Here is a 57,671-nt window from a genome sequence, read left to right on the forward strand (position 1 = left end):
TTTTTCTTTTATAATAGTATCTTCTATTTTTTCATAGATAAAGATTATTTCTTGTTCTTGATCAGAAAAAACACCAGAGGTATTTCCGATGGTTTCCACCAAATCATACTTAGGAATTGTCTGGATTGGTACATCGAATGTTTCGCTGACTAAACCATTAAGGGTTTGGCTCGGCAGTAATTCATTGCCGTCAGTATCTCGATAATGGATCGTTACTGGCTGACCATCTTCAAGCACATTAAATTGATGAAGATAGGTTCCTGCTGAGATTGCATAAAAACCAAAACCGTCAGGCGTAGCATAAGAACCGACAGGATTATTTAAACGAGCGTTGTATTCAAAACTGTTAATGCTTCTAAATTCATCAGCAGTCACATTTAAAATAGTAATTCCCTGATCATCGATTTGTAATCGATCCGCGGGTAATTGTGTACCGTTAAAGTCTAAATAGGTATTGCTGGAAGTCGGTGAGGTTGTAAACGGTGGAATATAGCCATCAAAATTAGTCATTCGATTTGGCATCATCGAAAATGGTAAAAATAGGGTTTGCTTTTCGCTATCATAATCCAAAGACGAACGTCCTATCGCTGTTGGTAAATCATTTCTCCCAGTATTTTGACCAAAAGCCGCTAAGTCATTTAGAGCAGGAAAGTCCTTGATAACAGTAAAATCAGTAATTCCGCAAAATTGAACTGAAAGTGAACGTAAATTAGGTAACACTTTTAGTGGCTCGATGGTTGTGATCAGCATATTTGAATCTAGGTATATTCTTGTCAAACCTGACATTTGAGCAATCTTGGGTAAGATAGCATCATCGATACTTGTTGAGCCTAAAGAAAGATTAGTGATTCCTGGACTATTACGTAAATCAGGGAAGTTAGTGCTAGTTAAGCTTTTAGTTTGAAGCGTCACAAAAGTTAGGGCAGTCAATTTTTCTAGCGGGCTGAAATCTGTAATAGCATTATCTGTATTCATATAGATGGTTCTTAAATTTACGGCAGTTTCTAAACCAGAAAGACTACTGATTTGAGCTGAATATAAGTAAAGATCTGTTAGATTTTCCATATCCGTTGTTGTTAATTCACTGTCGGTCGGTAATCCTAAGGTCTTTAATATTTCCTGTTTTAATGCAGGATCAGGTATTACTACTAAATCGTTGCTGAATGTTGCTGGTGTCTCAGGTATTGTTTCAGTTGTCGTCTCTGCTATAGGTTCTGAGCTAGTCAGTGAAGCTGGAGGTTCTTCAACAGTTGTAGAAGTTGTTTCAGTGGATGCATCGATGCTTGACGTTTCTGTCGCAGCTGAAGATGACATCTTAGTGAAATCATTGGCCATATCTTCACTTTCTTGTGTTTGACTATTAGCAGTTGGCTCAGTATCTGCTGAAAATTCTTCAGCAAAAACAAGTGAAGGGCTTAGTAGTGTTGGTGTCAGAAGAGACAGAAGTAATAACTTGTGTATATTTTTTCTTGTGTGAATTGTTCTTGAGTTGGTTCTTTTCATATGTATTTCCTCCGGTATTCATGATAAAGTATGTGTGAATGAAAAAAAATCATCAAATCATTTTATCATAATTTTATATAAAAGTTATCGTTTTATTTTAATAAATATGTTTTTTTAATAAAAAAAGAAATAAAACGATTGTCTTTTTGAAATTGTTATTCGTTACTTTTAAATAAAGGAGCTTATTATGTCATTAAAACAAAAAATCATAGCGGAAAGTAAACGTTTAGGGATCGATAAAATCGGTTTTGCTTCTGCGGAACCTTTTTATGAGTTGGAAGCCTCATTAAATGAGCAGAGGGAAAAAGGATTTAACTCTGGATTTGAGCATCAAGTGATTGAAGAGCGGATTTATCCAGAAAAGACATTTGAGAATCCTAAAACAATTATTTCGATCGCTTTAGCGTATCCAACAAAAATTAGTGAAAAAGTACCAAGAGATGAAAAACGAGGCATGTTTGCCAGAGCTTCTTGGGGAATCGATTATCATGATGTACTGAAAGATCGTTTAGCTAAATTGATCGATTTTATTCAGTCTCAGGCAAAAAGCTTGGAAGAAGCCGAAGCTTGGCGATTCGCGCCTCAAGTGGATACAGGAGAACTTGTTGATGTAGCGGTAGCGCAAAGAGCTGGGCTAGGTTTTATTGGTCGAAATGGGTTATTGATCACGGAAGAATTTGGTTCCTTTGTTTATTTAGGTGAAATTGTGACGAATATTGACTTTGAAGTGGACGAGCCAGTACCATTTGGTTGCGGTGATTGTACTAGATGTGTGACAGCTTGCCCGACGCAGGCTCTTTTGGGGAACGGCAGTATGAATGCGAAGAAATGTTTGTCGTACCAAACGCAGACAAAAGAGATGATGCCGGAAGAATACCGAAAAAAAATGCATAATGTCATTTATGGCTGCGATATTTGTCAGCTTGTTTGTCCTTACAATAGAGGAAAAGATTTTCACTTTCATGAAGAAATGGAACCCGAAGTTGACACTGTTTATCCTAAATTAAAACCAATGCTTCACTTGTCCAATAAAGAATTCAAAGAGCAATTTGGTCATCTGTCAGGTTCTTGGCGTGGTAAAAAGCCATTGCAGCGAAATGCACTGATTGCTTTGGCTAATCTAGGCGACCGAAGTGCACTGCCTGAAATTTTCGCCTGTGCCAAAGAAGATGTGCGACCAGTGATTCGAGCAACTGCGGCTTGGGCCATCGGAAAATTGGGGAATAAAGAGGCAGAAAAGTGGTTATCTGTTTTACATGAGTTATTGGAAAAAGAGAAGGATGAGGAAGTAATCAATGAAATAGAAAAGGCAATCAAGCGTTTAGAGACCAAAATACAGTAGCTGGAGTCAGTCTGAATGTTCGATCATAACTATAGTGAACAAGAGAAGAGTCTGGGACATAACTCTATGAGTCACAATCTAGTCACTTAGAATCCGAATAAACGGCGGAAGCAGAAACAACCCCTTCGGAAATAAGCTGAAATTGCTGTAAAACACAACGAGTACCGAGTTGATGCTTTCTCGTCAAAGACTCGTCGCAGATAGACATTGTTGCACAGTACCTACTTGGTCACAAAAATTTGAAGAGCACCAGGTAGGTACCAATTATCATCAGCTCGTAAACTCACTGTGATGCTTGGCAATTTTCGTGAATTTCTTCTTATTTCTCGGGGTTAAACGTTTCTATCCCAGCCTCTTCTTTTTAGCTTCAATAACTAGTGCACGCATCAGCTTTTTCACAATTTTCCTAAATTTTTATTATATTTTTTATAGAATAAGGGTATACTTAAACTATAAATGAGCATAAGAATAAAAGAATTGAGAGAAATGAAAAGAAGTTGCCGTTGCGTTGAACAAGAGTTATTTTGATCACAATTAAGTCTGATCAAATGTTCAGCGGGTAGCAAAAGACGCTTTGCTAAACCTTTTAAGCTGTCATCTTCAACGCGCTCTTTTCTAAAAATAAAGGAGGAATTATAATGACTAAACAAGACAATGATGTAAAAAGAAGCTACCCAGAAGGTGATGTTCCTAAAGTGACAAAGATTGAAAACGCTTCAAATATATTGGTGATAGAATTTGATAATGGTGAAACACGTTATCTTAAATCTCACTATGCAAAAGATTTAGTGGATGCCTATTCTCCTACTAAAGGAAAAGGCAAGCGTTCGCTACTGATGGCTTTTGGCAGTAGTAATTGGATTGGAACTGAAATTGAAATTACTGAAGAAGGCAGTGTCATTTTAAACGGAAAAGATGTCTATTCGCCAGAAGAATTGTGGTATGATAGCAAATCGCATATTTCAGAACTTTAAAACGAATAGCGTTTGACACAAAGAGAGTACAGCTGTTTCTGGATGTATAATAGTCAAAAGTAAAATGAAACGAACAAGAGTAGTTGAATTACATTGCGATGAGTTGATTTCAATAAACAAGGGAGCCTATCAAAACGAAAGATCCGTTTTGATAGGCTCCTTAAAACCAAGTAGAATATGCGCTGTATCGTTTATACCGACGTCTAATCTTACGTTTCTTGAAACTGGCTATTATACAAAGAAGCGTACAATGAAGGTTTTGCTAGCAGTTCTAAGTGATTCCCTTTTTCCACAATATTCCCGTCTTTCATAACTAAAATCAAATCGGCATTTTCGATCGTAGACAGACGGTGAGCAATCACAAAGCTTGTTCGGTTGTTGGTAACTTCATCCATCGCTTTTTGAATATGTGCCTCTGTTCTAGTATCTACACTAGAAGTCGCTTCGTCTAAAATAACGACTGGCGGGTTGGCTAAAATAATTCTGGCAATCGTCAACAGCTGTTGCTGTCCTTGAGACAACGAACCATTTTCACTAGAGATGACCGAATCATAACCATTTGGTAAAGTCCGAATAAAGTGATCACATTGAGCAATTTTAGCTGCTTCAATGATTTCTTCTCGTGTCGCATCCATTCGCCCATAGGCAATATTTTCTGCAATCGTCCCTTCGAATAGCCAAGTATTCTGTAAAACCATTCCAAACATTTCACGTAGATTATTTCTTGAAAGATCTGTAATATCTATGCCGTCAAAAGTGATACGACCACCATTTAACTCATAAAAACGCATCAATAAGTTTACCAGCGTCGTTTTACCAGCGCCAGTTGGACCAACGATTGCCACCATTTGTTTCGGTTTAACAGTAAAATCGACTTGTCTCATCAACATTTTTTCTTCTGAATAACCAAACTGAACCTTTTCAAAAGCAATTGCCCCTCTTGGTTGAGCGATAAGCTGTAGATCTGTCTTTTCTGGAACGTCCTCTTCAGCATCTAAAATCTCGAAGATACGATCGACTGCTGCTAAGGCTGCTTGAATCGAATTAATAACATAAGAAGCCGTTGAAATCGGTTCAGAAACCTGATTGATATACTGTAAATAAGCTTGAAGCAGCCCAATCGTGATCCCGCCCTGCAAGACTAAAAACGCTCCAATGATCGCACTAACGATAAATGCTAATTGGTTGACCAAACGGATGGCTGGATAAATCGCAAAATTCATAAATTGAGCACTTAAAAATGCGTTGTAATGTTTTTGATTCGTTTCTGAAATAACCTTTTTTGCATGATCTTGTTGATTGAAGGCCTTCGTCACTAAATTCCCAGATAGAAATTCTTCTGTTTTATTATTTAAGATTCCAAGTTCCGCCTGACTTACTTCGGCAAGTTGTTTGTTTTTATTGGCAATTTTACCAGTTAAATAGGAACTTCCAGCAATCAATAAAACGACGATCAAGGTCAGTTTTACATCGATGTAAAACAACATGATTCCAGCAAAAACAATCGTTGAAATTGACGTAAAGAATTGATTGATCCCTGTTAAGAAAACCTGTGATAATTGGTTTAAACTAGTGGTTGTCCGACTTAAAATATCACCTACTTGATGTTGATCAAAAAAGGCCATCGGTAATGCTTTGAACTTTTTCGTGACTTCTTTTCTGACTCTTAATGTGATTCGTTCACTTAAAGAAGCCATCACTCGTTCTTGAATATAGGACATCAAACTACTGATGATCGAAAATACAATGAGGATCAAAACTGGTCCCATTAAAGCGTCTTGAATCATAGAAAAGCGGATGTGACCGATCCCATGAGTGCTGATCAGTGTCAGTAAGTCATCAATGGCGATCCCCATGATAAACGGCATAGCAATAACTAAGGCATTACCGATTAAACTAGATAAAATCAAGCCAAAAAATATTGGGCGTTCAGGTCGAATCAACTGAAAGAATCGTTTTAAGGTTTGTTTATTTAATTTTTCCATCATGAATGTGCTCCTTCCTTGATTATCCCTTGTGAGCGGGCAAATTCTTGGTACGTTTTATTATGCTGTAACAGGTAGCTATGTGTTCCTTGACCCACGATGTTCCCTTCATCTAAAACAATGATCGTATCTGCTTGCTGGATCGTGCTTAGTCTTTGAGCCACGATTAACAACGTTTTATCAGCCATTTCTTCTTTTAACGCGAGTCGTAATGCAGCATCTGTTTGATAATCAAGTGCTGAAAAGCTATCGTCAAAAATATAAATCTCTGCAGGCTTGATCAATGCTCTAGCAATACATAATCGTTGTTTTTGACCGCCAGAGAAGTTCGTGCCGCCTTGAGCGACGAATGAATCATACCCATCTTCTAATGTAGAAAGGTAAGAAGACAGTTGAGCGATTTTAGCAGCTCGATCCATATCGGCTTGTGTTGCATCAGGATACCCCATCAATAAATTACTCTTGATGGTTCCACTAAAAAGAAAGGCTTTTTGCGGAACGTAACTGATTTTTGTGCGTAACTCTTCTTGCGTAGTTTGGCGGATATCGACACCATTGAATAAAATAGCTCCTTCAGAGACATCACTAAGTCGTAATAATAATTTGGCAACAGTACTTTTTCCGGAGCCTGTTCCACCGACGATAGCAGTGGTTTTTCCTTTAGGAATACTGAAATGAATGTCTTCTAAAACTGGTTCATCCGCTTGATCATAACTAAAGGTCACGTGATTTAAAGCAATCAGTGTATCTTGCGAACTAGCTGTTTCAAGTAAAACTGGTTGATCGGGATCAATAATTTGATCTTGTGTATTTAAAATTTCTTCGATCCGCTTTACTGAAGCCAGTGACCTAGGTAGCATAACTAAAACCATCGCTGCGATCATTAAGTAAGCCAGTGTCAATAAAGAATACTCGACAACTGCTGATACTGTTCCAATTTGTAAAGTACCAAGAGCAACTAAATTTCCGCCAAACCATAATATAGAAGAAAAGACAACGCCCATTAATAAAAAGGCTACTGGCGTAATAAAAGCAAAAATACTATTTACTCGAATCATGCCGTTTGCGTAGTCGGAAAATGTTTTATTTGTTCGTTCTTCTTCATAATCTTGATTCGTAAATGCTCGAATCATGTTGATGCCAGTAAAATATTCCCGCAAAGTTACAATGATTTTATCCATTTTAGGTTGAATCAACAGCGAAAGCGGCGTTCCTTTTTTCATTAGAAGATATACGATCAAACCAAAGGCCGTTATAGCAATCAGCGGAACTAACGCTAAACTTGCAGAATAAGTGAAGGTCATATAAAGCGAGAAGACGGCAATGATCGGTGCTGGTAAAATCAGTTGTAGAAACAATACGATCATTTGCTGAATATTATCGACATCATTTGTCATCCTTGTCAGTAAGGAGCCTGTACCAAACGTATCTGCATCTTTGATAGAAAATGTTTGGAGCTTATCGAAAAACATCACTCTTGTTTCAAAACCGAATTTAGCGGCTACCTTAGCAGAAAGATAACTACCAGCAATTGCTGAGAGTGCACCAAAGATAGCCATGGCCAACATTTTGATTCCAATTATTTTTATCGATTGTTCATTACCGCTGGCAATACCCACATCGATCAACTGAGCAACGAGTAATGGCACGCCCAGAGTGCCGATAATTTGTAAACATAAAAAAAAGACTGTAGCAAAAATAAGTGTTCTATTCTTTTTAATGAAAAAATGCATAATTTTCATATAGATTCCTCCTCTTCATCAATCCTAAACGATTCTACACCTTCAAGTTACTTGAATGTCAACGATTTTTCTTTATAATAAAAGAAAGAAGGTGAGTGTATGGATAAAGAGAAATTATTAACCGTTGGGCAAGTGGCGGAAATCATGAAATTACCCAAATCTAAAATTCGTTATTGGGATGATATGAATTTATTGACCTCTTCAAGAAATACGGACAATGGATACCGAATGTTCGATATGGAAGATTTATTGACGATCAGTGATATTGATTTTTACCGTAGATTAGATATTCCAATAAGTAAAATGACAAATTTATATCGTAAATCACCAGAGGAATTATGGTCGATTTTAGACGAAACAGAAAATCGAGTTGCAGCAGAATTGGCTGAACTAGAAAAACGTTATCAAGGGATCAAACGTAGAAAAAAACAATTACTGCAATTGATCGAGCTAAAAGAAAAAAAATTAAGCGATGGTGTGTTGGACGTAGAACGGATTATTGCAGTTGATTTAAAAGATCCAAATGAGCTGCAAACATATATAGAAGATCCGTCCCGCCTGGTTGTGTATATCGATTCTCAAAACGAAACTGAAATTATTTATGGTTTAGCTGCAGAGGAAGGTGAGTTCACTGAAGAACCAGTGATTTGGCAACTATCATCACAACCAAAGCGTACCTGCAAACAGTTTTTATTAACAATCCGTTCGGAAGATCCTATAAAAAACAATTTTCTTTCGATCAAACAAAGCTTAGCGAAACAAGGCTTTTTAACTGGTACGATGATTGGACGATACATTATGACCGCCGAAGATCAAGAAGGATTTTATACAGATTATTATAAAGCTTGGGTCGAGGTAAGCGGTAAACCCTAAAGCAGAAAAGTCGATAAAGACAGAGCAAGGTGTTATCATTTAGCCAAATAAAAAAAGGAATGAACACCGATGAAAAAATTAGAGACGATTCAGGAAGTCATGAATTTTATAAACGAAAATCACTTAGTATTTCTATATATTTCTCAAGAAAATTGCTCTGTTTGCCATGCTCTTAGACCAAAGCTGATCGAGCTTTTGAAAAAGTATCCCAAGATTGAACTACGTGAAGTGGAAGCGGACAAAGTAAAAGAGCTGGCAGCAGAATACTTGATTTTTTCAGCACCGACCCTGTTATTTTTTGTTGCTGGAAAAGAGTATTTTCGAGAAGGCAAATTTGTTCAGTTTAAAAAACTAGAAGCAGCAATCGCGCAAATATATTCATTTGAAGATCGGGCGCAAATGCAAGTACCAAAACAGTAGAAGAGAATAGGGATTGGTAAAGCAGTTTCTTTTTTAGCTGCCCAATCCTCCTTTTTTGTTAAAAAAGGATAAAATAGCAAGGAATCTAACAGAATGGGGAAATAGAAAATGAAAAAGGTAAGTGTCTTCCTGATCGTATGCGTCACAGTGATTTTAGGCGCCGTCATTTATTCAGGTAAGGACAAAAAAACGATAGAGCCAACGCTTTATAAAAAAGCAGCCATTGAATTTTGGGTGTTAAGTGACCCACATTATCTTGATAAAAGTCTGACAGATTCAGGTTCAGCTTTTGAAAAAATCAAACAGACAGCAGCGGGCAAGGATTTAGAGTATCAAGAAGAAAGCTGGCAAGCATTCATTGCAACAGCGATCAAAAAAAAGCCGGACATGATCATTATTACTGGTGATTTAACTTTGAATGGGGAGAAGATCAGTGCAGAAAGGTTAGCAGACTTCTTAAAACAATTAACGGACAAAGGCATCAACGTTTTTGTCATTCCTGGGAATCATGATGTTAATGACGGCTGGGCAAGAAAATTCGTAGAAGACAAGCAGGAAAAAACTGAAGCAATTACGATTGCAGATTTTAAAGAAATTTTTGCAGATTTTGGCTATCAAAACGCAACGAATTATGATAAACACTCTCTAAGCTATTCAGTAGCAGTCAATTCGACCTATGATTTTCTTTTTCTTGATTCAAATATTTATCCAGAAGACACAGAACCACAAACCAGACCAGCAACTGGTGGAACCATTCGTGGCAAAACAATGACTTGGGTCAAAGAACAATTGGACGCATCGAAAAAAGCGCAGAAAAAGACACTGGTTTTCATGCATCACAATATTTATGCGCACAATCAATTACTCTCGAACGGTTTTATCATCAATAATGCGGATGAATTTAAACAAGTATTAACTGACTATCAAGTACCTGTCGTATTTTCGGGACATATCCATGCGCAAGATATCATGACCGAAACGATCAATGATGAGAAGCTGACAGAAATCGTCTCCAGCTCGTTTTCAATCACACCACAAGGATATGGCGTAGTAAAACTAGATGGGCAGAGCTTAGACTACCAAAAAGCAACCAATGATGTAGATGCCTGGGCTAAAGAAACAGGTAACACGACCCCAGAAGTTCAACAATATAAAACGTATCTTGAAACGCTTTTTATGGAAGATGGGAAAAAGCTAGGCTACGGCCAATTGATCAATGCAGGCTTGACCGATGAGCAGGAGCTAGATATCGCTGCTGAATTTATCGGGCGCATGAACGTTCGTTTCTTCTCTGGTAACGACTTTAGTACCGATTCAGAAGTAGCGAAAATTAAAGCAGAACAAGGGTATCAAATTATTGAAGAACACAGTAGCTTTTTAAAAGAATACATCGATTCGATTATTCAAGATAAGAATGAAGAGGATAATCGATACACGACTGATGAATGAATCCAAAAACTTGTCAAAAAGAGAGCCAAGACATCATTGATAAAGTACAGCAGAGTATGAACAAAAAACTGTTCAAATCTCACTATTACAAATCTCACAAAATAAAAGCAAAATTGACTCATATGAGTCCGATTCAATATCGGATTTACATTGGATAACTGATGGAATAATCTAAAGACTAAATCAATAGGACCGAATCTCATTAAAAAGAATTTTGAAAGAAATTAGACAGGTCATTGATCAAACCTCCAACTATAATTAATTTATAGAGATTCAGCGCTGATAATTTCTATAAAAAACAAGTATTAGTTTTTATTAAAATCAAAAATTGATAGGTATTGACTCATACTTCACATAGGAAAGAGGGAACAACAAAATTATGGTTGAACAAACAGTTAGGGAACTATCTAGAGATGCACAAGTGGCATACAAAAAAGTAAACATACCAAGTTCAAGTTTTGTGAAAAATGGAGGAACAGTTACGTATTGGCGAACAGGTTTTCAAGTAACTGCGGCCTTTCGATTCACACCAATCAATAACCCAGCATGGAAGTTGGCAGTCGGTTATACAGAAGGTTTTAAACCGCAAGACATCGGTTCAGTAAATGTTAGATTGGTAAACCAATCTAAGAGAGTATCTGGAGGAATGATTTATTGCAACGGCAGTGGGTTTACTATGATTATGGATTCTGATATAGGTGATACAGAGGTTAGGGGAACAGTAACATACTATACGACAGATAATTTTCCCAGTTAACCCTCCGGGCGCTACTCCTGCTGCATACTACCGCACAGCTTTAGCCAATCTGAAAGACAAGATAGATGAGACAAAGATGAATATTGCATTTACTACAGATAGCCACTATACATGGGGAACAGGAAAAGTAAATGCTTGGTATGGTTTGTCTAATCTAAACAATATTTTAAGTCTAAGTGATAAGGTTGATGTAGTAGTAGCTGGAGGAGATAATGTAGACGGAGGTAATTATTCTAAGTTAGGAAATTTGAGTAATTGTATTGATTACATGGAATATTTTTTTAATTCATACCCTGGAACTGATCGCTTTGCTCTTCGAGGAAATCATGATTCTGGTGGAATCAATCCATACAATTCTACGGGGAAAATAATGTCGAGTGACATAATTACAAAGAATGAGTTTAAAAAATTATATAAAACTGAAGAAAAACTTTTTGATGAAGTTAGAGATGGTGACAGTCTTTATGGATACAAGGACTATCCTGACAAAAAAGTAAGAGTAGTTCTTATTGATACACTAGATAATCCAGAAGAATTATTAAATTCAGACGGAAGTATTAAGTATCCAACTTGGAGAAATATCTCGTTTCAAGAAAGACAACTTAAATGGATAGCCGAAATTGCGTTAGGAGAGTGTCCAGAAGACTATCACGTTGCATTTTTCAGTCATTGTCCACTTAGATGGAACAGTTCCACTGAAAGTCGACTAAAACGAAATTTTGAATGTATGTCCTTGATTATAAAAAACTTTATAGATAAAACAAGTGCAACTATTTCTAGTAAAATGGAAGATTACACTGTAGACTTCCTAGTTGATTATACAACTAGAGAGCACTCCAACTTTGTTGGGTGGTTCTGCGGTCATGAGCACTGGGACGGTATTCGACAAACAGAAAATTTCCAAAATGTTCTTTGTCGGAATGCTTGGTGCGATTATCAAGATGATTCAGTACCAGAGACAATCAATGAAGATGCATTTAGAATCATCGAAATCGATATAGAAAAAAGAGAAGTCAACTTAAAAGGATTTGGAAGATCCAAAGATAGTTTTTACAAATATTGATTGAAAATAAGAGACCAAGACATAACTCTATGATGAGTTACGACTTGGTCTCTTTAAAAATAAATAGATAGTGTAAAGAGGCTGACTTCTTCAAAAATAAGCTGGAATTGCTGAATACCAATCAGAAACAAGTGAATCGCTTATTTTATAATACTTAGCCTAAGGTGAAAAGCAACCGAAGATGGGACAGAAGTGTTTAATCATAAGAACCAAGTAGGTACTGTGCAACACTGTTTGTCTGCGACGAGTCTTTGACGAGAAAGCATCAACTCGTTCCTCGTTGTGTTTTACAGCAATTTCAGCTTATTTCCGAAGGGATTGTTTCTGCTCTTACCATTTAATCGGATTCCAAGTGAGTGGGATATGACTCGAAGAGTTATGTCCCACTCACAACTTTGCTGCAGGCGTTAAGACTTATCTGTTACTCGGAGATTTTAAGCTCCTGGTTATTACATTAGACTAATCATCCCATGATAGCCTTTTCTTATCATACCTAGAGATTAACTATTATCGTTTTCTAAACATCTGTACTATGATAATAAGATAAACGTAAAACGAGAGAACCAGTCATAAAAAGTGAAAGGGAGCGAAAAAAATGAAATTAGTACCAAGTCAAAAAGGGTTCGAATTAGTTCATCAAAATGGAAACTGGGTCTTGAAAAAAGAAATCGGTTTTTCTCCAGTTGAAATGCTGGTAGCCTCGGTCGGTGCATGCGGCGCGTATGTGTATGAAAAAATTTTAACGAATTCTCATATTGATTTTACGATCGACTCCGTTGATATTTCATATGAACGAGCAGAAAATAAGCCAACCAAACCGTTAAGTCAGGTAACAATCCTATTTACAGTCCAAGTGCCAGAAGAAGCACAAGGTAAAGCAGAACGTGCGTTAAAATTGATCAGTAAAAATTGTCCTGTGATCCAATCGTTAGATCCAGAAATAGCAGTCGTTGAAACTGTTCATTTTTTATAAGGAATGACGGTTTTACAAATTGAGAAAGTAGGAGTCCAATGAAAAAGTTTATTATTAGTAGTTTGCTCATTGCCGGAGTGTTTTTGGCTGGCTGCGATTCAACGAATAAATCAGCAGAAAATGAAACAAAAAAAATAACTGTTCACTTTACTGAACCAGCAGAACTGCTAACCCTTGATACAACACAGGAAGAAGATTTTACAAGTTTTAATGCACAAAATCAGGTGTTGGAAGGCTTGTATCAACTAAATGATAAAGATGAAACGATTCCAGCTGTAGCCGAAGAACTTCCGGAAATCAGTGAGGATAAGTTGACCTATACAATCAAGCTTAGAAAGGATGCCAAATGGTCGAACGGAGACACAGTGACTGCAAATGATTTCTTATATGCGTGGAGACGAGCAGTAACGCCTGAAACAGCACCATCTTATGCTAGCTTGTTTGTCGCAACGATCAAAAATGCTGATGAAATCTATCAAGGAAAGCTGAAGCCAACAGAATTAGGGGTGGAAGCTCCAGATGATTATACAATTAGAATTCATTTGATTAAACCGATCCCTTACTTTACTTCATTGCTGACCTTTGAAACATTTTTCCCAATCAATCAAGCGTTTGCTGAGAAGCAAGGTAGTGATTATGGCACATCAAGTCAGACAACAATCTATAATGGCCCATTTGTTTTAGAGGGCTGGGAACAAAATTCTGATACGTGGCAATATGTCAAAAACTCGAAATACTGGGATAAAAAGAATGTTCACGTAGACGAGATCCAAACGACCGTTGTAAAATCAACCAGTACAGCAGTTAACTTGTATCAAACAGACGAGCTTGATCGTGTTGTTTTAGATGGTGAATTTTCAAAACAATATAAAAATGATCCTGATTTTCAAAATCAAAATGATACAAAAATGGGCTATCTTCGCTTTAATCAGGGAACAAATAAGCTGTTGAACAATGTTCAACTTAGAAAAGCACTCTCATTGGCAATCGATCGTGAGACTTTTGTAAAGAATGTTTTAGGTGATGGATCAATCGCGGCAACTGGATTTGTCCCACAAAATTTTGTACAAAACCCGAAAACAGGAGAAGACTTCCGTAAAGAAAGTGGAACACAGCAAACCTTTGATAAAGAAGCAGCACGCAAGGCGCTTGATAGTGCTAAAAAAGAACTGAATCAATCGGACTTTACATTAGTTTATTTGACAAAAGATACAGATACAGACAAGAAGACTGCAGAATACTTAGCAAGCCAAATTGCTGAGGTTCTTCCTGAAGTAACATTGGAAATCACTACGTTGCCAAGCAATAATGTACAAGAGCGTTATTTATCTGGCGATTATGATATTGCGTTTGGTCAATGGATGCCTGATTTTAAAGATGCGATAACATTCTTAGACATGTTTGCATCGACCTCAGGATTAAATCATGTAAATTATAAAAGCACTGATTACGATCACTTGATTCAGGCAGCGGTATCGACAGATGCTGCAGATGAAGAAAAAAGATGGTCTGACCTGATCGAGGCAGAACATGTTCTGTTAGGCGAAGATTATGTGATCGCTCCAATTTATCAACAGCAAACAGCGCTATTACAAAAGAAAAAGATTACTGGTGTAGTGAAACATAGTTTTGGTTCACCGTATAGTTTTAAATATATTCGTGTGGATAAGACGGAATAAAATAAATGAAGTGATAGAAAAAAGAAAACACTAGCGCTTAACGAGCGATGGTTAAAGTGGTGCATAAGAGTAGTAGGTATATCAGAATATGCAGCTTATTTTTAAAGGAGCTTCGTCTGATTGTTTATACTAGTTTTAAAGATCTGAGAGAGAACTGTACGGTTATCTCTCAGATCTTTATTTTTTTTGTAGATTTCTCTTGACACATGAATCGTTGTTCATGTATTATATAGATAAGATATATGAACGGTTATTCATATGAAAGGTAGCGTGTATCTTTTCAGAAAATAATCAATTGAGGAGGATTAATATTATGGAAACAACACATACGCACAACTGTTCTGGTGAACAAGGACATAACCATGATCATGGTCATAGTCACAGTCATGGAAAATCACCAGTTATTCTATTCTTTACTGGCCTGGCCCTTTTCCTTGTTGCTTTTTTTGTAAAAGAAGGAACTATTTTACAAAATATTCTTTTTGTAGGTGCACTGTTATTATCTGGTTATCACATTATTTTAGAAGGAATTGTTGAGACAGTCCACGAATCTCGTGAAAAAAGAAAGTTTATACCAAATGTTCACATTTTGATGACGTTAGCAGCGTTCGGTGCAACACTTATTGGTAATTATGAAGAAGCTGCACTATTGATTTTGATTTTTGCTGCAGCTCACTTTCTTGAAGAATACGCAGAAGGACGTAGTAAGAGAGAAATTACAAATTTACTTAAAATGAACCCGACTGAAGCACGCTTGATTCAAGCGGATGGTCGTGTAAAGACCGTAGATGTTTCTCAATTAAGTATTGGGGATAAATTACAAGTCTTGAATGGAGATCAGATTCCAACAGACGGACGTATTCTCTCAGGCACTACTTCGATCGATGAATCGTCCATCAATGGTGAAAGTATTCCTAAAGAAAAAACAGTTGGTGATGATGTTTTTGGCAGTACGATCAATGGTAGCGGGGCTTTTACAATGGAAGTCACAAAAGATAGCAGTGATACTGTATTTGCTAAAATCATTCAATTAGTAAACCAATCACAATCAAACTTATCTAAAACGGCAACAAAGATCCAACAGTTAGAACCCTATTACGTAACGACCGTATTGATTCTTGTACCGATTTTTATTGCGGTGGGTCCATTTATATTTGATTGGTCGTGGAATGAAAGTTTTTATCGCGGAATGGTCTTCTTGATTTCAGCTTCGCCATGTGCCTTAGCAGCAAGTGCAATTCCTGCTACATTATCAGGGATTTCAAACTTAGCGAAAAGAGGAGTTCTGTTCAAAGGCGGTTCCTATTTAGCGAACCTTGCGACCATCAAGTCTGTTGCTTTTGATAAAACGGGTACGTTGACTAAAGGGAAACCAGTAGTGACCGATTATTATTTTTTAACGGACACAAACGAACAAGACTATATCGATATCATCGTTGCGATGGAAAAAACAGCTAACCATCCTTTAGCAAATGCGATTTTAACTAAATTTACTTCTAAGAAAAATCTAGAACTTGAAGTGGAAAATAAAATTGGAAAAGGCTTAGTTACCGAATTTCAAGAAGAGATCTATCAAATTGGAAAACCAGAAATATTTTCAAACGTAAACAAACAAATCACTGACCACAATAAACAGTATGCCAAAGAAGGAAAAACAGTTGTCTATTTTGCAAAAGATAGTAAAGTGATCGGATTGATCGCTATGATGGATGTGCCGAATGAGCATGCTAAAACAGTAATCAGTTACTTAAAATCTCAAGGAATTCACACGACAATGATCACAGGAGATGCTGAGTTGACTGGGCAAGCTGTCGGACGTCAAATTGGTATTGATGAAGTTGTGGGAAATGTTTTACCAGAAAATAAAGCAGCAATTATTAAGGAGCAACAAAATCGTTATGGCAGCGTAGCGATGTTAGGAGATGGTGTTAATGATGCTCCGGCCTTAGTTACAGCAGATATTGGTATTGCGATGGGCGATGGAACTGATATTGCAATCGACGTTGCAGATGCTGTGTTGATGCAAAATGATTTGACAAAACTTAGTTACGCACATGCAACAGCTAAACGTTTAGACCGAGTGGTTTGGCAAAATATCATCTTTTCAATGATGATTGTTGTTTTACTGATCACGTTGAATATTCTTGGAAAAATGGATATAACAGTTGGTGTAATTGCCCATGAGGGAAGTACGTTATTAGTTATATTGAATGGGTTACGTTTATTGATACCAACTAAATCTAAATAAAGACGATCAAATACTCGCATTTAGAGTAGCTGAGGTATGACTGATAAAGTCGTATCCAGTTGCTCTTTTTTTGCGTGCTCTCATGACTGTTGAGCGTAACGAAAATAGCATATAAAAAGCTCCTTTATTAAGCCAAACTTCGTACGATAGAATTCTCCAGAAATAATAATATTTATTTTATCTCATTTTTAAATAATTTATTTTTATAAAATGAGATGTATTTTGTTTTTTTATAATATATCATTTTTGAGTAGGAGTAATGCGATTATGATAAAAGAAAAACATTTCTCGTTCTATAGAGGAACGGGAAATGTTATTGGTTAAAAACGAAAAAAACTTTTTGTGTGGTTATTTTTTTTGTTTAGAAAAATTATCTATAGAATTTTGATCTTAATTGTATCAAAAAAGATAAAACTTTGTTAACAAATTTATTATAACCCATTTATAAAAGGAAAACTTCTCAATTTTTTTCGTTATATTTAAAAAAATTGAGAAAAGATTGTTTATTTTTAGCCGTCATAATAGCCGTCAAATATTTTGTAAAGGGGAAGATTGTATTGGCAAGAAAGGGAGAAAATATTTATAAACGAAAAGATGGACGTTGGGAAGGGCGATATATAAAAGGAAGGCGCGCTGATGGCTCTATTTATTATGGGTACATCTATTCCACTAGCTACAAAGAGGTGAAAAAAAAGTTAGTAATAAAAAAAGCGGCTAATTTTTCAAATTCAACAACAACGGACCGCTTTTATGGGACCGTTAATAATTGGTTGGATTATTGGTTGGAATCCGTTGCTGCTGTACAAGTAAAAGCAAGTACCTTTGACAGCTATAAAAGTAAAATCGATTGTCATATTCGCCCAGCTATCGGCGATATATATTTATGTGAATTAACATCGACAAAAATTGAAAGCTTCATTAATAAGACAAGAGAAACGTTGTCGATAAATTCACTTCATGCAGTATTCAGAGTACTGAAAACTGCATTAAAATATGCGGAAAAGCTAAACTTTGTCCGCAGATCTCTTTATGAAAATATTCAGTTACCTAAAATAAAAAAAACGAAAATCACAACGATCACACGATCCGAGCACAAATACTTAGCCAAAGAAGCAAGTAAATCATCTGAAGGCTTGCCAGTGTTACTTTCTCTGGAAACTGGTATGAGAATTGGTGAAATTTCCGGCTTGAAATGGACAGACATCGACTTTGAAAATCGAATCATCTCAGTCCAAAGAACCTTGCAAAGAGTAAGTACCCTTCCCAGCAGTAAATTTAGAACGCATATAATAGAAGAAAAACCAAAATCAGATCACTCAGAACGAATGATTCCATTATCAACAGCTTTAGTAAAACGGCTTCGAAAAGAAAAAAGAGCAAGTAAAAGTGATTATGTAATTTCAAACGGTGAAAAATTTGTAGAGCCGCGAACGATTCGCTATCAATTTAAGCGGCTATTGGACGCTTTACACTTACCGAAATGCTCCTTCCATGCCTTGCGACATTCGTTTGCAACAAGGTGTTTAGAAAAAGGCGTTAATATAGCGGTTATCAGTTCACTTATGGGACATGCCTCAACAAAAATGACCCTGGATATTTACACTAGTTCAAATTTAAAAGACGAACGACTAGCTGTAGAATCCATTACTTCAATTTAAAATTCGCCGTCAGATTCGCCGTCAATACTCATTATAAACGTTGATATAGTAGTACTCTCGTTGTTTTTTCTTATTCCTCTATAGAACGAGAATAAAAAAAGTAAACTTAAATAAGAATCAAATATGAAAACTGCTTAAACAGAATTTTACAATAAAAAATAAAAAATCACTATTTAATTGCTTATCTTATTTTAGGGGAAAAACAAGTCTCACTGAGGAGCCGTTTATGTCTAGCTTCTCTTTAAGAGTCATTGCTAATAAGTAGAAAAAGTAAGGAGGAAAAAAATGTTTAACATAGCACTGATCAATCATGAAAAGATTGATAATTCGCGATACATAGAGGCATTAAAGGAAAAACAGTGTGAATTGCACTATTTTGAGCTAAATGATCTCGATCAACAAATTTGTAAAATGGACGGCATTATCATTAAAGAATCATCTATAGAAGAAATTGGAGAAATCTGTGAGCTGATTATCAAAATAAGAAGTTTAACGGATCGTTTTATTTGGGTTCTGTCAAATTCATCTACAAAAACCAATCGAATTGTTTATCTACAATTAGGTTCTGATGGAACCTTTGATAAGCAAGTCGATCCAGATGAATTTGGCATTTACATCGGTACAACATTAGAACGAAGAAGTAATAAAGAGAAGCCAGTGCACAAAATAGTACCAAAAGCAGAAGAAGAAGAAAAAAACGCCGAACCTATTGAATTGATACCAAATAATTTTTCTGTAAATGTCGAAGCTAAAGGAGAAGTTAGTTTGACAAAACTAGAATTTCAAGCGATGGAAATCCTAGTTAACCGCAAAGGGGATGCAGTTTCTTACGAAGAAATGTATCAGGCAATCTGGGGAGACGAAAAAGGAGATCGCAAATACCGTATCTCCAATCTTATTTTTCACCTAAGAAAGAAACTTGGGGATGATCCATTTAAGCCTAAATATATTCGGACGATTCGCTCAAGAGGATATATGTTGTCTATGTAAGACGAGTCTCACAAATTAAGTAGTTTTCTCTTTTTTGACTGCATTACCTAGTGTAAGTAGATCAAAAAATTGAAATATAATTGTGTGTTTTCTATAACACAATGATTTTTGAGGAAAGGAGGAAAATAATGAAAATAAAACGCAAAGGGTTCTACTTTGGGTTGCTTGTATTGTTTGTTTCAGTTGTCGGTTACATTTCACTTAAAGGCGTTAGTCCGTTGCTTGCAGCATCTGAAAATTATTCATTAAAAGTTGGAACTATCTCCAGCGATAATGAAAAAGCAATTCCTGTTAAATTGACCATTGATAATCCTAAGGATGAGGAGTTGACCTTTAAGTCCACTGGATTAGACGGAATCTCCGCGGAAGACTTTTTCGAAGGGGAAACAAAGAATGATTTATCTGTAATCAAATTGATTGATTTTACAGAAGAATCATTCACGATCAAAACAAAAGCATCAAAAGATCCGTTGGTTGTTCAATTTTTCGTCCGTACATTTGAAGGGAATAAGGCTAAAACAGGTCGAGTGTCTCTTTCCAATGAAACAGGAGAGCTAGCTAAGGTTACGTTAGATCTACCTAAAGTTTCAGAAGAACAGGTACTAGAACAAGAGTTGAAACCTACCAGCAGAATTGCTGCAATGAATGTGTCTACCTATGCAGAACCAGTTAATCCAAAGGTTGTATCTATATGGTCTGATTTTGCCGCTGCCTTAGCTGATCCGACTGTTGACAAAATTACGTTAACAGCAAACCTGTCTGCAGCAACAAACCCCTCGCTCGCAGCTCGTCCTTCATTAGAAATCGACGGACAAGGATATGAAATTGATTTTACAGCAACGACAGGACGTTCCATTACAATGGCTCAAGGGCTTGCTTCTGGAAGTATGTTGAATGTGAAGAACTTAAAGTACACAGGGAATAATGGTACAGCAGTATTTAATGCGAGTGCAGCAAATAGTAGTAACTGGACAGTCAATTTTGAAAATATAACGACATTGTCTGGTAGTTCTCGAGCCTTGATTACAGCTGCAAATAGTGTTGTAACTCTTAGTGGAACAAACGTGCTAAACATTGTTCGTTCAGCAAACATGATCACTGCAAAAGATGTCTATGTTCAAGGGACTGATACGCAAAGAACCTCTATCACTATTAATGAGGGTGCGAACTTTGTTAACGCAACGGTCGCCAACGGAGTATTTTTAATTGAGAATGCGGATATAACCGTTGAAAAAGTGACAAGTTTGTATAATGTGACTGGTGCAACGACACAGTTTGATATCAGAAATTCAACAATTACAGCAGCAGCTATTACGAACTTTATTTATGGAACTTCTATCAATGCAACGATTAGTAACAGTAAAGTAGATATTCCAACAAATATTTCTGGAAATTTCTATCGGAATAATGCAGCTAATTCTTCATTAATAATCAAAGAAAAATCTGATATCAATTTGTCTAGTACGACAACCAACGACATTATTGATGCATCAGGTATGATGAGTTTTATCGTAGATGATTCACTATTCAATGCAACGAGTGTTGGACAAGTATTTAGCAATTCTGCTGCTGGAACTGATATGATCGTTCAAAATAAAGCTGAATTTACAGCATATAGTCGTTCGAATAATGTGTTGAAAGCAACGGCACAGGTGGATATCACGGTTAAAGACGAGGGAACGAAACTGGATGTATCCGGAAATTCAACCCAGACAGCTGAAAGTGGCGGAATTATTTCGATTGATGCGGCAAATTCCACACTTAATGTGGAGAACAAAGCCTACTTCAAGATACATTCCTTAGAACCAGGAAGTGCAACACCGGCAGTTATGATCCAGAGTGATGGAGGGAGCTTTAATGCTAGTGGTCAATCGATCCTAGATATGGTATCCGAAGGACAGAGTAATGCTTATGCCGCTACGGTTCGATTTAGGCTTCGAGGAAATATGGCATTTAACGTTTCAGGAGAATCTCAAATCAATATCAAGAAAAACGCAGGTGGCGCTCCCGGCATTCGGATGTTCGGTGCGAATAACCGCATCTTAGTTTCAGAGAATTCCGATTTCACTGTTCATAACAAAGGAACTGGCACACCACAAGCACCAGGTGCTGATAACCGAGGCCAAGGAATCATTTTTTATGAGTCAAGTGCTTCTGGTCCTCATAGTTTTACGTTAACCGATCCTGGAAGCCGTGTGAAAATCTTAGCTGAAAGTGGTGCCGGTATTGATACTTGGCGTCCGAACACTGTATCTGCTACAGAAGGTACTTACTTTGAAGTGATCGGAAATACTTCAAGCGGCGCGATTTTTAATACCTATGGTAGCAGAGATTTAACCTTTATTTTGGATAAACCGATGTATTATGATTTCAAAAATAATGGGCGCGGCACACAATTGATGTCGCCTGGATCTTCATCAACATTCCAGTCTATTCATTCTGATGTTTCCTTATGGATACCTAAATCAGGAGAAACGAACAATGGAAATGATGGAAATCCGTTTAGAGCGTGGACATTAGTAGATTATAGTTTGAAAGGCTCAACAATGCTTTTTGATACTTCAAGTGATCCAACCTTTAATACGGGAACAGATTCATTCGGAAATAGCGGGATCAATCGCTTTTCACGGATGTCAGGTAACAACGCAAATCCAATCGTAGATGAACTTCGTGTACCAACAAATGCAGATAAATATGTTTATGGACATGTCAGCATTCCAGAAGGAAAAGATGGATTCCGCGATGCCTGGACGGACGAAGTGCATGTGGAACTGGAAGTACAGCTTCCAAATGAAGCAACGAAGCACAAAATTTATGGAACAACAGTTCAAGATGGAGATACTGGTAAATACAGTATCTACGGTGAAGAAGCAAGAGCTGGGATCTTTAAAGCAGATATGTCTTCATTGATACCAGCAGGAGAAACCTTCATTCCAACAGGAACAAAAGTAAATGTTGTTCGAGCATGGCGTGGAGCGAGTGATGTTCCAGCAGAAGATGATACAAGTGTGCATATTGGTACACCAGCTGATCCTGTACATGGGGAACTGTGGTTTACGGATATAGTGACAGCTCTAGATGTGACACCACCAACACAAGCGGTTGTTTCAACAGATGTAACCAATGCAGCCAAACAAATCAAAGGAACAAGCGATGAGAATGGAGCAAAAGTTTTTGTTAAAGTCAATGGTGAATGGCTGAAGGATTCAGCGAACAATGTCGTGAGTACAACTGTCGCAGGTGGTAGTTGGACGATCGATTTACCTAAGTATATAGATAAAACATCTCAAGTCGAGGTTTATCTAAAGGACACAACAGAAATAACACCATTACCATCGATTAGTCTACCACGCACATATACACAAGAACCAGATGGTATTTCTGGGAATTTGAATGAAGTGGCAACGACTTATGATAGTTACACTGGTTACCATGATGCAGTTCAAGGAACGAAAGATGAACGTTTTGATCCTGCTACATTGGATACAGTAGCAGATGTCATTCCAGATGCACCAAAACTGGTCAAAGGTGTGGCATCAAGTGGCGGCAGTACGACCTCTGTAGGAGATACATTAACGTATACGTTACTTGTTTCGAATACAAAAGCTGATTCATACGATTGGACGGATGTTTATATTTCAGATGTTCTAGCGGAAGGTCTAACCTTTGATCCTGTTAAACACAAAGTGACCATCGACAATAGTGAAGTCGGTACAGACAAGTACAACTATAATGAGGCAACGCGTACGTTGACAGTCAACGTAGGAGACTTAAGCAAGCCTGAACCAAAATCAGAGACGGATCCAACCTTAGTTCCTAAAGAAGTAAGGGTGACCTTCCAAGTAACTGTAGAACAAAGCGCAGTTGATAAAGATCTCAAAAATACAGCAAAAGCATTAGGGGATTCCCCACAAGAAGATCCATTTGTAATCGGCCCTGTAAACCCAGATGCAACGCATAAAGTCATTGAGACAACTTCAAATGAAGTCGGGTTACCTGGCGGTCCAGCTTTTGGTATCTTATCCTTTGTTTCTGCTCCAACGGCATTAGATTTTGGGATTAAAACAGAAAGCTTAAGTGGAAAAACGATTGCTGTCGATCCTGATATTATTGGAGAGCCGCTTGTTGTTTCTGACAATCGAGGAAATCTGCAGAGCTGGACAATGACGGCAACTTTGATTCAACCGTTAGCAAATGGTGAAGCTATTTTCCCTGACGCGATTCATTATGTTAATGGAGAGTCTGATGAAGTTATCACAGGGTTAGCAAAAACAATTTTTGTTCATACGAATGAAGCAGTTGGCGAATACAATATCAGCGAAGAAGAATGGGTGAAAAAGGAGAATGGTTTTAAGATTGAATTAGCGCCTGGTGCAGTCAACAAGCTTGGCAAGTATCAAGCAACGATTCAGTTTTCTCTGGAAGATACACCGTAAAAATGGAGGAATAACAAGTGATGAAAAAATTAAATTCTCTGGTTTTGTTCTCCATTGCATGTGTATCACTTTTTACCATTCATCCGATTAGCGTTCACGCTGAAGGAGAAGGCAATGGCGGCGGCATTCAGACAAACGGAGAAATCGGGTTCTATGAAGAAACAAAAGGAACAACAGAGCCAACGACGGAACCCGCAACCTCTGACTCAACGCCGAAGATTACAAAACCAGTCGGAAAGTATCCTTCAACTGGAGAACTAGTGAAGAAAAGTTTATCAATCAGCGGCGCAGCATTGATTGTTATTGCATTGCTCGTTTTTCTCTGGAAACGGAAAAAAGACGATGATAAACAGGAAGAAGGGGGTTAAGGAATGAAAAAGAAACGATTCACTTCAACCTTATTTCTTCTTTTCTTAGGACTCACACCACTATCTCCCCTGCACACATATGCAGAAGAAGATAATGTAGAAGGAAATGCAGCAATCGAGCTAACTGAAATTCCTGATGAACAAGGCATTCGTGATCCAGAAAACCCAGGAACAATCGTAGATCCTGGACCTAGTCCAAGTACAGAAGGACGCTTGCGGATCGATTTTGTTCCACAATTGAATTTTGGACAATATGCCATAACCGACAAAGATATGACGTATCCTGTAAATGCTCAGTTGTTCAAGGACAGCACGAAACCAAGAGGAAACTTTGTTCAAGTATCCGATTATAGAGGCGGTCAACAAGGCTGGACATTACAAGTACGTCAAGAATCACAATTTAGAAATGAAACTGCAAAAAATCCAGAACTAAACGGTGCGGTGATTTCTTTCGATAAGTCATGGGTCAATTCGACACGTGATCAAAGCGAAGCACCAATCGTCTCTAAAGAGATCATTCGACTAAGCAATATCGGAGAAACCTATAATTTAGCAGATGCTAAACAAGGCACCGGTTTTGGTACATGGAGCATTTCATTCGGTGCGTCAGCTGATAATAAGAACAGCATTGCATCAACGTTAAGTCCACGTTTACTAAAGGACCAACCAGTACTAGATCCTGCATTTGGCAATCAGCAAGTGCATGAGAATAGTGCAATCACATTAAGCGTACCAGGAGCCACGAAACGTGATCCGGTACCCTACTCAACGGTGTTAACTTGGATTATAGCCGAGTTACCATAAATGCAATACAAACAAAACCTAGGAGGAAACACACATGAAATTATCACACAAATTATGCGGAGCTGCTTTATTAGCAGTATCAGGCGTAGCATTAGCTGCTCCAAGTGCAACACAAGCTTTAGAAGGAACTAGAAATGGAACTGCGGACATCGAGTTCACAAAAAACACTTCTGAAGATACAACAATGACTGACCCGACTGGTACTCGTCCTATTGATACTGGTACAGATATCGATCCAACACACGTTGACGAATTTGGGATCATTGCTGTAACACCATTAGACTTCAAAGCTCACGCTGCAGTAGTAGGCGCGCAACAATATGAAGCTGCACCTCACGTAGCGAACAAAGGAAATGATGATGAGTATAACGTAGAAAACTACGTAGCGATCAAAGACGTACGTTCTACAGTTGACCACACATACAAATTATCAGCAGAATTGACAAAACAGTTTACAGCAACAGTTGATGGAACTCCTGTAACTTTAGCTGGAGCAACATTAACATACAAAAACATCGATGTAGCAGCAACTCTTAACCCAGATTTACAACCAGCTGACGATAAAAAAGTATTTGGTGATGGAACTGGCGTTCAAACAATTTCTGAAACAAGCGGTTCACTACCAATCTATACAAACACTGATGCAAATGGTGGTAAAGGTCGTTATGAAGTAACATTTGGTGACGATGAAAAAGGAACGGATGGTAACTCTGTAGTTATCGATATTCCAGCATCTGTAGACGTTCGTACTGCAGCATATAATGCAACAGTAACTTGGACTTTATCAGATACATTATAAAAAACAGCTTAAAAACCTGTAAATAAATGTGTAGGAACAGGCTCACCGGTGTAAAAGCCGGTGACTTGTTTTAACATCAAAAGGAAGGGATTTACAACATCCATGAAGAAAAGATTGATCACTTACTTAGCATTATTCACATACATAGTTTTTGGCATTGGGTTCTCCACGACCGCCTTTGCTGATGAAAGCAATAAAACGGCAGATCAACAAGCAGCAGAGCTTGGCTTAGGTTTTACCTATAAAGTAGTGAAGCCCGAAAATCAGCGAAGCAGTGTCGGCTATTTTGATTTACGCATGAATGCAGGACAAAAACAGACTGTTGAGATCGAACTTGCCAATGGCTCTGATGAAGAAATCACGATCGGTGTCTCACTGAATGGAGCCAAAACGAATGGAAATGGTGTGATTGAGTATGGACCATCGGCGATCGAAAAAGATAAATCATTAAAATATGATTTTGTTGATATTGTAACGGGTCCTAAAGAAGTTGTTTTACCACCGAAGACGATGATTCCTTTGAAATTAGAGATTGCAATGCCAGCCTCTGATATCGACGGGGTGATCTCTGGAGGAATTCAGCTGAAGCAGCAAACAAAAGAAGAGAAAGATGAAAAGGAAAAAACGGGAATTACAAATGAATATGCTTATTTAGTAGGTATGCTATTGAGTGAAAATGATACAGTCGTTACACCAAACCTTGAGCTGAATAAAGTATATGCAGGCTTAGCTAATTATCGGAATGCCGTATTTGTTAATTTTTCTAATGTTCAACCAGCCTATCTTGAAAATATGACAGTTGATGTTCAAATCATGAAAAAAGGCTCAGAAGAAGTTTTATATGACACAAAAAAAGCTGGTATGCGTATGGCGCCAAACAGCTTGATCGATTTTCCAGTTGAAATGAATGGTGATCGGATGGAAGCGGGCGATTATAAAGCACATATTCTAGTGACTGCAGACGATAAAAAGTGGGAATGGACAGAAGAGTTTACCATCACAGATGAAGAAGCAGATAAATTTAATGGTCAAGATGTTTCTTTAACACAGGAGCGTGGCATCGATTGGAAGCTTATTGCTATGATCGTAGGCGGAATCATTGCCGTAGTTGTTATTATTTTCTTTATTGTGCGTTCTGTTCAGCAGAAAAAAATGAAAAATAGAAAGAAAAAGGGAAACAGAAAAAAGACGGCTGCAAAATAAAACAATGAAAGGGGATAGAATCCTATGAGCCTATTGGATATGTCATTTATTGGTCTATTATCCAGCGCTATCCTCTTTTTCATTTTTGGTGCGGCGTTGGTTTTCTTTAGAATTTCTACAAACAAACAGTGGAAAAAAATAAATGTACGCCGAGTTAAAAATAAAAAGAAGCGAAAAAAACTCCAGCGCATACGCAAACAATTAGAACAAAAAAAGAAGCGTCAATTGGTTTGGGCGATTCTCTGTTTTGTCCTATTTTTTGTAACGGCTGGTGGTGCAGGTTATTCCAGATACTATCAATTAACAAATTTAACAGCAGAAGATGCCGAAGCAGTGGCGAAAACCTATTATTTAGTCGGTGAAATGAAAAAACAAGTAACTGCGGTAGATAATGGCGCAAGCCCAGAAAAAACAGTAAAGAATTTGCGTGATCTGAGTGCTCAACTTGCCAGCGCCAGTGTAAAACCAGCTTCTCAAGGGATGTCTGTCGAAGGGCAAAAATTGCTAAACCGTCACCTGTCACTCACACGCCAGTTGGCTGTTAACATCAGTAACCAAAATCAAGAAGCGATGGCCGATGCAAGCATTAGAGAAATGTATTTAAAAGACATAGCAAAAGTGACTGAAAGTGAGCAAAAGGTATTTAAACACTTCAAAGTGAACGAATCAGCTTTGCAGCAGAAGAAATAATTGTTGAGAGGTGAGAGTATGACAGACAAGAAAAAGGCTGTAAGCGGGTCAAAAAAGGCACACTCTTCCTCTCAAACAAAAGTAAAAAGAAAAAAAGAATACATAAAAAGAGAAGTTGAAGAGAAAAAGAAACCGAAAAAAGTAAACCGCGGACCGGTTAAAAAGAAACGGAAACACACAAAACACAAAAGCGGATCAACAAACACCTCTGTCCATAAAAATAGGCGAGTTCCGCCAAAGAAAAAGCAGCAAAAACCGCGAAAGAAAAAAAAGTTAAAATTACTGCTGAACCAAATCATGTTAACGATTGCGATTAGCGTAGGTCTATTTTCAACGATTATTTATTTCACTGTCCGTACAACTAAAATGGAAGGGTATGCTATGACGACCACTTTGACAGACAAGGATCGTGTCCTAATTAGTAAGCTGGGACAAATAAAACGCTTCAAAATGGTCTATTTTAAGCATCCATTAACCAAGGAAAAAACAGTGAGAAGAATTATTGGAATGCCTGGAGATGAGCTATATTACAAAAATGATCAATTATTTATCAATAATAAACTAACGCCAGAACGTTTTCTTGAAAAAGCTGTAGCAGAAGCGAAGCAATCTGGTTTTTTGTTGACGCAAGATTTTAGTTTGAAGCAGGTCGCTGATGTGGAGCGTATTCCGGAAAATAAGTATTTTGTTTTGGGAGACAATCGCCAGTTTTCATCAGATAGCCGAGATTATGGATTGATTGATAAGAAAGACATTATCGGTATTGTCGAATTGAGATTTTTCCCACTACCTACGGCTGCCCATTTTTGATGTACGAACGATCCATTCGAGAAAAGTTAGAGAAAAGAGTATAAAAATGACTAAACAAGACAGAATAAAAAAGCGTCCGAAAAAACAAAAAACGAGAAGCAAAAAAACTACTGCACAGCAACCAATCGACGATTATGTGAAACTAAAGCATAAGCTCGCAATCGTTCAAAAAATTGTGAGTCTATGCGTAATTGTCGGCTGTGTGATTTTTCTAATTCGAGTAAAGACACATCAAGTTAGCGGGGAGTCGATGGCGCCGACTTTTGAAAACCGAGACCGAATTTTTGTCGCTAAAAAACAAGAACCGGTACGTCTAGATATTGTCACATTTTCACCCGAAAATAACTCAAAAAAATCCTATGTTAAAAGAGTGATAGGGATACCAGGTGATACGATTTGGCTGGAGGAAAATAAACTGTTCATCAATCATCAAATGAAAGAACGCGCGCAACAGCCAGTAAGCGACACAGACAAACGAGCGATCGATTTACCGGACGGAACAGTTAAGGTTGATGTTTCCGTCGACGTAATGAATCAATTGAAAGGTCTGACTAAAATTCCAAAAAATCAATACTTTTTACTTGGAGATAATCGTAACCATTCAACAGATAGCCGAATGATGGGGCTGATCGATCAAGCGCAAATTGAAGGTGTGGTTACTTTCCGCTATTATCCGCTGAATAGATGTGGATTTGTTCGCTAAAATAAAACGCTGAAGGCGAGGTACGTATGATTAATACAATGAAAAAATGGATTCAAACAAAGGGTGTCTTTCTTTTATTAAGCATCTTATTACCAATAGGGATTATGGCGCTTGCTTACTATCTTATAGGAATCTATCCTGGAAGTGACCGAACAATCATGGCAAGTGACAGCTTTAGCCAGTATTCAAATTTTCACGCGAGTTTCAATAATGTTTTACATGGAAAACAAAGTATATTTTATACCTGGTACGCCTCTTTAGGCTTAAATTACTGGGCTTTTTCGGCTTACTATTTGAATGGGATTTTCACACCGTTGGTTTTCCTTTTTGACAATAAGGCAATGCCGGAAGCACTATATTTTATTACGTTGATCAAGTTTGGTGCAATGGGTGCCTCTTTTTGGGTATTCTCCACACAGACATTTAAGTTACCCAAATGGCTTCATGTTTCTTTAAGTACAGCGTATGCGTTAATGGCCTACACAACGGCTTATTCAGAAGTTATTATGTGGTTGGATGCGTTTGTTTATTTGCCGTTGATCATTTTAGGGATTCAACGAATCATGGAAAAAAGAAAACCAGCCTTGCTATTCATCAGCTATCTACTTTTGTTTTTGTCTAATTTTTATATGGCATTTATGATTGGCGTATTTAGCTTTATGTATTATTGCGTCCGCTTAGGTACAGATTATTCACGATACAAAAAAAGTGTGGGGCCTTATTTGCTTACTGCTTTTCTAGCAGGTGGAGCTTCAATGATCACGATTTTACCAACCGTACTTGATTTGAAAAATAATGGGGAAAGTTTAAGTGATTTTAGCCGTTTTTGGCAGCCGGACACAGGTGCGTGGGATTTAGTAACTAAATCAATGGCTGGTGTTTATGATACAAGTAAATTTGGCAGTGCCCCTTTTATTTATATTGGATTAGTGCCGTTGATTTTTTGTTTATTTTACTTTATTGATCGAAAAGTTGCGTTGCGGGATAAGCTTTTATATGGAAGCTTGTTTCTTGTGCTGATCGCTAGTGTTTACATAGCGAACTTGAATTTATTTTGGCATGGTCTGCATGCTCCAAACATGTTTTTATATCGTTTTAGCTTTCTCTTTTCGTTTTTAGTGATTCTGATTGCAGGATATAGCTTAGAAAGAGTTGAAAAATCGGATGCCGAGAAAATTACAAACGTTGTTTTATTTTTGTTAGCCTTGTTTTTAACTGCCTACTTTTTCGCGAATAGACAACGCTATGACTATATCACGCCTCAATCATTTATTATCAATATTGTGTTGTTGGTCGTGTATCTTGTATTATTACTGGCTTATCAAAAAGAAAAATTGAGAGTCGGGATTCCCATATTGCTTGCAGTAATTATGGTTTCGGAAGCAGCATTTAATACTAAAGTAATGATTGAGAGTATCAAGGAAGATTGGGGTTATGCTGGTCGAACGGTTTATGATCAGCACTATGATGAAATAAATGAATTAGTAGAAAAGACTAAAGCTGAGAATGATGGATTTTATCGTATGGAAAATCTAGATCCGGTTTCCCGTAATGATAGTTTTAATTATGGATATAGTGGCGTAACAATGTTTTCTTCCATCCGAAATCGACATTCCTCTGCGTATTTAAATAATTTGGGTTATCGTTCTACAGGAAGTAATTTGAATATCAACTATGGAAACAACACACTGATCATGGATTCGCTTTTAGGAATCAAATACAATTTGACAAAGCAAAATGCACCGACAAAATATGGCTTCAAACAGATTGCAAGTCAAGGGGAATACCATTTATATGAAAATGAAAACACACTTCCATTAGGTGTTCTTACTGATAAAAAAATCTATGAAAAAGAAGCAGTTAATAACCAGACAGAACTTATCAGCCACCTTTCAGGTATTGAAGAAGATCTATTTAGTTTTGGAAATGTAAAAGAGAAAAAACTAGATAATCTTGTGCTGGAATCGAGTGGAGAAAGTCTGGTATATGCTAAAGAGAATGTGACACAGCTTTCTTCGATTACTTGGACGATCGAAATACCTGCACAGACCCAAGCATATTTAAGCTTAGTCGGAGCAGATGAACGTATGATGAGAAAAACAGATGTCATTCTCGAGGTTGCAGGGGTTTCTAGACGAAGCAATGTTCTTGAGTCAGGTCAATATTATGATCTTGGCTACTTTGAAAAAGCGAAAACAATCGAAGTAAAGGCGACATTTGATTCATCAAATGCCAAGGTCTCTATTTATCAGCCGGATACAGCATTGCTCAATATTCCACGCTTTGAAACAGCTTTAGAATCTGTACAGAAAAAGGGTGTAGATTTCGCTATTAGTGGACGCAAAGCAAAAACTGAAGTAACACTGGATAAAGCACAAGTAATTTGGACGACGATTCCTTATGATAAAGGCTGGAGTGCATACATTGACGGTAAAAAGACTGAGATTCCGACCTTTAAAGAAGCCTTCTTGACCTTGCCAGTTGAAAAAGGTACACATACGATAGAATTTGTATTTTTGCCGCAAGGCTTTAAAGCTGGAGCTGCTTTATTTATTCTATGCATAATAATATTTTTGGGTTATCTAGTATGGCTAAAAAAGGAAAATAAGGAAATGAACAGGAGAGAGAAACAATGAAAAAGAAAATAATGTTTCTACTTATAGTGCTTATTGCTTTGGCTGGTTGTTCAGCAAAACTAGCAAATGACAAACAAACTTTTTCAGATCAAGGCGTTTCTTACTCGATTCAATTGCCTTCATCATGGGAACTAGAAAAGAACGATAAAGAGTTATATGGTCGAGAAGTCGTTTTCGCAGCGGCGGATCAAAAAAGCAACTCGATAATGTTTGTCAGCACAACTAGAAAAGAAACGATGGATCTAAAGGATTTTGGTTCAAAGACTCGTGAACAATTGGCTTCAACATATAATTATAAAAATGTTGAAGATGTCTATATGAAAGAGTTTGAATTGAATACGTATCCGGCTTATAAATTCACTGTTTTTACGACATTTAAAGAAAAAGATGTTTGGGCTCATATTTACTATATTGAAACCAAGACAAGTTTGGTTCAATTGGTCTACTATTCTGCTGACGACAATCAGTACGAGTCACGATCAAAAATCATTGATCAGTCGGCTCGTTCATTGCTTGAAACAAACGCACAAGCAGATTACCAGCCAGAACAAGCAACTGAGAATAACGTAGCTGACAGTGATAGCGTGATGGTGAAAAATGAAACGTATTCTTTTGAAATCAAAGGATTTAGAAAGCTGATCGACCAGCAGGATCAACCTTTGCTCGTAATTCGTTATGAAATGACCAATCTTGCAGAAGAAAAAGCAACGGCTGATCAATTAAGCCATGTAGTTGACGTTACACAAAAAGGACAAAAACTGAATCAGACGGTTTTACCAGAAAGTGAAAAAAACTCTGCGCTAGCTTTATTAGAAGAACATCAAAAAAATAAACTAGAGAAAAATGAATCTGTAGAAGCAGTGCTGGTGTATCGTTTAGATGAGACAACAGGAGAAGTGCTTTTGACCTTTGCAGCAGATAAATTTCCTAAACAAGATCCAGTTGTTCTAGATCTGGATTTACTAAGATAGCTGAATCTATAATAGGAGGGCTAGAAACGAATGAATAAAAAATTAGCAATGCTGCTTTCGATTTGCCTAGTATTAATTATAGGCTGTAAAAATGAAGCAAAACCAACAATCAACGCAGAAGATCAAGCAGTTATATGGCAAAAATCTCAAGAAAAAGGGTTTGGCAAATTCAATTATCTTGATCTAACCGAAACAGCTGCCCAAGAATTGATGACAGAGAAGTTTAAGGTAAAGCTGCCGAAGCTATATGAGTCAGCACTACCCATTTTAGAAACAGCACTACAGACACAAGAAAATACTAGGGAAGAACCGATTTATTCCATAGTAGCTACGGGAAACACATTAATTATGAATGGGACCTATTCCTATAAAGATAAACAAGATGGGAAATATTATTCTTATGCGACAATTGAAATGACGTATGAGTTTGATCGGGAAAAGAAGCTAGCTTGGTTAAGCGCACAAGATATCATGCTATTTAATTATCCAGAACAAGGAAAAGTGTACCTCAATGACCCAACAGAAACATTTGAAAAGCTGGCAGCCTTAACAAACGTCAGTGATCTCGATAAAAAAATGACTACGTTTAAGGAACAAATAAATAAACCAGCTGAGGAACGTAAAGGGAAAAAGGTGAGACTGGAAAATTCTTTAAAGCAGGCTGAAAAAGAGAAGGAAGTTGCTAGAAATCTTGGAATGGATTTTGGAGATAACGGAACATTAAGTGTTATTCGAATTTTTGTGAAAGATTATACGGAAAAGTGACGTCTAAATGTGAATATTTTGTGAAAAATTGAAAGGGCAAATTTCTTGTATAGTAGATATTAGTTCGTTCATTTTCTATAAATCTTTAAATTAATAACAAATAAATGGATCTTTTTTTCTTTTTCTAACGGATGGAATCTGGGAGGAGAAAGAAAAGTAGAGTATAAAAGGGTTGGTTTCTTAGTAAGTGAGAAGCCGTCCCCTTCTTTTTTTTCTTTATAATTGAGAATGTATCTGCGTATAAATCAACGTATTTATAGTCTTTTTACGAAATAGAGGAAATTGTAGACAAAAAAAGGAACAGAAAAAAGCGAAACGAGTCGTTTAGAATAACAGGATAGATTTTTAACATGAAAATACATTTTACAAAATATTATAATGATAAAAAAACAAATTTATTTTTGGACGTTAATTGTGATTTTTTTGAAAATATTTATCTCTAAAATGTAGTATTATAAAAAAGGGAATTAACGTACAAATCAGTTTGTTTGTTTGAGCTTTATCTGATAAAATAGAGGAAGGTAGGTACGTTTTCAGTTTTTTGGTGAATTTTTTTGAAGTGAGTAGAGCGTGCACATATGATTGAAATCGAAAGTGGCTTTGGTTATTTATATAAAAATAGAAAACTACTACACTATCGTATAAGTTACATATATAAACAACCCACATGATTTACTTAGATGTTTGACTTAAGAAAATAGAAAAAATCAAAAGAGAGTCCCATTTTTAGGAGGAATTGAGCACATGCTGAAAATTTTTGGTAAAGGTAAAAAAAGAAAAAAATACGAAGATTACGATGATGAAGATTATGATGACGACGAATATTATGATGATGAAGATTATGACGACGATGATGAAGAGTACGATGACGACGATTATGATGACGATGATGAAGATTACGACGATGACGACGATTATGATGACGATGATGAAGACTACGACGATGACGACGATTATGATGACGATGATGAAGACTACGACGATGATGAAGATTATGATGACGATGACGACTATGATGATGACGAAGATGACGATGAAGAAGAATCTCGTTCGTTGTTCTCACTGAAGAAGAAAAAGACACCGCCAGCACCAACGCCTAGAAAACCAAAGCAAATGAAAAAAAGACCACCGATCAATGAAGTGATCGATGATGAAGAACTTGAAGAGCTTCAAGAAGAGAACCAACAGCTTCAAAATGAAATCCGTGAATTGAAAGCAGAATTGCGCAAGAGCAAAAGAGAGATGACTCAATTACAAAACGAAGTCGATGCTGCTCATCAAACGAGCGAAGCACTGGAGAATGAATTATCTATGGTTCAAGCTGTGCCAAAAGACTATGATGCACGCATGGCAGAACTTGAACAGGTCAAAAGCAAATATAATACGCTTTTACGTGAGAGCAATCGTCAAATCGATGAGAACGATCTAAACCGCAAAAAAGCTGAGCGCTTTGCCAATAAAATAAGACAATATGAACAAGAGCTATTGGCAAAACAAGAAGAGATCGACAAGCTTTCTGAAGAACAAATCGTGATTATGGCAAATGACGCGCCAACTGATTCAGCAACATTTGAAGAACTTGCTGAGGTTCGTCAAGAACTAGAAGAGACAAAACGTCAGCTAGCTAAGAAAACAATGGAAATCGATCAACAATTATCGAAAGAAGATATTGGCGAAGTCCTACTGGAAGCGAAAAAACAAGCAAAAGAGATTATCAATCAAGCTAATCAACGTGCGCAAAGAATCAATGAAGACACGAAACGCAAAGCAAATGTCTTAAAACGTTTAGAACGCGCAGAGCAAGAATACCAAAATTACTATAAACGTATCAAAGATGTGAAGGAAGAATCTGAACAAGCCTTCAACGAAATCATCAATTTAGTAAAAGAAGATCCATACCAATAAGAAAGAGAGGACACAACATGAAAAAAAGAAATCTAAACAGTAAGAAATTACGTGTATTGAGTGTAGGATTACTGACTTCAACTGCTGTCCTTTCTGTTAAAGATGCTCAACCAATTGTTGCTAAAGAAGCAGAAGATCATGTTACAGTAGGATCGGAAGAACAAGAAGATGTAGCAATATTATCCTCAACTAGAGAATATGAAACAACAGAAAGTACAGTAGAAGGAATAGCAACAAGTTCTTCTACGCAAGAAAGCAGCAGTGAGTCAACGGACGAATCTGTAGAAGAAAGTACAACAGACTCATCTACATCAACAGATGAGACAAGCTCAAGCTCGACCCAAGACACAACAGATTCAACGAGCACATCTGATACGTCGACAACTGACAGTTCGACTACAAGCACTACAACAAGTACAAGTACAACCAGTACAAGTACTACAACCAGCACGACGAGTTCATCAACAACTCCGTCTAAACCAAAGCCGAAACCAAAGCCAACACCGCAGCCTAGTAAGCCAAAGCCGCAGCCAAGTGTTCCGGCGCCTGCTCAACCGCAGCCCCAACCAGTTCAAGGGCCGCAACAACCGAGCACAACAACGAATGTGACAACTAGCGGTTCAACAACAGGTGCAAGTCCGGCTGGTTCTGATCAGGTATTTCATATCAGTCCTAATCTAACAACAAAAAGTTTTGTTAAAGTAATCGGAGAAGATGCACGTCAAATTGCAGGTGAGAACAATGTCTATGCATCTGTAATGATCGCACAGGCAATTTTGGAAAGTGCTTCTGGAAACAGTGCACTAGCTTCAGCGCCAAACTATAATTTATTCGGAATCAAAGGCAGCTATAAGGGACAAAGTGCAAACTTCCTGACAAGTGAAGATGACGGTTCTGGAAGTATGTTTACCATTCGCTCTGATTTCAGAAAGTATCCATCATATAAAGAATCACTGGAAGACTATGTGAAGCTGATTAGAGGTGGTACTGACTTTAGCAACTCTTATTACAGCGGTACATGGAAGACAAACACGAAATCATACAAAGATGCAACGAAATTCTTAACAGGCCGCTACGCAACAGATACAAGCTATAATGCCAAGTTGAACGGTTTGATTGATGCCTACGATCTGACTCAGTATGATACGTTAAAAGATAGTAAAACGACCAAAAAGGCAAAGAAAATCACGTTAAATACTTCTTTTGATAAATTGGAAAGACAAAATGATAAAACGGATCAAACGATTGAATACGTTACGCATATTGTCGAAAAAGGCGAATCATTGAAGTCAATCAGTGAGCTGTACAATATTTCTACCTTGGCAATTCTTGATAAAAATCAACTGGATCGCCGAATGTTGTTTATTGGTCAAAAATTGAGTATTCCAAAACAAGAAGAAAAAACAACAGTCGTAGCCAAAGAAGATGCGGTAGACCGCTCATTAGAAATGGTTCAAAAACTATCTACTGCTTTTGCTGATAAAGAGACAACACAATCATCAGACAAAAAGGCGACTAAAAAAGCAACAACTAAAGAAACAACAAAAGAAACTAACTCTTCTTCTACAAAAGAAACAAGCGATACAGTGACGAAAAATAATTCTAAAGATTATCAAGTAAGTGCAACTCGTAAGAAGACAAAAGAAACCTACGAAGTGAAAAAAGGAGATACCTTAGCAAGTATTTCTAAAAAAACTGGTGTTTCTGTCTGGTCGTTGAAAGAATGGAACGACTTAGATCAATACTTCTTAACGGAAGGTCAGCAACTTATTTTAACCCCTATCTATGAGCTTCAATCGTAAAATTAAGAAAGGAGAATGGCTCGATGAATGATTATTTTGATGTGTTTTTTCATCAACAGGCAATCCCATTCACAACTGGGACCGTTCTCTATCAAAAAGATAGTACGGATGAAATAGTTGATGCCTGTGAGACATTTTATGAAGAACGTACCGGAGAATTATTTACTTTTCGAGAAAATAGCGAAATTTCTCGAAAAGTGCTTTCTCTCCCATTAAAGAAACATGTTGAAATTCAATTTTTTCAAGCAGAATTGAATTGGGATGTTTTACTGGAAGAGTTAGAAGAACTGTTTCCACAATTTATTTGGACAAAAATAGTAGAAGAAGTCGATGGCTCTTTTAGTACATATTATTGCGAATTTATTTCTGTATCGTTAGAAACACACGAGGAAGACCCTGTAGCGTTCAGCGTTTCTGCTAGTTTAGAGCAGATGGACTATACAAAACAACAATCAGTAAGCAGTATCTTAGAAGCAAAATTTCTTTCAATTTTTCAAGAAGAAGGGGAAGAAACGTATAAAGAGCCGCTAACTTTTCCAGTAGCTGTCACTGTAGAAGAACCACAAGAAGAGGAAGTATTTTCATTTAAAGAGGAAGAGGTTTCAGATGAATCTGAAGGCAACGAAAACTTCTTTAGTTCGTTGGTAGATGAGCTTGAAGAGGAAGAAACATTTTCAGATATACTACTAGATGAGTTTGAAGAGAATGAGCCGTATACAGATACATCGATAGATGAGTTCGAAGATTATGAGACGTTATCAAGTACATCAGCAGATGAACCTGAAGAAGTTGAGGCTTTTTCTAGTGCTTCTGTAGCGAAACCTAAAGAAAACAAGCTTCTTGATCGTTCACGAATCGAGCAATTTGAAGATTTAGCGCCAGTTCGTTCGGATGAGAATGAAGTGTTGTATCTGAAAGAAAGCTTGAAACGAGAAAAGGCGTCAAAGGAACGCGTGCGGGTAGCAAAAGAAAAATTGGAGTACGAGCTGCTCGCCATAGAAAACAGCCTACTTGTTAGTGGTTTAAAACGATTTAAGAAACACCAGAAAACGACAATAGATGAAGAGGACTGGTATAAACCAGTTCGGATTGATTTGATTCAATATGATGATCTTTATAAAAAGGCGAAGTTTATCGAGCAATCATGGCGATTGAATCGTCAATTGGTAACGATCACTGAAAAGATGACGGTCACAAAAGATCAATGGATTTATGAACGCGCTAGAATCGAAAAAATTAAAAATAGTGTGTCAGAAATGGATTTACAATCAATGATGGAACAATGTCACTTGATCAATGAACGAGTAAAAGTACGTCCAGGGTTTTTATTTTTTAAACCAAGAGTGAAGTTATATCAAATCGATTATGAACAGTTAGAAAAAATCAGTGCCTTTTTTGATATTATTCAAACAGAAAATCGCTTATTGGAGTCCGTAATCGAGCAAAAAGAGCAAGCTATACAATAAAATTAGGGAGCCAAGCTACAACTCTTTGAGTTATAGCTTGGCTCTTTTTTCTACTTTAAAGCAATCATCGCACCTAAAAACAGTGAATTTTACTCGATTTCTAAGAGAAAAATTTGTAATAATTCCGGATTTTTGTAATATTTCACTTTATTTTTAAAAGATTAAAGTAAAAATTTCAGAAAAAAACATGATTTTTTTCATTTCTAGCTTTAGTAAAAAACCTAGAACGAACAAGTGTTTCTCCTTGCTGTTTTTACAAACTGTTACGCAACGCCAATACTCGTAACGAATTGTTACTGTATCTTCACCTATGAAATATTTTTAGATGTTAAAGTATGCAAAGTCGATAAACAAACGACAAAAATATTTTTTTACAAAGGAGAAACAACATGAAATCACTTAAAACGATTTTATTAGCAACAACTTTGACTGCAGGATTTGGCATTTTTATGGGAACGACTGACGCGCACGCTGAAAGCTTATATAAAGTAAAATCAGGAGATACTCTATCTACAATTTCTCAACAATTTAGTGGAGACAATAGTTTAATCGATTATATTGTTAAAGATAATAACATTTCTAATAAAAATATGATTTTCGTAGGGGAAGAATTAACTATCCGTACTGCTGAAGAAGCGGCTAAAGATGCAACACCTAAACAAACTCAGACAGCACCAGTACAAGAAGAAGCCGTACAAGCAACACCAGCAGCTGAAACAGCAACTGCAGAAACAACACCTGCAACGACATCTTCTGCAAAAGAATGGATTGCTCAAAAAGAATCTAGCGGTTCATATGCTGCAACAAACGGCAGATATATTGGACGCTATCAATTAGATGCTTCATACCTAAATGGTGACTACTCTGAAGCCAATCAAGAACGAGTAGCGGACAGCTATGTAGCTGGACGTTATGGTTCATGGGAAGCAGCCCAAGCTTTCTGGCTGGCTAATGGTTGGTATTAAACCGATAAAGAATTAAATACAACAAAAACGTAGAGAGTAAGAATAAGCAGTTGGATAAAAACGAAATGCAGTTTAGTAGGTATGGTCTACATTAGATCGTTCCACGCTCTATTTCACCGAGATTTCGCCTTATTTCTGAAAAAAGCTGCTTTTTTATCAGCGTTTATTCAAATTTTAGAGAGCTGGCAGATAACTTAAAGAGTTATCTGTCAGCTTTTTTTTATTGAATTAAGAAGACATTAGGCGACTTTTTTGGAGAAGTGAGTATAATTTAAATAAAGAAGATCACATTGAATGAATCTTTTTAAGAATCACTAAGAAAGGAATGAATGAATATGCCAAAATTTTATAAGAATGTTAAAACAGGTGCAGTAATTACGGCAGAAGAATACAAGGAAAAAATCATGAATAATATGACAGAAACAAATTCGGATTTAGGTACAATGGGCATGGGATCGTACAGTAACTTCGTTAACGATGTATTTGAAGGTGAACTAGATAATTATAGTGAATACGTTCCCTACGATCCGGAAGGTGAAGAGAATCAATAAGGTAGTTTTTTGACAGAAGGAAGGTTCCAATGAAAAAGCAAACGATTTTTAATACGGTATTTAGGGTATTTCGCTTTATTTTTATTGTCATTATTGGTACGTTGGTCTATCAAGCATTGTTTTCAGAAATCCTAACTAAAAAAATCCATATTGTTGCCTATATACTTCTGTGGTTATTTAGTTCGTATTTGATTTTGCCCTTTATCAATAAGTTGATGACAGGACGCTATTTGCCTAATTATTTTATTGGTCGCTCTAGAACAAGCGATGGGTTATTAGGCGATCCGATCAATCTTGCCTTTATCGGTACTGAAGCAGACTTGGAGAGGCTATTTGTAAATAGTGGCTGGACGAAAGCCGAAAAATTGTCGTTGAACTCGAGTATAAAAATGATAGTCGCTAGTTTACTAGGAAAATCTTATCCTAATGCACCAGTGAGTTCCTTATTTTTATTCGACAAACGACAAGATTTAGCCTTTGAAAAACAAATTGAAAATAATCCTCGTAGAAGACATCATGTTCGCTTTTGGCAAACACCAAAAGACTGGTACTTACCAGGTGGAAAAGAAGCTGATTGGCTTGGCGCAGCAACCTATGATAAAAAAGTTGGATTTTCTATCTTCACTGGACAGGTCACACATAAAATCAATTCAGATATTGATAAAGAACGTGATTTTGTTTTGGCTTCCTTTGAAGAGGAGAATCAACAGGTATCTGTTGACATAGTTGAACATTTTACCACAAGCTACCATGGCCGAAATGGTGGTGGTGATGAAATTTTTACAGATGGTGCACTGCCTTTTATCAAACTGAAATAAAAGTAGAGTATTCCTGTGTTTATTCAAATTCTAAGTGTCTGGGGTGTAGCTCATGGAGTTATGTCCCAAACACTTTAATTATACTTTTTATGCTTGCTGTTTCAGTAAGCTAGTTTCATAAGCCTTTTTAGTAAACGAAATGACGCCTGATAGTAGGAAGAGACTAATCAGTGTTCCTTCTCTAACGAAAATTGGCAGATGATACATCAAGGAAATCGTTAGAGAAACGGCTACAGAAAAAATATCGATCCCATATCTAAATTTAGCAAAGGATTGACCGGTCTTTTCGCTTAAGCGAATACAGACACTTTCGATTGGAAAGGGAATTACATTTAACGAAATGACGATTCCTGTAGCAAAACCAGCTAAACAGGTTCCAAGAATAAAGAATAGTAATTTGAGGAAATAATTGTCGAGCTGAAGACCGCCAAAAACTGTATAAGAGAAAAAATTAATAATATTTCCCAAGCAAAGAATCGAAAGAAACATCACTAAATACTTCAAAGGTTGCTTTTTCTTCGATAATAAAATATAAGCAAGTAAAAATAGGCTATTAAATAAAAAAGTAACTGTTCCAACTTTGATATGACTGATTGCAGAAACTGCGACATTCAAGGAATTAAAACTACTGACACCAATATCTGCTTTCAACGTTAAACTGATTCCCACACCGCTAAGTGCATAAAAGAATAGAGATGATAATACTTTTTTCATGATTGTCCTCCTGTGATAAATAATCTTTACAATAGTAATTTAAAGGAAAATCATTCATAATAATAGGAGATATCTCACATTTTAGGAGGACATATGAAAATCTATCCACTTAATCAATTGAACGAATTGACAGATAAAAAAGCAATAACCATTTTTGAAGAACTTCCAGAAGACAGTTTAAAATATGCGCATCTTTTTGTTTATGAAAAGAATGAGTACATCGTACGGTTTGATAAATCTGTCGATCATCTTTTTTTCTTAATCGACGGCAGAGCAAAAATTTATAAGATCCATGAAAATGGCAAACGTTCGTTGCTTCAATTTTTAGCAGCAGGAGATTTTATTGGAGAATTGTCGTTATTAGAGGTGGAGGAACAGGTAAAAGATGTTCAGACGATCGATCGCTGTATTTGTTTGGCCTTACCGTATCATAAAGCAAAGCAAGCGCTGTTAAACGATAATCGCTTTTTAAGAATCATTGCCAAGTATTTAGGGAAAAAAGTGTTGCTGCGGGTCGATCATTTTTCGAATAATCAAAATTACGAGTTGAAGCATCGCTTGGCAGCATATATGCTGCAAACGGAAGTTGCAGGGGTTTATCATGAAAAGCATACAGAAACTGCTGAATTTTTAGGTGTCAGCTATCGGCATCTGATGTACACCTTAAAAGAATTTCAGGAATCAGGAGTAGTGGAAAAACAAGACAAAGGCTATTTACTGAATTTAAAAAAAGTGAGAGCATTGGCTGCAAGCCTAATTTAATAGAAAATAAAAAGAACAGTGGACGTATATGTCTCTTCTGTTCTTTATTTTTTTCTGAAAGTAGAGTGATTTGCTGCATATCTATAAGCGTTGTTTTTTATCAAGAAAAGATTCGTACGCGAGGTGACTTATCGTTTTTTATTCTTTTGATAGAAAAGTAAAACTGTCGTTCATTGATACAGACTAGCATAGCGTCGAACAAAATAGTCCAAGAAAAACATTAGTGGATAATTCCCGATACGGACATAATTTGTCGTGGTCACATTGACGGACAGATCAAATAAGTAAGTTAAGGTATTTTGCGTATGCTGTGTCAGTAAGATCGATTTGGCTTTGCTGTCACTGATTTTTCTGATGAGATCACTGCTTTTATTCAGTAAAGAGCCATAAGAAGAAATCACGATCACGACAGACTGCTCACTAAGCTCATTTACAAATGACTGCTGTGTTTCTTCTGTTTCACCCACAAAGACCAGCTTTTGGCTGAGTAAAAAAGAGGTTTGTAATTCTTTTGCTAACTCCAAGGTCGAGCTGTAGCCGATCAAGACAACCTCTTCTGCTTGGTGGATATCAGCTAAAATTTGATCGACTTGCTCGATATCAATGGTTTGTAAAACATCCTTGACCGCTGTTGTTATTTCATTTCCATAAGAGACAAGATAATTTTTAGGATCATTTGCTAAATCGGTCAGTTCTTGTTCTTTCATTCGTAGTCCATTGTGTTTTTTCATCGAGCCAAAAGAGACGAGTGAATCACGTAATGAGGCAAAATTGGCAATACCAAAATGGCGGCAAAAGCGTGTTAGCGTTGCAGGTGAAACAAAACAGCGTTCGGCAACTTCTGTGATCGTTAGATGTTTCATATCATTTGAATGGGTTAAAAGGTAGAGAATGATTCGTGAGTAGGTAGCATCACGTTTATTTGTATTTAAAAAATGCAGGAAATCAAGTAGGTCAAGCATCAACAAAAAACTCCTTTTCTACAAGTCATTTTCGTAGTCATGAAAATACAGCTCAATCATGAAAATAGCAGGCGCAACAAAAAAATGATTTTGCTCAATCTCGTGCTAAGATAAATTTGTTAGTACTATTATACACTAAATCAATGACCGAGAGGATGGAAAGAAATGAGCGGATTTCCACAAAATTTTTTATGGGGCGGCGCAACTGCGGCCAATCAATTTGAAGGGGCATTTTTAGAAGATAGTAAAGGCTGGTCGACAGCAGATACTGCCCGTTATGTGAAAGAAAATGGCATTAGTATGACCGAATTGCTGAAACCAACAACTAAGGCTGATGTTGAGTTTGCGATGAATGACAAAGAAGGAATTTACCCTAAACGTCACGGTATTGATTTTTACCATAGATATAAAGAAGATATCGCGTTATTTGCAGAAATGGGCTTCAAGACGTTTCGTTTATCGATTTCTTGGCCGCGTATTTTTCCAAATGGTGATGAAGTAGAACCAAATGAAGCTGGTTTAGCATTCTATGATGCTGTATTCGATGAGTGTTTGAAGTATGGTATCGAACCTTTAGTGACGATTTCTCATTATGAATTTCCATTAGGATTGGCATTTAAACAAAATGGCTGGGAAAGTCGGGAAACAATCACAGCCTTTGAGCGCTATGCCAAAGTATTATTCAATCGTTATAAAGACAAAGTGAAGTATTGGTTGACTTTCAATGAAATTAATATCATCGGAATGACTGGTTATTTAAGCGGGGGAATTTTAGCTGATGGGCATCAAAACTTGTTACAGGCACAATATCAAGCTGCACATCACCAATTTATCGCAAGTGCCTTAGCAGTCAAAGCTTGCCATGAAATTATTCCAAATGCCCAAATCGGCTGTATGCTGGCAAGAATGGAAGCTTATCCTGAAACATGTAATCCACTGGATGTTATGGAAAGTATTGATAGTGACCATAATAATCTTTTCTATTCAGATGTTCAAATTCGTGGTTATTACCCAAGCTATATGAATAAATTCTTCCGTGATCATAACATCACGATCCAAAAAGAAGCAGGCGATGATCAAATTCTGCGTGAAGGAACCGTTGACTTTATGTCTTTCAGTTATTACATGAGCAGTATTGCTTCTCATGATAAAGATGGTGATGTCACTGGCGGAAACTTGCTTGGTTCTAAGAAAAATCCTTATTTAAAAGCAAGTGACTGGGGTTGGCAAATCGATCCGGTTGGGTTGCGTGTAACCTTGCATAAGCTTTACGATCGTTACCAAGTACCATTATTTATCGTAGAAAATGGCTTAGGTGCTAAAGATGTTGTTGAAGCTGATGGCAGTGTTCATGACAGCTATCGAATTGACTATTTAAGAAGTCATATTGAGCAAATGGAACAAGCAATCGATGAAGGTGTCGACCTGATCGGCTATACACCATGGGGCTGTATCGATTTGGTCAGTGCTAGTACAAGTGAAATGTCTAAGCGTTACGGCTTTATCTATGTTGATTTAGATGATGAAGGCAAGGGCTCACTTGCTCGTTCACGAAAAGATTCATTTTACTGGTATAAAAAAGTGATCGAAACAAATGGTGCTGATCTAGCATAGCAAAGCGACCTTAGATATCTTTCATGAAAGCGTTGTAATTTCATTCAAGATGTTTTATACTAGAGGCAAGAAAAAAAACTGATAATGACGAGGCAGTCATTTTATAGAGTATGTTACTGAATAATGCAGGCAGAACTCAAATTACCTAGGAATGTCCTTTCCCGGGTAATTTGAGTTTTTTTTCTGGAAAGGAGTAGAAAAGTGAAAGTAAGTCAAATTTTAAACAATAATGTCGCAATCGTAAGTAGAGGAAATAATGAGGTCATCGTGTATGCAAAAGGTCTGGCATTTAGAAAAAAAGTCGGTCAAGTCATCCACGAAAATGAAATCGAAAAGACTTATGTTTTAGATTCTAATGATATGCTGGAGCATTTTAGCTATCTATTGTCTCATTCAGATGCTAGTCATATCACGCTAGTGAATCAAATTATTGCGTATGGAGAAGAAAAATTAAATGAACAGTCAAATGACTATCTAAGTTTGACCTTACTAGATCACATTGAATTTGCATTGAAGCGTGCAGCTAAAGGACAATTTATTCGCAGCCCATTAACTTGGGAAGTAAAGAAATTTTATCCACAGCATTTTGAGATTGGTATGTATGCACTTGATTTGATCAATGAGCAATTTCAAGTGACCTTTCCAGAAGATGAAGCCGTATCGATCGCTCTTCATTTCGTCAATTTGCAGGAGGATAAGAATAATTTGGACGAAACGATTCGTTCGATGGAAAGTGTAAGAGATATTCTATCAATCATTCAGTATCATTTTCAGATCAAACTAGATGAAGGCTCTATGAATTATATGAGACTGATGACTCATTTGCAGTATTTCATTCAGCGTGTGCTGACAAAAAGCAGCCATGAAGAAAGTGATATGATTTTAAATCAGCAAATCAAATCGCTCTACACAGATTCTTTTGAATGTGTGCAAAAAATCAGAGTCTATGTTCAACAAAAATATGCCTGTGATCTGACGATCGATGAGGAAACCTATCTTATGCTTCATATCCATCGAGTGACACATCGGAGTCAAAAAGAGAGGACATAAGAAGATGAAATATCAAACATTTAATGAAAAAATTATCAGATTAGTTGGCGGCAAAGACAATGTTCAAGCGGTTGTACATTGTATGACCCGTTTACGTTTTACGTTAAAAGATCGTTCGAAAGCTCAGACAGAAGAATTGAAAGATTTAGATGGTGTGATCGATGTTGTTTCAAATAACGTGGCCTATCAAGTCATTATCGGTACACATGTCAATGAAGTACATGGAGAACTGATTAGTATGTTAGGCTTAACTTCTGTCACTGAAGAAAATCAAGAAAAAGCAAAGAAAAATCCACTGAAAGCAGTAATGGATCTGTTATCTGAAACAATGACCCCTGTTATTGAGCCGATCATTGCATCGGGATTGTTAGCTGGTTTTCTATCGTTATTTTCGATTACTGGATTGATTTCGGCAGATAGTCCAACCTATCAGTTATTGGATTCCATTCGCTCAGCAGTCTTTTTCTTTTTACCGATATTTATTGCTATGTCTTGTGCAAAACGGTTGAAAGCAAGTCCTTATTTAGCGGTCGCATTAGCAGCAGTTCTTGTGTCAAGTTCGATCAATGATGTAGCTGGGTTAAGTATTTTTGGGATTAAACTGCCGCAAATGATGTATGCCAACTCATTTATTCCGATTATTTTAGCCGTTTGGTTTATGGGACAGTTGACAGTTTTTCTAAATAAGTATGTGCCTAAATTTTTACAATATTTTTTAAATCCGTTGTTGATCATGGTGATTTGTTTACCTGTGACGTTATTGGTATTTGGACCGATCGGTATATGGATCGGTGATGGGATTGGCTGGTTCTTTGAAGTGCTTCATAACACGTTTGGCAGTTGGATCGTTGTGATGCTTTACGCAGCGCTACAGCCATTTTTGATCATGTTAGGTGCTGGGAACTTTATGATGCCGCTCGCGTTGAACTTTGTGAATAAAATGGGATACGATCCAATTTTTCTAGCAGCCGCTACGATTTCTGATATTGCCGTTTCAGGAGCAATGCTAGGATACTTTTTAAGAGCGAAAGATGCGAAGCAAAAACAATTATTTGGAACAGTCAGCTTTAGCGCCTTGATGGGTGTGACCGAACCGGCAATTTATGGTGCTTTTATCAAATTTAGAAGACCGTTTATTGCTGTAATGATCGGTGGCGGTTTAGGTGGACTATTTGCTGGATTGATGAACGTAAAAACCTATTCAATCGTTTGGGGACTGATGGGATTACCATCTTATGCGGATAATCAAGATATATCAAATTTAGTTTTTATGATCATAAGTGTAGTGATCGGCTTTGTTGGCGCTGCGATTGCAGCATTTGTATTAGGAATTCCTCAGGAAGAACAAGCAATCACAAAAAATGAATTAGAAGCTGAAGCGAAAAATCAAGCAGTCGATTTAAGAAAAGTACCGTTGGGAAGTGTAGTTGAAGGAAAAATAGTTCCTTTAGCGCAAATCAAGGATCAAGCCTTTTCTACGGGTGCTTTGGGTAAAGGAATCGGAATTATTCCGACCAGTGATCAAGTGGTGGCACCAATTTCTGGTGAAGTATCAGCTGTTTTTCCGACTAAACATGCGATTGGTCTCAAAACGGAGCAAGGGGTAGAAGTTTTAATTCACATGGGAATCGATACGGTCGAGCTTGATGGACAATATTTTGATACAATTGTGAAGCAAGGTGACAAAGTGACTAAAGGGCAATTATTATCTACCGTTGATTTTGACGGTATAAAAAAAGCAGGGTACGATCCAACCGTTATTGTTGTTATCACCAATACAATGGATTATTTGGATGTGATTCCAGCAGCTCAGGAAGATATTTTTAGCGAGGATGAATGTTTGACTGTGATTCTGTAGAGTTCTATTGCAAAATGAGATAAGGAGTTTTTTGAATGAAAAAAAATGAATTTTTATGGGGCGGCAGCATTGCGGCTCATCAATGTGAAGGAGCATGGGATCAAGAGGGGAAAGGCATTGGAATCATGGATCTAGTAACACAGGGAACCTATGAAATTCCCAGAGAAATTTGCCAAACGATCGATCCAGAGAAATATTACCCGTCCCATGAAGGAATTGATTTTTACCATAGATACCCAGAAGATATTGCTTTATTTGCTGAAATGGGCTTCAAAGCGCTCCGAATTTCTATTGATTGGTCGAGAATTTTTCCTAAGGGGGATGAACAGACACCAAATCAATTAGGGATTGAGTTTTATCAAAAAGTTATTGATGAATTGCTCAAGCATGATATTGAACCGATTGTGACGTTATATCACTTTGAAATGCCGGTTCATTTAGTGAGAGAATATGGCTCATGGGTGAATCCTAAAGTAGTCGATTTTTATCTAAATTATTGTCAAACGATGTTTGAAGCGTTAAAAGGCAAGGTTCGCTATTGGGTAACATTTAATGAGATGAATCATATCGATCCACAAACAGAAGCATCTGATATTTTTACGTATATCATTGCTGGATTGAAATATACTGAAATGGAAAATAAACAGCAAACACTAGCGACTATTAGCTATAACATGACTTTAGCAAGTGTCAAAGCAGTTAAAATCGCTCGAATGATTGATCCAGAAAATCAGGTTGGCTGTGTATTTGGTTTAACACCTGCGTATCCATTGAACTGTGATCCGCAAAACGTGATGAATTCGTTTAAAGAGACGGATCGTGAATGCTATCAAATTGATGCAATGTGTATGGGGAGATTTCCAGAATATAAATTAAAAGAGTACCAAGCGCAAGGAATCGAATTGACTGTTTCAGATGAAGATGCATTAGCCTTTGCACAAGGAAAGTTGGATTTCATTGGGCTAAACTATTATTCTTCCAGCGTTGCGCATTATGAAGGGGATGAGGAAAATGAAGAAACCTTGTTTGGTGGCACTCAAAATCCTTATTTAGAAAAAAGTAAGTGGGGCTGGTCGATTGATCCGACTGGGTTGAGATACCTATTGAATTATATTTATCGTCGTTATGGACTGCCAATCATTATTACGGAAAACGGGTTAGGTGCTATAGATCAAGTTGAAGAAGATGGAACGATCCAAGATGATTATCGAATCGAATATGTCAAAAAGCACATAGAGCAAATGGAAAAAGCCATTGTCGAGGACTATGTAGACTGCTTTGGTTACTTGATGTGGGGACCTATCGACCTAGTTAGTGCTACAACTGGAGAAATGAAGAAACGATATGGTTTTATCTATGTGGATAAAAATGATGATCAGACTGGCAGTTTAGCTCGCTCGAAGAAAGAATCTTTTAGATGGTACCAAAACGTAATTTCAGATAAATTTAATAATTAAATTTATGAAAAGAGCACTTTTGCTAGAAAGCGAAGGTGTTTTTTCATTTTATTTATGTCTTTTATTTCTTTTATTTTAAGAATGAAATGGAAGTTTAGTTCGAAATACTGTACGATTAGAAAAGGACAATAATAAAAAATAGAAACGGATTTGTAGTGCGTATTTATTAGGTAGGAGGAGATTAATAAAGTATATAGATTTAAAACAGTAAAAAAAGTTGTTGGTGAAGTATGGAAAGATGGCGTTTATTTTGTTATGAGGGGAGAAATTTGTTTGTCTGCAAAAAACATAAGAGAGAAAAATACGGAAGATAAAAGAGGTTATTTTTAATAAAAAAATTTCTTGTTCTTTGTAGGAACAAGAAATGAAAAATTAAATTTTGATGAATAAAAAATGTTGGTTTTATAAACAGTCTTATTCATCCAACACCTAGTATTGTACTATTTTTTTATAGATAATGTCAATAGGTATTGCTGTAATTGGTTTTATGAAAATAGTCTTGGTCTTTTATGTTATTAAAAAAACATTCATAATGTTATTCCGTAGCTAATAGATAAGAAATCATAGTGGGAAAAACTTTTATTTTTTAACATTTATGAATGTAAAATTCTCCCCTGTAATATTGGGAACGGATATATGATGCTTGGAAAATACTGTTAAATCAACAATCTTTTATATTTTTTCAAAGCCGTCAAATACGCCGTCACAAATGGAAAAATGAGAGAGGAGTTTTAGAATGGCTAAAAGAGGGGAAAATATATATAAAAGAAAAGACGGTCGTTGGGAAGGTAGATATGTAAAGGAACGAAAGATAGATGGAAAAATTCGTTATGGATATATCTATTCTAGAAAATACTTAGAAGTCAAAAAAAAATTAATGCTTTTAAAAGCTGAAACATTAAAAGAAGATATTTTTCAAATCACATATGATGGTACATTGGGTGACTGGCTGAAACTCTGGCTAGAAACGATTGTTAAACCCAAAGTCAAATTAAGTACGTATAATAGTTATAAAAGTAAAGTTCAGCTGCATATTTTACCGCATTTAGGAGCTATTCCTTTGCAAAAATTATTACCGGCAGAAATTGATCAATGGCTCGTACATTTAAATGCACAACTTTCTTCAAGTTCTGTACATGCTGTACATCGTGTCTTGAAAAACGCTCTTTCTCAAGCACTTAAACAGGGATTGATAGTGAAAAATCCTAGTCTAATGATTGAATTACCCAAATTAGAAAAACAAAGAATAAAAGCATTCTCTAGGCAACAACAAAAGATGATTAAGGAAGCTGCTTTAAAAGAGAAAAAATATCTACCTATTCTGATTGCTTTAGAGACAGGAATGCGCATTGGGGAAATCAGTGCATTGAAATGGACTGATATTAATTTTTCAGAAAAAACAATCCATATACAGCGAACATTGCAACGCTTGCAAGTTGGGATAGGTAAGACTGCTTTGGTTGAGGGAACTCCAAAGACCTTTCAATCAGAAAGAATTTTACCATTATCCAATCAACTAAAAAGCTATTTAATAGAAGAAAAAAAGACATCCTATAGTCCGTACGTTGTCGGAATTAAAGATTCATGTACTGAACCAAGAACTATTAACTATCGTTTCAAAAAATTGCAGGAAGAACTTCAAATTTCACAACTGCCCTTTCATGCATTACGCCATACTTTTGCGACGCGCTGTTTAGAGCTAGGCGTGAACATTGCTACGATCAGTTCAATACTCGGTCACACCTCTACAAAGATGACGCTGGATGTTTACACAAATTCATTTATGCAAGATGAACGTAAAGCAATGGAAAAAGTCGCAGCAATTTAAAATAAAAAATGTTGAGAACATGTTTGAAAAAATGTGTTTTCAGCATTTTTTTTATAGCTATTTCCACCCTATAGCCGTCAGCTAAGCCGTCATACATCGAATAAAGCACGAGAATTAGACACCAAAAAAAGCTTTCTTGTTCCTACAAAAAAGAAGAAATGAAAAGCCAACTGGACGCGCCTTGATCTATTATGTTCTGTACTTTATTATATGGATTTTTTTGGTCGTGTCCATTATTTTACTTTGAGTGGATACTAATTGATTTTGGTATTTAACAAAAATATTATTTTGGAGGTATTGGTTCATGAAGAACAACAAAAATTTCAGAAAAGACGATTTAAGTCCTGAAAGCAACACAAAGAAGATTTACAAGATGTACAAGAGAAAAAAACAATGGGTAGTAGCACCTGTCGTATTTGCTATGTTACTTAATGCGGCTAGTCCTGTCGCGGCTTTAGCTGTATCAGATGTAGAACAAACAGAAGCGGCAACTACACAAGTTAGAGCTGTTGATGATGAGCTGCAAAAACTGATTGAGCAAGCAGAAATGAATATCAATGCCTTAGTTTCTTTAACACCCGAAGCAAAAACAACTTATATTACAGCGATTAAAGGAGCAGACGATAAGGCAGAAGTAGAAGCACAATTACTAGAAGCTTACAAGGAAGATGTCGCAGAAGCAACAAAAGCAGTAGAAGCGTCTTACTCTGGTCAAATTGATGCATTGGCTTCTTTATCAGCAGATCAAAAGACACAAATTAAAACAACTATCACAACTGCATTGAATCTAGAGGTATTAAAAACGACGTTTAACGATATCACGAATTCAAATGATTATGCTACATTCAAGGGTGCATTTGACCAACAGTTAGCCAAAAATAAAGAAGCTGCGGACACTTTAGTAAAAGATGCCGTTGCATTGAACAACGCTCTTGCGGATCTTCCGAATTACAGACTAGAGCAAAAAGCTGTGATTAATGGCTTGAGCCAACTCCAAGGAATTGAAAAACAAGGGCTTCACACAGCAATTGATAAAGCAGATGATAAAGCTGCAATTGATGCAGTCGTAGCTGGAGCGAAATCAGAAAACCAAACAAGATTAGCAGCAGCAATAACTGATAAGGTTGCCGTTTTGAAGGCAGAAACTGCAAAAATAACAGGATTAAACGCATCTAAAGAAACAGAGCTTAATGCAAAAATCGATACAGCAGCAGCTACTAATGATGATGCTGCATTAGCCGCTTTGAATGCATTAACTGCTGAAGTAGAAAAAGCTGTAGCAGATGTAATTGCTAACGATGTACAGGCACAACTAAATGCTGCAAAATCTGACTTAAAAGCAGTTATCTCAACTGACAAGAAAAACAATGAGTTGATTACAGCAGCAGACGTAAGTGCCTTCAACAGCAAAGTTGATGCAGCCAAAACGCTCGATGCTGTTGCCGCTGTACAAGCTGAATGGGAAGATTTCGTTGAAGTAACAAACATTAAAGGAAAAGATATATTTGCAGCTCGTACAAAAGCTAAAGACTTGATTAGTGACTTAACAACAATGGATCCAATATTGAATGCACAATACTTAACAAATGTTGATTTAGCAACAACTCCAGAAGCTGTTGCAGCGGTTGTTGCCTCTGCACAAGCAGACGAACGCAAAGCAATAGAAAAAAATGCAGCTGAATTAAAAGCAGCAAAAGACCAAGCAATCAAAGAAATTAATGCGCTTGGAAACCTAACAAAAGCTGAGAAAAAAGCAAAAACTGATGCAGTAGAAGCTGCAACAGAAAAAAGTGTAATTGCTGATTTAGTGAAGGCAGCAAAAGAAGCTGATGCAACTAAGGTATTACTTGCTGAACAAAAAGCAGCGAAAGATAAAATTGATGCGTTAGAGTATCTATCTGTTGGAGCGAAAGCTACTGCCAAAGCTAACGTTGACTTAGCAACAGACTCAGCTGGTATTACTAAAGTGTTAAACGAAGCGATCTATGACAATTATCAAGCAGGTGTTATCAATGCAGAAGTTGAATTAGACGAAGCAAAAACGATTGCTAAAGAAGCTGTAGGTAAATTAGAAAACCTAACTACAACACAAAAAAATGCAGCTCTTAATGATATTACAAAAGCAACTGATAAAGCAGCTGTAACAAATGTGTTAAATGCAGCAAAAGATCTTGATCAACAAAATGCAGATGCAAAAGAAGATGCTAAAACGTTAGAAAAAGCAAAAGAAGATGCTAAAGCTGTTATCGATGCTTTGAAATATTTAACTCAAGAAGTGAAAAATGGTTATAAAGCTGAAATAACGAATGCTAAAGATATACCGGCGGTTGCAGCAATTGAAACAAGAGCCAAAAATGAAGATGCGGATATAAAAGCAACAGAAGTAGCTTTGGAAAGCAGAAAAAAAGTTTTAGTAACTAAAATCAATGCTTCAGATAAACTAACTGCAGCAGATAAGCTATCGTTGATTGCTCAGACAATTGAATGCCAATCAATAGCAGAAGTTGATGCTCTAGAGGGTAAAGTTGATCAATTGATTTTGGATCGTACAGTAGAAGCTGCTGAAGGAGCTTCAGCAAAAGCAGAAATCAAAGCAGCAATCGGTCAATTAAATGAATTATCTCCTGAGCAAAAAATTGCGTACCAAGCTAAAGTAGACAAAGCTGATAAAAAAGCTGATATGGTTGCAGTCTACAATGAAGCAAAAGCAGAACACAATAGAATTTTTGATCAAAAGATCATCAACAATATCACTAAATTACTTGCTTCAGGGTCTTATGTAGAAGCACAAAAAGCAATCAACAACTTAAGAACTGATAGCACACGTAAAGAATACCAAGCAAAACTAGATAACAGTATTGCTTTGGCTGCCGCTAAAGCAGAAGCCAATAAACAAATCGATGCTCTAGAAAACCTAAGTGTAGAAGAAAAAGCAAAGGCAAAAGAAAAAATCTCTAAGCTGACAACAACAGAAGCTGTAGACAAAGAAGTTGCAGCATTAGTCAAAGCAGATAATCTTGCTCATGACAAAGATTTAATCGAAATGGCAACTCTACAAATCAAAGTAAAAGACTTTGAAGCAGCAGCGAAAACAATCGAAAAAATTCGCGATCCTGAGACAAAAGCGAAATTGCAAAAACAATTAGAGGATGCACAAAAAGTTGCACCAACAATCAAAGCTCAAGGTCATGTCAGCAAAATCGGTTGGCAAAAAACTGTTGATATGAATGAAATTATTGGTACAACAGGTAGAAAATTAGCTCTTGAAGCAGTGAAAATTGACCTAGCTGATGTAGAAATGCCTGAAGGTGCGAAGAAACTTGAGGGTGGTATTGAATACCGTGCTCACGTTCGTAATATTGGTTGGCAAAAATATGTTTCAAATGGTGCTTTAGCTGGTACGACAGGGAAATCTCTACAAATGGAAGCTATTCAAATTAAATTGACAGGCGAATTAGCAGAGAAATACAATGTTGAGTACCGTGCTCACGTGAAAGATATCGGTTGGCAAAAATATGTTTCAAACGGAACTATTGCGGGTACAACTGGAAAATCTCTTAGAATGGAAGCTGTTCAAATCCGTTTAGTAGAGAAAAAATAGAAGCTTTACTTTAGAAGCCCATGCTTAAATACAATAGTTAATAGACAAAACAGTACAGCAGCTAGAATAATTTCTGGTTGTTGTACTGTTTTTTATAATAACTAAAAATGTTAACGGACATATTTGTGTATTAAAAACTGTTTCAAATGGTATTGTCTGTTATATAAAATATAGTTTTTTCTTATAAAATAGGACTTTTCTAAGCAAATATATGTAATTTTATAATTGAGAATGTTAGACTGTTTTTGAAAGCACTTTAATAGAAAAGAGGAAGAAAATGTATTATGTCGTGATGCCCTCTCGTGATATCCGTCGGAACCTGGCTACAGAACAATACATATTGAACCATAAGCAGTTTGACGAGCCTGTAGTCTTATTCTATATTCAGAACCCTTGTGTGATTGTCGGTCGTAATCAAAATGTCCGAGCAGAGGTCGATTTAAACTATGCTAAAGAAAAGAATATTACCATTACACGTAGATTGTCTGGCGGCGGTGCCGTCTATGACGACCTGGGTAATCTTAGCTTTAGTTTTGTGGTGAATGCAGATCACGAAGCATTCGGTGATTTCAAACGCTTCACGCAACCAATTCTTGATGCGCTGCATGAATTGGGAGCCGTTGATGCAGAAATCAGTGGACGTAATGATCTATTGATCGATGGGAAAAAATTTTCTGGTAATGCGATGTACACTAAAAACAAAAAAATGTATTCTCATGGTACATTGATGTTAGATGTAAATCTAGATGAAGTTAGTCGGGTACTGACAGTTTCTGAAAAGAAGCTTGCATCAAAAGGAACAAAATCTGTCAGAAGTCGAGTAACAAATCTAAAACCCTATTTATCTGAACGATACCAAGCGATTACTACAGAAGCTTTTCGAGATCATTTACTTTTACATTTATTTAACGCTAATACATTGGCTGAAATAAAAGAATACGAGTACTTGTTAACGAAAGAAGATGAGTTAGCTATCGATCAGCTTGTAACTGATATTTATGGAAATGATGAGTGGATTTTCGGAGAAGAACCTAAATTTACAATCCAGCGAGAAGAAAAATTTCAAGGTGGGCTGATTGAAGCAAATATTTCTGTAGAAAAAGGACGAATTTCCGCAATCGCGATCTATGGGGATTATTTTAGCCAAAAAGAGACGAAAGAAATCGAACAACTGTTAATTGGCTGTGAGTATCAACGTGAGGCAATCAACCATAGATTGAAGGATATTCCGATAAATGAATACTTTAATAATGTAACCAAAGACGAGTTTCTGCAGCTAATGGTAGATTAATTCGGAGGAAATCAGATGATAATATTTAACCAAGTATCAAAAAGTTATGATCATAATGGGGCGAGAATTTCTGCTTTAAAAGACATTAATCTACAAATCGAAAACCATGAGATTTTCGGAGTGATCGGTGAAAGCGGCTCGGGAAAATCAACCTTATTACGAATGATCAATACATTGGAACAACCCGATCAAGGTCAGATCCTGGTAGATAATCATGACATTACAACCTTTAATGAAGCCGAAGAACGTCGTAGCCGAAAAAAAATCGGCATGATTTTTCAACAATTCAATTTGCTCTATAATCAAACAGTTAAGGAAAATATCGGACTGCCGCTACGTTTAAATAAAGTGTATGATGAAACAAAAATTCAAAAAGTACTCGAGTTTGTTCATTTAGAGGAAAAAGCTGATCATTACCCTAAACAGCTAAGCGGCGGTGAAAAGCAACGTGTAGGAATCGCACGTGCGTTGATCACCGATCCAGAAATTTTGTTATGTGATGAACCGACTTCTGCGTTAGACGGACAAAATGCATCTGATGTGACTCAACTTTTGCGAAAAATCAATCAAACATTTGGAACGACGATGGTTATTGTCAGCCATGAATTGACTCTGATCAAACAGTTGTGTGACCGTACGGCTATTTTGGACAAAGGGCAGATGCAGGAAATTATAGTATTGGAAAAGAGCGAGCAACAGCCAATCTTTGATTCTTACTACGAACGTATTCGGGAGAGCTTAAAATGATTGTAGAATATATAGAAAAAATCACTTATTATCTTCCTGAATTAGGAAAAGCTTTGCAAGAAAGTGGCATGATGCTGTTGATTTCAATTGTGATCGGCACCATTTTCGGATTGCCTTTAGGGACCTTTGTCTATTTAGCCAAACAAATGCCAACAAAATCAAATCATTTTATCGGTGTTTGTTTAAATGGGTATATCAATATCGTTCGCTCATTTCCCTTTTTATTATTTGTGGTTGCCTTGATTCCGTTTACGCGATTTGTTTTAGGCACAGCCTTTGGAACATACGCTGCGGCATTTCCCTTAAGCTTTGTGACCGTCGCGATATACGCACGTCTCGTGGAACAGGTACTGCTTGAAGTGCCTAAGGATATTTTAGAGTTGGCTCAAGCTTTAGGGAGTACAAAGAGGCAGTTGATCTTTCGTTTTTTATATGTAGA

General features: G+C 36.8%; 44 protein-coding genes and 1 pseudogene (2 of these 45 cut by a window edge). 39 read left to right on the forward strand and 6 right to left on the reverse strand.

The window, feature by feature from the left end; translation table 11 throughout:
- Window positions 1-1,503: the 5' portion of a MucBP domain-containing protein gene (locus tag BCR25_RS03970; protein WP_069662329.1), read on the reverse strand. It extends 465 nt beyond the left edge of the window; 1,503 of the gene's 1,968 nt are visible here — the first part of the coding sequence; the start codon lies at window positions 1,501-1,503; the stop codon falls past the left edge of the window.
- Window positions 1,504-1,690: 187 nt separating this feature from the next.
- On the opposite strand from BCR25_RS03970, the gene queG reads away from it, so the two are divergent.
- Window positions 1,691-2,845: a tRNA epoxyqueuosine(34) reductase QueG gene (gene queG / locus BCR25_RS03975; protein ID WP_069662330.1), complete on the forward strand. Its 1,155-nt coding sequence runs from the start codon at window positions 1,691-1,693 to the stop codon at window positions 2,843-2,845.
- 297 nt (window positions 2,846-3,142) lie between these two features.
- On the opposite strand, the pseudogene BCR25_RS20880 reads toward queG, so the two are convergent.
- Window positions 3,143-3,232: pseudogene (locus tag BCR25_RS20880) on the reverse strand (DUF3788 family protein); the annotation flags it as partial.
- Between the two features lie 251 nt (window positions 3,233-3,483).
- Between BCR25_RS20880 and BCR25_RS03980 the strand changes: the two are divergent.
- A complete protein-coding gene (locus BCR25_RS03980) occupies window positions 3,484-3,819 on the forward strand; it encodes a hypothetical protein (RefSeq protein ID WP_069662331.1) in 336 nt (111 codons plus the stop codon).
- Window positions 3,820-4,028: 209 nt separating this feature from the next.
- On the opposite strand, the gene BCR25_RS03985 is transcribed toward BCR25_RS03980, so the two are convergent.
- Window positions 4,029-5,804, reverse strand: coding sequence for an ABC transporter ATP-binding protein (locus BCR25_RS03985; protein ID WP_069662377.1), 1,776 nt, complete (start codon window positions 5,802-5,804; stop codon window positions 4,029-4,031).
- Window positions 5,804-7,546: an ABC transporter ATP-binding protein gene (locus tag BCR25_RS03990; RefSeq protein ID WP_069662332.1), complete on the reverse strand. Its 1,743-nt coding sequence runs from the start codon at window positions 7,544-7,546 to the stop codon at window positions 5,804-5,806. Before BCR25_RS03990 ends, BCR25_RS03985 begins: the two co-directional genes overlap by 1 nt.
- A gap of 99 nt (window positions 7,547-7,645) precedes the next feature.
- Between BCR25_RS03990 and BCR25_RS03995 the strand changes: the two genes are divergently transcribed.
- From BCR25_RS03995 to BCR25_RS04125, 27 genes are all read left to right on the forward strand, one after another.
- The gene (locus tag BCR25_RS03995; protein WP_069662333.1) at window positions 7,646-8,419 is read left to right on the forward strand and encodes a MerR family transcriptional regulator; all 774 of its coding nucleotides are present in this window, start codon (window positions 7,646-7,648) and stop codon (window positions 8,417-8,419) included.
- Window positions 8,420-8,488: 69 nt separating this feature from the next.
- Window positions 8,489-8,839, forward strand: a complete 351-nt coding sequence (locus BCR25_RS04000) for a thioredoxin family protein (RefSeq protein ID WP_069662334.1) — start codon at window positions 8,489-8,491, stop codon at window positions 8,837-8,839.
- Window positions 8,840-8,947: 108 nt separating this feature from the next.
- The gene (locus BCR25_RS04005) at window positions 8,948-10,288 is read left to right on the forward strand and encodes a metallophosphoesterase (RefSeq protein ID WP_069662335.1); all 1,341 of its coding nucleotides are present in this window, start codon (window positions 8,948-8,950) and stop codon (window positions 10,286-10,288) included.
- Between the two features lie 379 nt (window positions 10,289-10,667).
- Complete coding sequence (locus BCR25_RS04010) at window positions 10,668-11,045, forward strand: hypothetical protein (RefSeq protein WP_069662336.1); 378 nt, start codon at window positions 10,668-10,670, stop codon at window positions 11,043-11,045.
- Window positions 11,046-11,121: 76 nt separating this feature from the next.
- Window positions 11,122-12,108, forward strand: a complete 987-nt coding sequence (locus tag BCR25_RS04015) for a metallophosphoesterase (RefSeq protein WP_069662337.1) — start codon at window positions 11,122-11,124, stop codon at window positions 12,106-12,108.
- A gap of 595 nt (window positions 12,109-12,703) precedes the next feature.
- A complete protein-coding gene (locus BCR25_RS04020; protein WP_069662338.1) occupies window positions 12,704-13,081 on the forward strand; it encodes an OsmC family protein in 378 nt (125 codons plus the stop codon).
- Window positions 13,082-13,119: 38 nt separating this feature from the next.
- Window positions 13,120-14,760 (forward strand): peptide ABC transporter substrate-binding protein, encoded by a 1,641-nt coding sequence (locus BCR25_RS04025; protein WP_069662339.1) that lies wholly within the window; start codon window positions 13,120-13,122, stop codon window positions 14,758-14,760.
- Between the two features lie 313 nt (window positions 14,761-15,073).
- The gene (locus tag BCR25_RS04030; RefSeq protein WP_069662340.1) at window positions 15,074-17,008 is read left to right on the forward strand and encodes a heavy metal translocating P-type ATPase; all 1,935 of its coding nucleotides are present in this window, start codon (window positions 15,074-15,076) and stop codon (window positions 17,006-17,008) included.
- Window positions 17,009-17,565: 557 nt separating this feature from the next.
- On the forward strand, window positions 17,566-18,666 hold the full coding sequence (locus BCR25_RS04035; protein WP_069662341.1) for a tyrosine-type recombinase/integrase: 1,101 nt from the start codon (window positions 17,566-17,568) through the stop codon (window positions 18,664-18,666).
- Between the two features lie 285 nt (window positions 18,667-18,951).
- Window positions 18,952-19,656 (forward strand): DNA-binding response regulator, encoded by a 705-nt coding sequence (locus tag BCR25_RS04040; RefSeq protein WP_069662342.1) that lies wholly within the window; start codon window positions 18,952-18,954, stop codon window positions 19,654-19,656.
- 128 nt (window positions 19,657-19,784) lie between these two features.
- Window positions 19,785-24,092, forward strand: coding sequence for an isopeptide-forming domain-containing fimbrial protein (locus BCR25_RS04045; protein ID WP_069662343.1), 4,308 nt, complete (start codon window positions 19,785-19,787; stop codon window positions 24,090-24,092).
- 20 nt (window positions 24,093-24,112) lie between these two features.
- The gene (locus tag BCR25_RS04050) at window positions 24,113-24,460 is read left to right on the forward strand and encodes an LPXTG cell wall anchor domain-containing protein (protein WP_069662344.1); all 348 of its coding nucleotides are present in this window, start codon (window positions 24,113-24,115) and stop codon (window positions 24,458-24,460) included.
- A gap of 3 nt (window positions 24,461-24,463) precedes the next feature.
- Window positions 24,464-25,264: a WxL domain-containing protein gene (locus BCR25_RS04055; RefSeq protein WP_069662345.1), complete on the forward strand. Its 801-nt coding sequence runs from the start codon at window positions 24,464-24,466 to the stop codon at window positions 25,262-25,264.
- Between the two features lie 34 nt (window positions 25,265-25,298).
- Entirely contained in the window at window positions 25,299-26,063 is a 765-nt protein-coding gene (locus BCR25_RS04060; protein ID WP_069662346.1) for a WxL domain-containing protein, read from the forward strand.
- A 102-nt stretch (window positions 26,064-26,165) separates the two neighbouring features.
- Window positions 26,166-27,266, forward strand: coding sequence for a WxLIP family cell surface protein (locus BCR25_RS04065; protein ID WP_069662347.1), 1,101 nt, complete (start codon window positions 26,166-26,168; stop codon window positions 27,264-27,266).
- A 24-nt stretch (window positions 27,267-27,290) separates the two neighbouring features.
- Window positions 27,291-27,956 (forward strand): hypothetical protein, encoded by a 666-nt coding sequence (locus tag BCR25_RS04070; RefSeq protein WP_069662348.1) that lies wholly within the window; start codon window positions 27,291-27,293, stop codon window positions 27,954-27,956.
- A gap of 18 nt (window positions 27,957-27,974) precedes the next feature.
- On the forward strand, window positions 27,975-28,766 hold the full coding sequence (lepB, locus tag BCR25_RS20285) for a signal peptidase I (RefSeq protein ID WP_069662349.1): 792 nt from the start codon (window positions 27,975-27,977) through the stop codon (window positions 28,764-28,766).
- A gap of 46 nt (window positions 28,767-28,812) precedes the next feature.
- Window positions 28,813-29,469, forward strand: a complete 657-nt coding sequence (gene lepB / locus BCR25_RS04080) for a signal peptidase I (RefSeq protein ID WP_069662350.1) — start codon at window positions 28,813-28,815, stop codon at window positions 29,467-29,469.
- A 26-nt stretch (window positions 29,470-29,495) separates the two neighbouring features.
- A complete protein-coding gene (locus tag BCR25_RS04085; RefSeq protein ID WP_069662351.1) occupies window positions 29,496-32,105 on the forward strand; it encodes a YfhO family protein in 2,610 nt (869 codons plus the stop codon).
- Window positions 32,102-33,076, forward strand: coding sequence for a DUF5067 domain-containing protein (locus tag BCR25_RS04090; RefSeq protein WP_069662352.1), 975 nt, complete (start codon window positions 32,102-32,104; stop codon window positions 33,074-33,076). Before BCR25_RS04085 ends, BCR25_RS04090 begins: the two co-directional genes overlap by 4 nt.
- A 30-nt stretch (window positions 33,077-33,106) precedes the next feature.
- Window positions 33,107-33,841 carry a hypothetical protein gene (locus BCR25_RS04095; protein WP_069662353.1) on the forward strand — a complete coding sequence of 245 codons (735 nt, stop codon included), beginning with the start codon at window positions 33,107-33,109 and terminating at the stop codon, window positions 33,839-33,841.
- Between the two features lie 744 nt (window positions 33,842-34,585).
- Window positions 34,586-35,746, forward strand: coding sequence for a coiled-coil domain-containing protein (locus BCR25_RS04100; RefSeq protein ID WP_069662354.1), 1,161 nt, complete (start codon window positions 34,586-34,588; stop codon window positions 35,744-35,746).
- 17 nt (window positions 35,747-35,763) lie between these two features.
- Entirely contained in the window at window positions 35,764-37,548 is a 1,785-nt protein-coding gene (locus BCR25_RS04105) for a glucosaminidase domain-containing protein (RefSeq protein ID WP_069662355.1), read from the forward strand.
- 23 nt (window positions 37,549-37,571) lie between these two features.
- Window positions 37,572-39,014, forward strand: coding sequence for a hypothetical protein (locus BCR25_RS04110; RefSeq protein ID WP_069662356.1), 1,443 nt, complete (start codon window positions 37,572-37,574; stop codon window positions 39,012-39,014).
- Between the two features lie 389 nt (window positions 39,015-39,403).
- Entirely contained in the window at window positions 39,404-39,979 is a 576-nt protein-coding gene (gene apf, locus BCR25_RS04115; RefSeq protein WP_069662357.1) for an aggregation-promoting factor, read from the forward strand.
- A gap of 335 nt (window positions 39,980-40,314) precedes the next feature.
- A complete protein-coding gene (locus BCR25_RS04120) occupies window positions 40,315-40,530 on the forward strand; it encodes a hypothetical protein (RefSeq protein ID WP_069662358.1) in 216 nt (71 codons plus the stop codon).
- 29 nt (window positions 40,531-40,559) lie between these two features.
- Window positions 40,560-41,348 (forward strand): LssY C-terminal domain-containing protein, encoded by a 789-nt coding sequence (locus tag BCR25_RS04125; RefSeq protein ID WP_069662359.1) that lies wholly within the window; start codon window positions 40,560-40,562, stop codon window positions 41,346-41,348.
- Window positions 41,349-41,435: 87 nt separating this feature from the next.
- Here BCR25_RS04125 and BCR25_RS04130 read toward each other — a convergent pair whose 3' ends face one another.
- Complete coding sequence (locus tag BCR25_RS04130; protein WP_069662360.1) at window positions 41,436-42,062, reverse strand: YczE/YyaS/YitT family protein; 627 nt, start codon at window positions 42,060-42,062, stop codon at window positions 41,436-41,438.
- A 93-nt stretch (window positions 42,063-42,155) separates the two neighbouring features.
- On the opposite strand from BCR25_RS04130, the gene yeiL reads away from it, so the two are divergent.
- Window positions 42,156-42,824 (forward strand): transcriptional regulator YeiL, encoded by a 669-nt coding sequence (gene yeiL / locus BCR25_RS04135; protein WP_069662361.1) that lies wholly within the window; start codon window positions 42,156-42,158, stop codon window positions 42,822-42,824.
- A gap of 170 nt (window positions 42,825-42,994) precedes the next feature.
- On the opposite strand, the gene BCR25_RS04140 is transcribed toward yeiL, so the two are convergent.
- On the reverse strand, window positions 42,995-43,786 hold the full coding sequence (locus BCR25_RS04140) for a MurR/RpiR family transcriptional regulator (protein WP_069662362.1): 792 nt from the start codon (window positions 43,784-43,786) through the stop codon (window positions 42,995-42,997).
- Window positions 43,787-43,951: 165 nt separating this feature from the next.
- On the opposite strand from BCR25_RS04140, the gene BCR25_RS04145 reads away from it, so the two are divergent.
- The 9 genes from BCR25_RS04145 to BCR25_RS04185 form a co-directional block, all read left to right on the forward strand.
- Window positions 43,952-45,400 carry a glycoside hydrolase family 1 protein gene (locus BCR25_RS04145; protein WP_069662363.1) on the forward strand — a complete coding sequence of 483 codons (1,449 nt, stop codon included), beginning with the start codon at window positions 43,952-43,954 and terminating at the stop codon, window positions 45,398-45,400.
- A gap of 201 nt (window positions 45,401-45,601) precedes the next feature.
- Window positions 45,602-46,450 (forward strand): PRD domain-containing protein, encoded by an 849-nt coding sequence (locus BCR25_RS04150; RefSeq protein ID WP_069662364.1) that lies wholly within the window; start codon window positions 45,602-45,604, stop codon window positions 46,448-46,450.
- A 4-nt stretch (window positions 46,451-46,454) separates the two neighbouring features.
- Complete coding sequence (locus tag BCR25_RS04155; RefSeq protein ID WP_069662365.1) at window positions 46,455-48,308, forward strand: beta-glucoside-specific PTS transporter subunit IIABC; 1,854 nt, start codon at window positions 46,455-46,457, stop codon at window positions 48,306-48,308.
- A gap of 35 nt (window positions 48,309-48,343) precedes the next feature.
- The gene (locus BCR25_RS04160; protein WP_069662366.1) at window positions 48,344-49,765 is read left to right on the forward strand and encodes a family 1 glycosylhydrolase; all 1,422 of its coding nucleotides are present in this window, start codon (window positions 48,344-48,346) and stop codon (window positions 49,763-49,765) included.
- A 736-nt stretch (window positions 49,766-50,501) separates the two neighbouring features.
- Window positions 50,502-51,593, forward strand: a complete 1,092-nt coding sequence (locus BCR25_RS04165) for a tyrosine-type recombinase/integrase (protein WP_069662367.1) — start codon at window positions 50,502-50,504, stop codon at window positions 51,591-51,593.
- A 304-nt stretch (window positions 51,594-51,897) separates the two neighbouring features.
- Complete coding sequence (locus tag BCR25_RS04170; RefSeq protein ID WP_069662368.1) at window positions 51,898-55,194, forward strand: KxYKxGKxW signal peptide domain-containing protein; 3,297 nt, start codon at window positions 51,898-51,900, stop codon at window positions 55,192-55,194.
- Between the two features lie 277 nt (window positions 55,195-55,471).
- Window positions 55,472-56,485 carry a lipoate--protein ligase gene (gene lplA, locus BCR25_RS04175; protein WP_069662369.1) on the forward strand — a complete coding sequence of 338 codons (1,014 nt, stop codon included), beginning with the start codon at window positions 55,472-55,474 and terminating at the stop codon, window positions 56,483-56,485.
- A gap of 15 nt (window positions 56,486-56,500) precedes the next feature.
- Window positions 56,501-57,232 (forward strand): methionine ABC transporter ATP-binding protein, encoded by a 732-nt coding sequence (locus BCR25_RS04180; protein WP_069662370.1) that lies wholly within the window; start codon window positions 56,501-56,503, stop codon window positions 57,230-57,232.
- Window positions 57,229-57,671, forward strand: partial view of a methionine ABC transporter permease gene (locus BCR25_RS04185; RefSeq protein ID WP_069662371.1) — the 5' portion only. 232 nt of this gene lie beyond the right edge of the window; the window shows 443 of its 675 coding nt (coding positions 1-443); the start codon lies at window positions 57,229-57,231; its stop codon lies off the right edge, out of view. Before BCR25_RS04180 ends, BCR25_RS04185 begins: the two co-directional genes overlap by 4 nt.

It is taken from the genome of Enterococcus termitis, from assembly GCF_001730305.1.
Lineage (GTDB): Bacteria > Bacillota > Bacilli > Lactobacillales > Enterococcaceae > Enterococcus_L > Enterococcus_L termitis.

Bases quoted from the DNA above. Each gene is read 5' to 3' on its own strand.
- lepB (WP_069662349.1), top strand. From the start codon at position 27,975: ATGACAGACAAGAAAAAGGCTGTAAGCGGGTCAAAAAAGGCACACTCT.
- BCR25_RS04095 (WP_069662353.1), top strand. From the start codon at position 33,107: ATGAATAAAAAATTAGCAATGCTGCTTTCGATTTGCCTAGTATTAATT.
- BCR25_RS04145 (WP_069662363.1), top strand. From the start codon at position 43,952: ATGAGCGGATTTCCACAAAATTTTTTATGGGGCGGCGCAACTGCGGCC.
- BCR25_RS04090 (WP_069662352.1), top strand. From the start codon at position 32,102: ATGAAAAAGAAAATAATGTTTCTACTTATAGTGCTTATTGCTTTGGCT.
- BCR25_RS04110 (WP_069662356.1), top strand. From the start codon at position 37,572: ATGAATGATTATTTTGATGTGTTTTTTCATCAACAGGCAATCCCATTC.
- BCR25_RS04125 (WP_069662359.1), top strand. From the start codon at position 40,560: ATGAAAAAGCAAACGATTTTTAATACGGTATTTAGGGTATTTCGCTTT.
- apf (WP_069662357.1), top strand. From the start codon at position 39,404: ATGAAATCACTTAAAACGATTTTATTAGCAACAACTTTGACTGCAGGA.
- BCR25_RS04165 (WP_069662367.1), top strand. From the start codon at position 50,502: ATGGCTAAAAGAGGGGAAAATATATATAAAAGAAAAGACGGTCGTTGG.
- BCR25_RS04040 (WP_069662342.1), top strand. From the start codon at position 18,952: ATGTTTAACATAGCACTGATCAATCATGAAAAGATTGATAATTCGCGA.
- BCR25_RS03980 (WP_069662331.1), top strand. From the start codon at position 3,484: ATGACTAAACAAGACAATGATGTAAAAAGAAGCTACCCAGAAGGTGAT.
- BCR25_RS04000 (WP_069662334.1), top strand. From the start codon at position 8,489: ATGAAAAAATTAGAGACGATTCAGGAAGTCATGAATTTTATAAACGAA.
- BCR25_RS04015 (WP_069662337.1), top strand. From the start codon at position 11,122: ATGAATATTGCATTTACTACAGATAGCCACTATACATGGGGAACAGGA.
- BCR25_RS04180 (WP_069662370.1), top strand. From the start codon at position 56,501: ATGATAATATTTAACCAAGTATCAAAAAGTTATGATCATAATGGGGCG.
- BCR25_RS04050 (WP_069662344.1), top strand. From the start codon at position 24,113: ATGAAAAAATTAAATTCTCTGGTTTTGTTCTCCATTGCATGTGTATCA.
- BCR25_RS04120 (WP_069662358.1), top strand. From the start codon at position 40,315: ATGCCAAAATTTTATAAGAATGTTAAAACAGGTGCAGTAATTACGGCA.
- BCR25_RS04170 (WP_069662368.1), top strand. From the start codon at position 51,898: ATGAAGAACAACAAAAATTTCAGAAAAGACGATTTAAGTCCTGAAAGC.
- yeiL (WP_069662361.1), top strand. From the start codon at position 42,156: ATGAAAATCTATCCACTTAATCAATTGAACGAATTGACAGATAAAAAA.
- BCR25_RS04130 (WP_069662360.1), bottom strand. From the start codon at position 42,062: ATGAAAAAAGTATTATCATCTCTATTCTTTTATGCACTTAGCGGTGTG.
- BCR25_RS04105 (WP_069662355.1), top strand. From the start codon at position 35,764: ATGAAAAAAAGAAATCTAAACAGTAAGAAATTACGTGTATTGAGTGTA.
- BCR25_RS04010 (WP_069662336.1), top strand. From the start codon at position 10,668: ATGGTTGAACAAACAGTTAGGGAACTATCTAGAGATGCACAAGTGGCA.
- BCR25_RS03990 (WP_069662332.1), bottom strand. From the start codon at position 7,546: ATGAAAATTATGCATTTTTTCATTAAAAAGAATAGAACACTTATTTTT.
- BCR25_RS03995 (WP_069662333.1), top strand. From the start codon at position 7,646: ATGGATAAAGAGAAATTATTAACCGTTGGGCAAGTGGCGGAAATCATG.
- BCR25_RS04060 (WP_069662346.1), top strand. From the start codon at position 25,299: ATGAAATTATCACACAAATTATGCGGAGCTGCTTTATTAGCAGTATCA.
- BCR25_RS04140 (WP_069662362.1), bottom strand. From the start codon at position 43,786: ATGCTTGACCTACTTGATTTCCTGCATTTTTTAAATACAAATAAACGT.
- BCR25_RS04100 (WP_069662354.1), top strand. From the start codon at position 34,586: ATGCTGAAAATTTTTGGTAAAGGTAAAAAAAGAAAAAAATACGAAGAT.
- BCR25_RS04160 (WP_069662366.1), top strand. From the start codon at position 48,344: ATGAAAAAAAATGAATTTTTATGGGGCGGCAGCATTGCGGCTCATCAA.
- BCR25_RS04020 (WP_069662338.1), top strand. From the start codon at position 12,704: ATGAAATTAGTACCAAGTCAAAAAGGGTTCGAATTAGTTCATCAAAAT.
- lepB (WP_069662350.1), top strand. From the start codon at position 28,813: ATGACTAAACAAGACAGAATAAAAAAGCGTCCGAAAAAACAAAAAACG.
- lplA (WP_069662369.1), top strand. From the start codon at position 55,472: ATGTATTATGTCGTGATGCCCTCTCGTGATATCCGTCGGAACCTGGCT.
- BCR25_RS04155 (WP_069662365.1), top strand. From the start codon at position 46,455: ATGAAATATCAAACATTTAATGAAAAAATTATCAGATTAGTTGGCGGC.
- BCR25_RS04055 (WP_069662345.1), top strand. From the start codon at position 24,464: ATGAAAAAGAAACGATTCACTTCAACCTTATTTCTTCTTTTCTTAGGA.
- BCR25_RS04025 (WP_069662339.1), top strand. From the start codon at position 13,120: ATGAAAAAGTTTATTATTAGTAGTTTGCTCATTGCCGGAGTGTTTTTG.
- BCR25_RS04045 (WP_069662343.1), top strand. From the start codon at position 19,785: ATGAAAATAAAACGCAAAGGGTTCTACTTTGGGTTGCTTGTATTGTTT.
- BCR25_RS04085 (WP_069662351.1), top strand. From the start codon at position 29,496: ATGATTAATACAATGAAAAAATGGATTCAAACAAAGGGTGTCTTTCTT.
- BCR25_RS03985 (WP_069662377.1), bottom strand. From the start codon at position 5,804: ATGGAAAAATTAAATAAACAAACCTTAAAACGATTCTTTCAGTTGATT.
- BCR25_RS04005 (WP_069662335.1), top strand. From the start codon at position 8,948: ATGAAAAAGGTAAGTGTCTTCCTGATCGTATGCGTCACAGTGATTTTA.
- BCR25_RS04030 (WP_069662340.1), top strand. From the start codon at position 15,074: ATGGAAACAACACATACGCACAACTGTTCTGGTGAACAAGGACATAAC.
- queG (WP_069662330.1), top strand. From the start codon at position 1,691: ATGTCATTAAAACAAAAAATCATAGCGGAAAGTAAACGTTTAGGGATC.
- BCR25_RS04065 (WP_069662347.1), top strand. From the start codon at position 26,166: ATGAAGAAAAGATTGATCACTTACTTAGCATTATTCACATACATAGTT.
- BCR25_RS04070 (WP_069662348.1), top strand. From the start codon at position 27,291: ATGAGCCTATTGGATATGTCATTTATTGGTCTATTATCCAGCGCTATC.